At 41.3% G+C, this 57,671-nt stretch carries 46 protein-coding genes (1 of these 46 cut by a window edge); 8 read left to right on the plus strand and 38 right to left on the minus strand.

Features of this window, described 5'->3' with window-relative positions; genetic code table 11:
- The first annotated feature begins 36 nt into the window (after positions 1-36).
- The 7 genes from MTBBW1_RS18870 (at position 37) to MTBBW1_RS27895 (ending at position 10,085) form a co-directional block, all read left to right on the plus strand.
- Positions 37-1,407 (plus strand): aspartate kinase, encoded by a 1,371-nt coding sequence (locus MTBBW1_RS18870; RefSeq protein WP_080805966.1) that lies wholly within the window; start codon positions 37-39, stop codon positions 1,405-1,407.
- Positions 1,408-2,062: 655 nt separating this feature from the next.
- Entirely contained in the window at positions 2,063-4,594 is a 2,532-nt protein-coding gene (locus MTBBW1_RS18880) for a flagellin N-terminal helical domain-containing protein (protein WP_080805970.1), read from the plus strand.
- Positions 4,595-4,893: 299 nt separating this feature from the next.
- Entirely contained in the window at positions 4,894-7,017 is a 2,124-nt protein-coding gene (fliD, locus tag MTBBW1_RS18885; RefSeq protein WP_080805973.1) for a flagellar filament capping protein FliD, read from the plus strand.
- Between the two features lie 5 nt (positions 7,018-7,022).
- A complete protein-coding gene (locus MTBBW1_RS18890) occupies positions 7,023-7,388 on the plus strand; it encodes a flagellar protein FliT (RefSeq protein WP_080805975.1) in 366 nt (121 codons plus the stop codon).
- 149 nt (positions 7,389-7,537) lie between these two features.
- Positions 7,538-8,041, plus strand: a complete 504-nt coding sequence (gene fliS, locus MTBBW1_RS18895) for a flagellar export chaperone FliS (RefSeq protein WP_080805979.1) — start codon at positions 7,538-7,540, stop codon at positions 8,039-8,041.
- Positions 8,042-8,229: 188 nt separating this feature from the next.
- Positions 8,230-8,655 carry a flagellar protein FlaG gene (locus MTBBW1_RS18900; protein ID WP_080805980.1) on the plus strand — a complete coding sequence of 142 codons (426 nt, stop codon included), beginning with the start codon at positions 8,230-8,232 and terminating at the stop codon, positions 8,653-8,655.
- 404 nt (positions 8,656-9,059) lie between these two features.
- Positions 9,060-10,085 (plus strand): hypothetical protein, encoded by a 1,026-nt coding sequence (locus MTBBW1_RS27895; protein ID WP_087881802.1) that lies wholly within the window; start codon positions 9,060-9,062, stop codon positions 10,083-10,085.
- A gap of 80 nt (positions 10,086-10,165) precedes the next feature.
- On the opposite strand, the gene fliW is transcribed toward MTBBW1_RS27895, so the two are convergent.
- The 9 genes from fliW to MTBBW1_RS18955 form a co-directional block, all read right to left on the minus strand.
- Positions 10,166-10,624 (minus strand): flagellar assembly protein FliW, encoded by a 459-nt coding sequence (gene fliW / locus MTBBW1_RS18910; protein WP_186441500.1) that lies wholly within the window; start codon positions 10,622-10,624, stop codon positions 10,166-10,168.
- Positions 10,614-10,880, minus strand: a complete 267-nt coding sequence (gene csrA, locus MTBBW1_RS18915) for a carbon storage regulator CsrA (protein ID WP_080805986.1) — start codon at positions 10,878-10,880, stop codon at positions 10,614-10,616. Before csrA ends, fliW begins: the two co-directional genes overlap by 11 nt.
- 13 nt (positions 10,881-10,893) lie before the next feature.
- On the minus strand, positions 10,894-13,014 hold the full coding sequence (gene flgL / locus MTBBW1_RS18920; RefSeq protein WP_186441502.1) for a flagellar hook-associated protein FlgL: 2,121 nt from the start codon (positions 13,012-13,014) through the stop codon (positions 10,894-10,896).
- A gap of 112 nt (positions 13,015-13,126) precedes the next feature.
- Positions 13,127-17,077: a flagellar hook-associated protein FlgK gene (flgK, locus tag MTBBW1_RS18925; protein ID WP_080805990.1), complete on the minus strand. Its 3,951-nt coding sequence runs from the start codon at positions 17,075-17,077 to the stop codon at positions 13,127-13,129.
- Positions 17,078-17,378: 301 nt separating this feature from the next.
- Complete coding sequence (locus tag MTBBW1_RS18930; protein ID WP_222424108.1) at positions 17,379-17,645, minus strand: helix-turn-helix domain-containing protein; 267 nt, start codon at positions 17,643-17,645, stop codon at positions 17,379-17,381.
- Between the two features lie 255 nt (positions 17,646-17,900).
- On the minus strand, positions 17,901-18,434 hold the full coding sequence (locus tag MTBBW1_RS18935) for a flagellar protein FlgN (RefSeq protein WP_080805993.1): 534 nt from the start codon (positions 18,432-18,434) through the stop codon (positions 17,901-17,903).
- A 371-nt stretch (positions 18,435-18,805) separates the two neighbouring features.
- Complete coding sequence (locus MTBBW1_RS18940; RefSeq protein ID WP_080805995.1) at positions 18,806-20,110, minus strand: Lcl domain-containing protein; 1,305 nt, start codon at positions 20,108-20,110, stop codon at positions 18,806-18,808.
- 668 nt (positions 20,111-20,778) lie between these two features.
- On the minus strand, positions 20,779-20,949 hold the full coding sequence (locus tag MTBBW1_RS28525; protein WP_186441504.1) for a hypothetical protein: 171 nt from the start codon (positions 20,947-20,949) through the stop codon (positions 20,779-20,781).
- A gap of 149 nt (positions 20,950-21,098) precedes the next feature.
- Entirely contained in the window at positions 21,099-21,398 is a 300-nt protein-coding gene (locus MTBBW1_RS18955) for a helix-turn-helix domain-containing protein (RefSeq protein ID WP_186441506.1), read from the minus strand.
- 372 nt (positions 21,399-21,770) lie between these two features.
- Between MTBBW1_RS18955 and MTBBW1_RS18960 the strand changes: the two genes are divergently transcribed.
- The gene (locus MTBBW1_RS18960; protein ID WP_080806003.1) at positions 21,771-23,363 is read left to right on the plus strand and encodes an AAA family ATPase; all 1,593 of its coding nucleotides are present in this window, start codon (positions 21,771-21,773) and stop codon (positions 23,361-23,363) included.
- Here the strand turns inward: MTBBW1_RS18960 and MTBBW1_RS18965 are convergent.
- The 29 genes from MTBBW1_RS18965 to MTBBW1_RS19110 all read right to left on the minus strand — a co-directional run.
- The gene (locus MTBBW1_RS18965; protein WP_080806005.1) at positions 23,355-23,720 is read right to left on the minus strand and encodes a rod-binding protein; all 366 of its coding nucleotides are present in this window, start codon (positions 23,718-23,720) and stop codon (positions 23,355-23,357) included. The genes MTBBW1_RS18960 and MTBBW1_RS18965 overlap by 9 nt on opposite strands.
- Positions 23,721-23,926: 206 nt before the next feature.
- Positions 23,927-25,060 (minus strand): flagellar basal body P-ring protein FlgI, encoded by a 1,134-nt coding sequence (locus MTBBW1_RS18970; protein ID WP_087881803.1) that lies wholly within the window; start codon positions 25,058-25,060, stop codon positions 23,927-23,929.
- A 34-nt stretch (positions 25,061-25,094) separates the two neighbouring features.
- Positions 25,095-25,838 carry a flagellar basal body L-ring protein FlgH gene (locus tag MTBBW1_RS18975; RefSeq protein ID WP_080806007.1) on the minus strand — a complete coding sequence of 248 codons (744 nt, stop codon included), beginning with the start codon at positions 25,836-25,838 and terminating at the stop codon, positions 25,095-25,097.
- A 467-nt stretch (positions 25,839-26,305) separates the two neighbouring features.
- The gene (flgA, locus tag MTBBW1_RS18980) at positions 26,306-27,409 is read right to left on the minus strand and encodes a flagellar basal body P-ring formation chaperone FlgA (protein ID WP_080806009.1); all 1,104 of its coding nucleotides are present in this window, start codon (positions 27,407-27,409) and stop codon (positions 26,306-26,308) included.
- A gap of 20 nt (positions 27,410-27,429) precedes the next feature.
- Positions 27,430-28,212, minus strand: coding sequence for a flagellar basal-body rod protein FlgG (gene flgG, locus MTBBW1_RS18985; RefSeq protein ID WP_080806011.1), 783 nt, complete (start codon positions 28,210-28,212; stop codon positions 27,430-27,432).
- Between the two features lie 153 nt (positions 28,213-28,365).
- Positions 28,366-29,049, minus strand: coding sequence for a flagellar hook-basal body protein (locus tag MTBBW1_RS18990; RefSeq protein WP_080806223.1), 684 nt, complete (start codon positions 29,047-29,049; stop codon positions 28,366-28,368).
- A 166-nt stretch (positions 29,050-29,215) separates the two neighbouring features.
- Entirely contained in the window at positions 29,216-29,488 is a 273-nt protein-coding gene (locus MTBBW1_RS18995; protein WP_080806013.1) for an EscU/YscU/HrcU family type III secretion system export apparatus switch protein, read from the minus strand.
- Positions 29,489-29,659: 171 nt separating this feature from the next.
- The gene (locus MTBBW1_RS19000) at positions 29,660-33,334 is read right to left on the minus strand and encodes a PKD domain-containing protein (RefSeq protein WP_080806015.1); all 3,675 of its coding nucleotides are present in this window, start codon (positions 33,332-33,334) and stop codon (positions 29,660-29,662) included.
- A gap of 54 nt (positions 33,335-33,388) precedes the next feature.
- The gene (locus tag MTBBW1_RS19005; RefSeq protein ID WP_080806017.1) at positions 33,389-35,068 is read right to left on the minus strand and encodes a hypothetical protein; all 1,680 of its coding nucleotides are present in this window, start codon (positions 35,066-35,068) and stop codon (positions 33,389-33,391) included.
- Positions 35,069-35,149: 81 nt separating this feature from the next.
- Complete coding sequence (locus tag MTBBW1_RS19010) at positions 35,150-35,680, minus strand: hypothetical protein (protein ID WP_080806019.1); 531 nt, start codon at positions 35,678-35,680, stop codon at positions 35,150-35,152.
- Positions 35,681-35,713: 33 nt separating this feature from the next.
- Positions 35,714-37,669 carry a flagellar hook-length control protein FliK gene (gene fliK / locus MTBBW1_RS19015; protein WP_080806021.1) on the minus strand — a complete coding sequence of 652 codons (1,956 nt, stop codon included), beginning with the start codon at positions 37,667-37,669 and terminating at the stop codon, positions 35,714-35,716.
- Complete coding sequence (locus MTBBW1_RS19020; protein WP_080806023.1) at positions 37,669-38,394, minus strand: DUF6115 domain-containing protein; 726 nt, start codon at positions 38,392-38,394, stop codon at positions 37,669-37,671. Before MTBBW1_RS19020 ends, fliK begins: the two co-directional genes overlap by 1 nt.
- On the minus strand, positions 38,391-38,708 hold the full coding sequence (locus tag MTBBW1_RS19025) for a hypothetical protein (protein WP_080806026.1): 318 nt from the start codon (positions 38,706-38,708) through the stop codon (positions 38,391-38,393). Before MTBBW1_RS19025 ends, MTBBW1_RS19020 begins: the two co-directional genes overlap by 4 nt.
- A gap of 168 nt (positions 38,709-38,876) precedes the next feature.
- A complete protein-coding gene (locus MTBBW1_RS19030) occupies positions 38,877-40,835 on the minus strand; it encodes a hypothetical protein (protein WP_080806028.1) in 1,959 nt (652 codons plus the stop codon).
- A gap of 130 nt (positions 40,836-40,965) precedes the next feature.
- Positions 40,966-41,709 (minus strand): sigma-70 family RNA polymerase sigma factor, encoded by a 744-nt coding sequence (locus MTBBW1_RS19035; protein ID WP_245809470.1) that lies wholly within the window; start codon positions 41,707-41,709, stop codon positions 40,966-40,968.
- A 76-nt stretch (positions 41,710-41,785) separates the two neighbouring features.
- On the minus strand, positions 41,786-42,700 hold the full coding sequence (locus tag MTBBW1_RS19040; protein ID WP_080806031.1) for a MinD/ParA family protein: 915 nt from the start codon (positions 42,698-42,700) through the stop codon (positions 41,786-41,788).
- A 1-nt stretch (position 42,701) separates the two neighbouring features.
- Positions 42,702-44,147: a flagellar biosynthesis GTPase FlhF gene (gene flhF / locus MTBBW1_RS19045; RefSeq protein ID WP_080806032.1), complete on the minus strand. Its 1,446-nt coding sequence runs from the start codon at positions 44,145-44,147 to the stop codon at positions 42,702-42,704.
- 3 nt (positions 44,148-44,150) lie between these two features.
- Positions 44,151-46,247: a flagellar biosynthesis protein FlhA gene (gene flhA / locus MTBBW1_RS19050; protein WP_080806034.1), complete on the minus strand. Its 2,097-nt coding sequence runs from the start codon at positions 46,245-46,247 to the stop codon at positions 44,151-44,153.
- A gap of 502 nt (positions 46,248-46,749) precedes the next feature.
- A complete protein-coding gene (flhB, locus tag MTBBW1_RS19055) occupies positions 46,750-47,820 on the minus strand; it encodes a flagellar biosynthesis protein FlhB (protein ID WP_080806036.1) in 1,071 nt (356 codons plus the stop codon).
- 1 nt (position 47,821) lies between these two features.
- Positions 47,822-48,610 carry a flagellar biosynthetic protein FliR gene (gene fliR / locus MTBBW1_RS19060; RefSeq protein WP_080806038.1) on the minus strand — a complete coding sequence of 263 codons (789 nt, stop codon included), beginning with the start codon at positions 48,608-48,610 and terminating at the stop codon, positions 47,822-47,824.
- Between the two features lie 4 nt (positions 48,611-48,614).
- On the minus strand, positions 48,615-48,884 hold the full coding sequence (fliQ, locus tag MTBBW1_RS19065) for a flagellar biosynthesis protein FliQ (RefSeq protein WP_080806040.1): 270 nt from the start codon (positions 48,882-48,884) through the stop codon (positions 48,615-48,617).
- Positions 48,885-48,894: 10 nt separating this feature from the next.
- Positions 48,895-49,680, minus strand: coding sequence for a flagellar type III secretion system pore protein FliP (gene fliP, locus MTBBW1_RS19070; RefSeq protein ID WP_080806042.1), 786 nt, complete (start codon positions 49,678-49,680; stop codon positions 48,895-48,897).
- The gene (locus tag MTBBW1_RS19075) at positions 49,670-50,056 is read right to left on the minus strand and encodes a FliO/MopB family protein (protein ID WP_080806044.1); all 387 of its coding nucleotides are present in this window, start codon (positions 50,054-50,056) and stop codon (positions 49,670-49,672) included. Before MTBBW1_RS19075 ends, fliP begins: the two co-directional genes overlap by 11 nt.
- The gene (fliN, locus tag MTBBW1_RS19080) at positions 50,056-50,394 is read right to left on the minus strand and encodes a flagellar motor switch protein FliN (protein ID WP_080806047.1); all 339 of its coding nucleotides are present in this window, start codon (positions 50,392-50,394) and stop codon (positions 50,056-50,058) included. The genes MTBBW1_RS19075 and fliN overlap by 1 nt, the downstream gene beginning before the upstream one ends.
- A 27-nt stretch (positions 50,395-50,421) precedes the next feature.
- A complete protein-coding gene (fliM, locus tag MTBBW1_RS19085; protein ID WP_080806049.1) occupies positions 50,422-51,402 on the minus strand; it encodes a flagellar motor switch protein FliM in 981 nt (326 codons plus the stop codon).
- Between the two features lie 10 nt (positions 51,403-51,412).
- Positions 51,413-52,036 (minus strand): flagellar basal body-associated FliL family protein, encoded by a 624-nt coding sequence (locus MTBBW1_RS19090; protein WP_080806051.1) that lies wholly within the window; start codon positions 52,034-52,036, stop codon positions 51,413-51,415.
- A 485-nt stretch (positions 52,037-52,521) separates the two neighbouring features.
- Positions 52,522-55,554: a flagellar hook-basal body complex protein gene (locus MTBBW1_RS29690; RefSeq protein ID WP_245809471.1), complete on the minus strand. Its 3,033-nt coding sequence runs from the start codon at positions 55,552-55,554 to the stop codon at positions 52,522-52,524.
- A gap of 98 nt (positions 55,555-55,652) precedes the next feature.
- Positions 55,653-56,759, minus strand: coding sequence for a FlgD immunoglobulin-like domain containing protein (locus MTBBW1_RS19105; protein ID WP_080806053.1), 1,107 nt, complete (start codon positions 56,757-56,759; stop codon positions 55,653-55,655).
- Between the two features lie 128 nt (positions 56,760-56,887).
- On the minus strand, positions 56,888-57,671 hold the 3' portion of the coding sequence (locus MTBBW1_RS19110; protein ID WP_080806055.1) for a flagellar hook-length control protein FliK. Its footprint extends 2,066 nt past the window's final position; only the last 784 of its 2,850 coding nucleotides appear in the window; its start codon lies off the right edge, out of view; it ends in the stop codon at positions 56,888-56,890.

Raw genomic sequence — 57,671 nt, forward strand, 5'->3', positions numbered from 1 at the left:
TAAATCATCTTTAGTTTATTCAACAATGGAGGGAGTATGAAGGTTATAAAGATAGGTGGAGGCTGTTTAAAGGGAGAATCCGTTGTATCAAGTATTGTCGAGCTTGTTGCGGCAAGGGGGAAAGGCCATATTTTTGTTCTGTCGGCATTTTCCGGCATTACAGACAAGCTTGTCTCCGGCATAGAAATGGCACTGCATGACGAAGAGCATATTCCATCCATCATAAATGAAATCCGCCAGGAACACCTTTTCATGGCAAGGGTACTCATAAAATCGGAAATTGCTTTTAAAAGCCTGAAGCAGGAGTTAGACAACCATTTTCTCAAACTTGAACGATACTACTACGGCATTAACTTTACAAGGGAAGCAACTCCAAGAATGCAGGATATTATTATGAGCTATGGAGAACGCCTTTCTGTAATACTCATGGCAAGGGTTATGGAAAGCCGTGGTGAAAATGCAGGTTTCATAATGCCCCAGGATGCAGGAGTAATAACAGATGGACGTTTCGCAGATGCAACAGCCAACATGCCCCTTACAACTTCCAACCTTGAGAATAAGATTCGACCTCTGATGACTTCCAAACCTGGGTTCATGCTCTTTTTCCCTGGTTTTTTTGGTGTAAGCGAATCAGGGGAAATTACCACATTCGGCAGGGGTGGCAGTGACTACTCTGCGGCAGTTGTAGCTGCTGCATTAAAGGCCGAAATTCTGGAGATATGGAAAGATACTGAAGGCTTCATGACAGCAGATCCATCTGTTGTTCCTGATGCACGCCTCATTTCTCTTCTGAGCTACGAAGAGGCGTCGGAGCTTGCTTACTCCGGTGCATCCATTCTGCACCCCCGCACTGTTGAGCCTGTCAGAAAATCTGACATAAACATTGCCATAAAAAACACATTGAATCCTGACGGAGATGGAAGTCTTATAACTGAAAAATCTGTCACAGCAAAGAATATAATAAAAAGCATATCCCATACAAAAGACATTGGAATTTTAAAGGTATATGCTTCCGGTGTCGGACTTCGCCAGGGAATTCTTGCCAAAATTGCAGGCAGCCTCTCTGATGCCGGAATCAACATAAAGTCGGTTGTCACTTCCCAGACATGCATAAGCCTTCTGTTTTCTAAAATGGATGTGGAAAATGCCCACAATGTTATAGAATCCATAACACCAAGGCTCTACAGGGAGTCGGAAACAGTCACAAATTGTGCATTAATAAGTGTGGTGGGAGATGGTCTGCACAAGCACAGGGGAATTGCAGCCCGATGCTTTACAGCAGTTTCAGATGCAAATGTCAATATTGAAATGATCTCTTTTGGGCCTTCAAAGGCTGCTCTCTATTTTCTGGTCAATCAGGGTGATCTTGAAAAGACACTGAATGCTCTCCATGGTTATTTCGTATAACGTACATGGCTGATGACCGCCACAATCGAAGGGATGAAAGTCTTTATGAAAACAGCCATTTGCGGGGACTTTCATATAACGTACATGGCTGATGACCGCCACAATCGAAAAGATGAAAGTCTTTATGAAAACAGCCATTTGCGGGGACTTTCATATAAAACGTACTCAAAAAAGACACCTATTATTTTTTAACCTTGTCAATAGTATCTGAATCAGGATGCCCAGGATAACCAGGATTTACAGGATAAAAATCCTGAACATCCTGATTCAGACAAATGCAATAAATGCCAGAAAAGCCAACAAGATCTCGGTTTTGAGAACGTACATGAGGGGATATCCGCCACAATCCAAGCGATGAAAGTCCTTTTAAAAAACAGGCTATTACCAAGATTTTCCAATATATGCACTCACCTGCTCAATGTGGGTTAAAGATAAAAAAATGCTGCATAACTTTAAAAAAATGAAATATTTTCTTAAAGTTTTTTGAAAACAAAGACGATAAAGAACACTAAAAGACCGGTATAACAAGGAGCAAACGGGCTTAACAGAATCGATTCACAAACAAAAAAAATTTTTAGTTCTAAAATGCTTTCAATATTACTAACTGCAAAAGGGCAATGAGGCCCGCTAAAGCAATTCATGGAGGATAACTATTATGGCACTTGCAATAAATACAAATGTTGCAGCACTCAATGCGCACATGAACATGAAAAAAACGGATAACGCCCTTTCCAATTCATTGGCAAGACTTTCCACAGGAATGAGAATCAACAAAGCTGCCGACGATGCATCGGGCATGGCAATCGCAGACTCCCTTAAAGCCCAGGGGCTGGGGCTGGGTCAAGCTATACGGAACGCCAACGACGGTATTAATATTGTACAGACCGCCGATGGTGCTCTTGATGAAGCGATCAATATTGTAAACACCATCAAAACAAAAGCCATCCAGGCAGCACAGGATGGCCAGACATTTGAATCAAGAAAAATCATTCAGGAAGATATTAACAAACTTCTTGAAGAGGTTGATCTTCTTGCAGACAGTACATCTTTTAATGGTAAAAAGCTTCTTTCAGGTGAATTTACCAACAAAAGTTTCCAGGTAGGTGCAAGTTCCGGAGAAACTGCGAAAATCTCCATAGGTTCAGCACAAACCAATAAGATTGGTCACGTAACAACCGCAAACCTCACAATCAACCATGAGGATAACAAGGGCCCGGGTGAGCTGACCCTCATGGTGCATAGTAATACAGAGAATAAGGATTACGAGCTTCAAACTGTAGATCTTCAGTTTAACAACTCCTCTGAAAACGGTATTGGAGCTCTTGCTGATGTTATCAACAGACTCTCGGATAAACTGGGGATAACTGCCCAGACAGTTGTTGAAACATCTTCAAGGGGTGCTTTAAAAGCAGGAGAAATCGGAAACGATTTCAAAATAAATGGTGTTGAGATCGGTGCTGTTTCAGTAAAGGCCAACGATGGCGATGGTGCACTGGCCAAGGCCATTAACGGTAAATCCGACCAGACCGGCGTCACTGCTTCTGTTGATTCAGGAGGTATTTTAACTCTCTCCAGTACTGATGGCAGAGCCATAAAGCTTGAGGGTGATGTTTCCAAAGCAATGACAAAAACTGCCGCCGAGATGTCCACCTTTGGTGAACTTCGTCTTACCCAGATGGGTTCCAACTCCCTTTTGATCAAGGATGACGAGGCAGGAGATATTACAGAAAACAAAATTGACAAATTAGGCAAAACTTTGGATGTCAGCAATGACATGTTGCTGTCTGAGGGCTCAACAATTGGATCCGGTTCTCTCCTTGCTGCAGGTACCCAGATAGGTTTCAGGCTGGAAATAGGTACAACTACAACCAAATCTGGCACAGATACAGCAGATAATGCGATCTTTACGGGTGACACCACCATGGATTTTGATTCCACAGTTACGGCTGGTTCAACCATTGGATCAGGAAGTGTAATTGCTGCTGGGACAACCGTTGGTGGTATTGGAGCAATAAAGGGTAATGGGACAACAGCTACTTTAGAACTTGATAAAGATGCTGTTATCGCAAAAGGAAGTACATTAGAATCTGGCTCAGTCCTTGCTGCTGGTACTGTACTTACTACAGATATCGTTAATTCAAGTGGTACTACTATAAGTGCAGGAACTACCTTAAGTGTTAAAACTACAATTAAGGGAGACACTTTACTTCAGGAAGATATGCTTATAAAAGGTAGTACTGTAAATAAAAGTGAGCTCGCGTCTGGCACAATCATTGCGGCAGGAACAACTATCAACAATGAATTCAAAGTTGTAGGTTCTGATGGAATGAAGGTTTCTGAAGATTTTACTTTAAAAGCTGACTCCAACATTAAATCAGGAACGACCCTTGCTGCTGGATCAACCCTTGGAGCAACAGTCAAAATGCATCTGGCGTCGGATGGTTACACTAATACAGGTATTGGGACCACTGACACAGACACTATCATTGCAGCCGGATCAAAGCTTGCTTCAAGTACCCAGCTGGAAGTTGGCTCCACAATCGGCGGTAAAATGGAGCTGGCCCTTGGTTCAACAGGCATGACCCTTGATGAAGACTTGATTGTAGGTGCAGGTTCTGTTATTGCAAGTGGTTCAACAATTGCGGCAGGAACTTACCTTACCACCGCAATTAATACCTCAAACGGACTTGTAGGACCTGGTGTAACCCTTGAGCAGGATGCTAAACTATCATCTGATCTATATCTTACAGAAGATATGACCCTTGCCAAAGACAGTGTTCTAATGAGCGGACAGGTAGATGGGACAGCCACAACCCTTATGGGTACAGGAGGTGGTGTAAACTCTACAATAAATCTTGAAGACACTGAAGTAACAAGACTCAGTGATATTGACGTAACCAGTCAGGAGGGTGCCCAGATTGCCATTGCGGTGGCAGACTCGGCCCTGAAGGACTACGACAAGATCAGGGCAAACCTTGGTTCCGTACAGAACCAGCTTTCTTCAACAATCAACAACATAAGTGTAACCCAGGTTAATGTTCAGGCAGCAGAGTCCTCAATCAGAGACGTTGACTTTGCAGCAGAGTCACAGACCTTCTCAAAACTGCAGATTCTTGCACAGTCCGGCTCCTATGCAATGAGCCAGGCAAATGCATCATCACAGAACGTAATGAGTCTGCTGCAGTAAACCTTTAACCCATAACTAAATTCTCCCCTTTTATCTCAATATAAAAAGGGGAGATCAAACCAAATACTTTCTTTTATATTATTCATAAGCAATCATGTATAAACGCCCTGAAATTTTTTTTCAGGGCGTTTTCTTTTTCAACACCATTAGTGTAGAATTAAAGATCTGTAAGCCTGATGCCGATGATATGGTTGTAGTGAAACTTTTTCACAGTAAATCTACAGCCGAACAAACAGTTTCGTCGTAAACATTGACGGCCTGTTTAAATCAAAAACCAACTTTACCCGGAGGATAGAAAAATGGCCACAGGAAGCATTTCAACACTTGGCCTTGGATCGGGTCTGGAACTCCAGAGTATGCTTGAACAGCTCAAGGAAGTTGATCAGCAGCCCATTGAGACCAAAAAAAACAAGGTTACAACTCTCCAGGAGAAACTTGAGGAGTTTGACTCCATCAAAGCAACTCTTCTATCCATTCGTACAAAGGCACTGGATCTCTCTCTTGGTTCAAACTTCCTTGAGACAAAAACAGGAGTTACCGGTACATCCATTGAAGCCACATCTGTTGCAGGCGCTAAAGATATGTCACACAGCGTCAATGTAACGGCACTTGCATCCTTTAGTTCATGGACATCTGAAGGTGTTGCCAGCAAAACAGGTGTTCTCACAACCGAAGATACAACATTTTCATATAGACTTGGAGAAAACGGCAGTACCATAACTCTTGATGTGGATGCAGGTACATCTCTCCAAAAGCTTGCGAATCTTATCAATGATGATGATTCAAACCCTGGGGTTACAGCATCCATTGCAGATACAGGTTTTGGGGATAACCCTTATAAACTTATTCTCAGAAGTGATGACCCCGGTGAAGAGAACCGAATATTTATAGAGACACAACTCGTTGATTCTCCACCGGAAAGCGATAATGCTGTTGCTATAAGTGCCACAGAGCCCATTGATGTTCTGGATGCATCCGGTAACAACAAGATTGTTTTTCAGGAACGCCTTGCAGATGGTTCACTTGGAGCAGAAAGAACAGCCACAATTGCAGATGGAACTTACACAAGCGGCTCTGATCTTGCTGCTGCCATTGAGAGTGCCATGGAATCTGAATCGGAAAACGGCATTAATTATACTGTCTCTTATGACAGTGACACGCAAAAATTTTCCATCAAGGAGAATGGCTCACAGCTTCATGAACTGAATATCTCCTGGGATGCAAGCAGTGCTGCCTCTGCTCTTGGATTTGACGCTCAAGAGGATGTCTATAAACCACACGCAGGTCTTAAGCTTACAGAATCCACAGGTGCTGGTTTTTTTGCTCCGGAAAGCGATAACAAAGTGAACATAAGTGCATCCGAACCTGCTGCTATATCTGCTGCAAACTCAAACAACGAAATCGTATTCAGGGAAAGATTGGCAGACGGCACTCTTGGAGCAGCAAAGACTGCCACAATAGCTGATGGCTCATACGAAAGCGGAGATGATCTTGCGGCAGCCATAAAGTCTGCAATGGAAACAGCATCAGAAAACAGTACCAAATTTTCTGTTCTTTTTAACAGCGAAACAAAAAAATTTACCATCAAGGAAGATGGCTCAAATCTGCATGAGCTGCAAATCGAATGGGCCAACAGTAACGCAGCATCAACACTTGGATTTGACTCGGAAACAGACACATATAAGCCCTACGACTCTTCTCTTAATGCAAGATTTTCTGTTGACAATATAGCTTACCAGCGTCAATCAAACGATGGCATTACTGATGTCATTCAGGGAATCACATTAGATCTCAAAGAGACAGGAATATCAACTATAGGAGTTGATTCCGACTTTGAAAAAGTTGAAACCATGCTCCAGGAGGTCATTGACTCAATCAACACCTTAAGAACCGATCTCACTGAAAAAAGCAGGTATGATGTTGACAAAGAGGAAAAAGGGATTTTGTTTGGAGAGATGGCCATAACAAGAATTGATGATGAACTTAAAAATTTCATGGAGCAGAATCTGAATATTGATGGTGCAGTTACAAGCATGTATGATCTTGGGCTTACCATTGACTCTGATGGCATACTATCAATTGACAGCGACAAATTCAGGGACGTTCTTTCGTCAAATGCAGAAGATGTTATAAAGTTTTTCACAGGGGATTCTGAAAATGGAGTAGAAGGTTTTGGAGACATGCTTTACGACAAAATGAGGTCATATACAGCGGCTGACGGCCTGTTAGTTGCAAAAAGAGACTCCACCCAGACACTTATAGGCAAACTTGAAGAGCAGATTGAAAAAGATACCGCATTGCTTAACAAAAGATATGACACAATGACCACCCGTTTTGTTGAGCTGGACTCCTATATGAGGCAGATGCAGTCCGAGGCATCTTTTCTGGATCAGGTTTTCAATACAAACAAAAAGGATGATTGATCATTATGGCAAATTCAATGAAACAATACATTAAAGAGATGAAGGATATACAGGAGCGCCATATTGCCATTCTTGGTGACCCTGCATTAATCAATGTACCACTTGATATGAATACCATGCTTTTTGAAAGAAAACGTGCCTTTGAAAATCTCAGAAATTCAATTTCAATGACACCTGCTTCCTCCCGCAATCCTTTTAGAAATGATATAAATAATATACTTGAAAAAAATGAACAGCTCACACTTATAATTGACAAAAAAAAACAGGAACTCTCTGCAATGCTCAGTCGCAATGCAAAGGGGAAGAAGGTTCTCAATGGATACCGTCATGGCAACCCGAAAGCATCGCGTTTCATGAATACGTCAGGATGAAGTATTTCCCGTTTTATAATATCTCCCACCAAAAAAAACTTAATAATAACCATGGATATGCCGACAAATATTATTACATCGGGAGAAAATATTGACAGGAAGTAATACACAAGAAAGAAAATTCAATCACAGTACTATGGAGGTTTAAAATGAGACAACCTGCTGGAATGCAAAAATACATGAACAACCACTATGATGGGATGACTCCGGAACAACTGATACTAATGCTTTACAAAGGTGCTCTGCAACGCCTTCAACTTGTAAAACAGGCTATTGAAGAAAAAAATATTCAGAAACGTGGAGAAAACTTGAGTAAAGTCATAGCAATAATATCAGAGTTAAACTCTTCATTGAATACCGACGGAAAGGATGACAGTATTAAATTTCTGGGTGGACTCTATATGGCAATGCTGGTTGAACTCCCAAAGGTATCCATTAACAACGATATTGAGACAATTGAGAGGACAGCCCGCTACATTGAAAAACTCAAAGAGATCTGGGAAACAAGTGTCATGAGCAAGGCATCTGTTAATGCTGCCGCAAAATATCCTTCACAGGCAGCCTACCCGCGTCAGCAAAAAGCTGCATCAAAATCATTTACCAATAATTATGGAAACCAAACCCAGGCAAGATTAAACGCTTTTGCTGTATAAAAATATTTCATTGAGTAGAAAATCTGTTGACAACTCACTTTAAAACAGATGATTATAGAATCAATGTTATGACAGTTTTAACACATTACACTATCAAATTTAACACATTACACTATGAAAATTTCACAAAAACTTATATATCAGCAAGATGAATAAGATCAAAAGATGACAATCAAGGAGGATTAATCATGAACATTAACACTATCAGGTCGTCTGACAGCATGGATGCACTGTCTCCCATGAGAACGACCTTAAAAACTCAGGAAAACAAAAATGATAATGCTCATCTTAATGAGTCAGATCAGATGTCTGCCAATAAGAAAAAAAACCTTGATAATGAGACTCTCCTGAAAAAGGAAGATGAAAAAAAGGAAAAATCTACATCTTCCATGGAAGAGCTTAAAAATATGGTTACCGAGCTTAACGATTACATGGATAACCTTAAGACAAGCCTGGGCTTTTCTGTAAGCAAGGATCCTGATAACCAGGTCATTTTCCAGATAAGAAACAGGGAGACAAATGAAGTAATAAAGCAGATTCCTGCTGAAGAGATCCAGACAATTAAAAAGAAAATGACTGAATTGACTGGAATGCTGTTGGATCAACGTGCATAAAAATTTTTAATACAGTTTACATGCGGATGATTAACCTTGAGGATCTTATTTAGAATATTTCCATCTAAGGATCGAAAGTATTTTAAAACACAGTTATTTACACAGATATTCATATGTAATGTACATGACTGATGACCGCCACAATCGAAAAGATGAAAGTCGTTTTAAAAACAGGATGTTACCGAGACTTTCATATAACGGCCACGGCAAACATATTTGCCACAACGAAGCATGAAAGCCCTGAAAAACCTTTAACCACGGGGACTTTCATATAACGGCCATGGCAGAACTCTCTGCCACAACGAAGCATGAAAGCCCTTAAAAAACCTTGAACTACGGGGACTTTCTTATAAAAAGAAGATGTGAAAGGCCTAACCCTATATAGTGATGTGGAGAGATAGACCATGGAAGCGGCTGTAGAAGAAAAATTTGGATACCTTGAATCACTTCTGGGAAATTACATTGTATCATCTGATGTAAGATTGACCCGTATTGAAAAAGAGGTGTCCGAGCTTACCAGGGGTATGCAGGCATTTACATATAAACTACAGGCAGATACAGAAAAATTCAAGCAGGAGATCCGTTCAGACACTCGTCTTCTTAAAGAAGAAATGAAAGACTTTAAAGATGAAATGAAAGACTTTAAAGATGAAATGAAAGACTTTAAAGATGAAATGAAAGACTTTAAAGATGAAATGAAAGACTTTAAAGACGAAATGAAAGACTTTAAAGACGAAATGAAAGACTTTAAAGATGAAATGAAAGACTTTAAAGATGAGATGAAAGACTTTAAAGATGAGATGAAAGACTTTAAAGACGGAGTGGAAACCTTCAAGGATGAGATGACACTCTTTAAAAGCGGAATGGAAACCTTTAAGGATGACATGACGGTATTTAAAGAGGGGATGGAAACTTTCAAGGTTGAAATAAAGGGGTTCGAAACACGATCAGAAAAAGACCGGCAAGCCATGAACAAAAAATGGGGAGAGCTTGCCAACAAAATGGGCACCATTGTGGAAGATATTGTAGCACCCTCCATTCCTGATATTGCACGGCAATATTTTGGCATAGATGAACTTGACTCCTTCAGCGTCCGCGCCATGAGAAAAAGCATGGATCGAAGCCAGAGGCGTGAATTTGATGTCCTTGCCGAAGGGGGACACTGTTTTTTTGTAATTGAAACAAAAGCCACCCCAAGAACAGAATATCTTCAGGACTTTGTTAAACTTGTACCTTCCCTCAACACATGGTTTCCGGAGCTTCAAGAAAAAAAACTTATTCCTATTTTCGCCTCTCTCTATATTCCTGAAAACAGCATTGCATTTTTAACCAAAAATCGTATATTTGCATTGGCCATGAAAGGGGATACAATGGATATCCTCAATCCCCAGCTACTCCCCTGCTCCCCCTCCACATATGCAATTTCATAAAATTACCTGTTAGTTTAAGTACATAGAGCAATATTTCTTCAGGTGAAACATCCTATAAACCAGGAAGCAATCTATACCACTTATCCCCGAGTGTATCTCTCCTCCATTGACTTTAATATATTGTGCTGGTGAGAATAGCATGAGTTTGAAAGCACAAACTGAACAGCCTCGCCACTTTTTCGATTAATGACAATGGGCCCCATAAGATTAGCTGTTATTTTCTTCTCTTCTCCTTCCCCGAAAATATTGACCACCACATATATCTGAAAGTCATCCCTTTCAACCCCATGCCAGTTGCGAATTGTAATAATTGCATCAAGATCAGGATCATAGTCGGGCATAAAATAGTAGGGATTCATCATAACAAGATTAAGATTAGGATCCTGAATGCACTGTAACCAGCAGAAAGGTGCTGTTTCAGGTCGTTCCAGCACAACAAAAAGATCAAATCCAGGAAAACCTGGCAAGCCCTCGGGCATGGTCAGAATCTGATCATCATCAATTTCAATGTCACCGAATTTTCTGGTCTTAATCTTCACGTCTATCCACTCCCTGTTTACTGATATATTTCTTTTTGATGAAATCAACGACATCCGCTATATCTGCGACATTTTTAGATGCAGATTCAATATTCTCCTTCTGCACCTGCTCCAAAACTTCCATTCTCAATATTGTAATCTCTCTTGGAGCATCAATCCCGATCTTTACACTGCTCCCATCAACTTCAAGAATCTTGATAACAATATTTTCTCCTATCTTGATTTTTTCTTCAACTTTACGAGTCAAAACAAGCATGGGAAACTATCCTTTACATATAATCCATAAGACTTACGTTCATAATTTTGGAAGTGGAGCCCAAAGCTGCCTCATAGGCAGACTGGATGGACTGCAAATTCATGATTGCTTCCACAATATCGGCATCTTCAATACTTGAGCGTCTCTCGGTGAGATTCAGGCCCATCTCTGATGTAATTGTCTTTCTCATCTCAAGGCGATTGTATTTCATGCCGGTGTCAGCCATTACAGAAGTTGTATGATCATAACTTGTGTCAAGGCGGCCAATTGTCCTCTGGATACCATCCACATCATCAGAAGCCAAATAGGTTTTAAGATCAATCAAAGTGTTGAAGATACCCCACTCAGCAGGCCTGTTGCCGGTCATGGGGGATTTTAAATCATCTTCTGCATCAAACCCTAAAATAGAACCGATGCTCTCTCCTGTTCCCCCTTCGCTTGCAGGTGCATTATCCCCTGATTGCCACAAAAGATTGAACTCCTGAAGGGTTGTACCATTCTCCTTGATGGAAAATTTTTCCATCTCCGCATCCCATGAGACAGAGTAATCTATTCTGTTACCCCTTGCAAGGGATTCTGACTCCATTGCCTTTTCAACCTCCTTTGCAAGCTCCTCATTACTGTTATAGTTTTTGGCCTTTACAGATGCTGTCAGGGTATATACAACCCTCTCGTCTCCTTCTCCGATAACTTCCTGAAAATCAAGTTTATTGTTAATTCCGGGAGCTGTGTCAATAATGAGAAGAGGCCCGGAGCCAACAGGAGCAGGAGAAAAATCATATGTCACAGGATTATCAGACAAATGGGGAGCGGAAATTACATTTTCATCCACAAACCCGATCTCATGGCCAAGGGATGTGTCACTAAGATTAGTTACAATCTCAGGATTTACTGTAAATTTTACATAATCATCTTCCTGAACACTGCTGTCAAAAGTTATGGAAAGATCTGCAAAATCATTTCCATCAAAATATATATCAAATCCATCATTTGTTCCTACTATTTTTGATGGAATTGTGCCGCCGTTGTTCTCATAAGTAAATACCTGCTCTCCGGTAACAGGATCAGGTGCTCCAATTGAAGCAGGAAGAGCAACTCCGTCTCCATTTTCAAGTGCCCAGTAATTCTGGCTTGAAGCTTCATCCCATGCCCATGTAAGCTTGAACTCCTGTGGCTCATCTCCTGTATTTATGGCATCAGTGTCATGGACAATGGTATTGATCTCATCCAGAATAATGGTTCCACCTGCGCTTATTTGGTCAACATATGCATCTTCTGTTATGGAGGCTTCGGTGTCCCACAGAAATTCAGTTGCCATATAACCATCATAGGAACCATCTTCCATTATGGAAAACAGCTTTGTATCTTCATTATACTTTACCTCATAGGTGACTCCGTAACCATCTTCAGCAGAAGCCCTGTTTAATTCGTTACGTATGGCTGTCTGAAGGCTCTCCCTGTTATACTGCCCCTCAGGAATAACCGCTGTCACCATCTTCTCGTAATCAGGCCCATGACCTGGATCTTCCATAAAATATATGGTGTTGTTGGTGCTGTTAATGGCAACCTCATCCTGCCAGAAAACTTCCGAACCAACTCGGCCAACAGGAATCTCAGCACTTTTGTCAGACCTTATTTTAAACGCTGTATCATCACCTTCGTAGGAAACCCTCTGTGGTGTCTCATCAGAATGAAACTCAAAAGGAGCCACATCAGTGCTGGTACCACTGAAAATATAATTGCCGTTAACCCTGGTATTGCCAAGAAGCAGAATCTGGTCAATCATGTTGTTGACATTTTCAATGGCATCTTTTCTGTCATCCTTGTTAATTGATGCATTGGAAAGATACTGCACACTTGTCTTTACTTCGAGAATGAGATCGCTTACGCTGTCAAGTGAACTTTCAATGCCAGATAACCAGGTTCTCCCCATCTCAACATTGGTTTCTATCTGTTCAAGATGCTTTATGTTCTCATTGAGATCAAGCACCTGCGTCATGCCGATTGGATCATCAGCAAGTGAGTTGATAACCTTCTGGGTGCTCATAACCTCATTGGCATCCTTAAGATCCTCCGTAAGGGTACCAAGCCGATAAGTTGCTGTGGCATATGTTGAAATTGTAGGCACTCTCATGGGAACCTCCTGGTTAAACATGGGAACATGTCTGTCATAATTTCATCAAACTAAACCATCTCTTCTCTCCATAACTGAAGAGGGGGGAGAATATTTCAAAAAAGTTACAATTTTACTTTAAAGCGATAATTGTGTTGAGCATCTCATCAGCAACAGATACAAGTTTTGACGCTGCTGCAAATGCATTTTGATACTCCATCAATTTAATCATCTCCTCATCAAGGGAGACAGCAGAGACAGAGTCCCGCTCTTCTGTTATGTAGTTGACCATCAGATTTGAAAATTCCCTTGCACTCTGTATATTTCTGGAGTCAACACCAAGGGAGCCAAGCATTGTGCTGTAGTAGCCATCAAGGGTGGCTGTGGTCATGCTTGATTCCGGCTCTTCTCCCCTGGAAAATGCCCACTGTTTCATACTCAGGGATTGAAACTGAAGATTGGCCATTGCAAGGGTGTTGCTGTTATCCCCTTCATGGATTTCACCGGTGTCAGGATCAATGGTTGCAGCCGCAAGAAAATTGGTATCTCTTATTGTTTCATCAAGCTCCATTGTCCAGGCACTGTCGCCCTTATAAAACGTGTTTATGCCAGCCGCAGCTATCATGCCTGAAGCATCTGAAAAGGCAAAACCTATATCATCGGCATCATGTTTTACAAGATCAAATGAAATATTTCCTGCACCTGAAGGTTTCTCTTCAAATATCAAGGATATGTCGGCAATGCCGTCACCTGAAAAATCAACACCAAATATATCATCATCTGCCCCTGCCGGAAGAAACTGTGCATTGCCGCCTGTGGGATCATTTATAATATTCCAATCCCCTGATGCTGTACGGCTGAATTGAAGTCTTGTAGCCTCGAAATCCATGGAACTCCAGTCATTTATCTTTATGGACAGATTATCCTTCTTGAATCCATTACTTTCAGAGTATGCAATATTATCTACAACATGGTATGAGTCAGATGCCCCTATAACAAGCTGATTATCCCTGTTAACAGATGCTGTCATACCCTGACCCCTGCGGTTGAACTCATCAGCAAAGGAGTCAAGTGTCCAGTGCCAGTCAGATAAAAGCTCCCCTGTGGCCTTGCCGTTGCTATTGGTTGAGACAGGTTTGCCACCTTCATCTGTGGTCACGGTAAATACATCTCCTGCAAGAAGGGTACCGCTGCTGAACATCAATGTCATGCCATCCACTTCAACCTCAACAGGAACAGATGGAGTCAAAGGCGGGTCATGCTCTTCAATCTCAAAGGAACCTGAGTTAATGCCGTTGTCCCACTCAATGGTAATAAAGGACTCATCCTTCCTGGGAAGAGTTCCGATTGTACCGCCTGAAGTTGCTTTGAAACGGTATATCTCATTCTGACTGTTGGCATTGCCCCTTATGGTAAAGTCAAGGGGATCAGGAACTCCAATATCATTTCCTGAAGAATCTGTAGTTTCGTTTACATTTATACTTAAGGTATTACCTGCTACAAGGGAGCCTGCTGAAATATCAAACTTGAGAAGCTCAAGGTTTCCACCATTAGTATCATCTATTATGGCAACTTCTTCCGCATCCTCAACAGTTATAAGACCTTTTTTGCCGGTGTAATTACCGTTGGTGTCATATTTTTCCCATAGGATAACTCCCTCATCTTCATAAAGCGATGATGTGGAAAAATTTCTCAAAGGATTGGCGGAATCCAGGATATCGTTTTCAGGGGAGTTTGTATCTTTTCCTGTTCCGGTTTTAACATTAAGAGTAGCAGAACTTGCCGGATTTCCTGCCAGATCATCGGTAAAAGCTGTAATTTCAATGGGTGTTTCAAGATCTTTATTTTTAATAATGGAAACGGAAAGTCCGTTCTGAATGATGGCATAATCATCACTGCTCACAGGTGGCGTGCTTGTAAGAGGTGGAACAGTCGTTGTTGTCAATCCTAAATAAAGTGCATCTGCAAAATCCTGATCTGTTACAGCAGCACCAGGAACGGCAACTGTTACAGCATGGGTTCCATCAATGGTAAATGTTATGGTGTCACCTGCATCAAACCCCTGAAAACCACCTTCTCCCCCAAGGGTCATTATGGAGCTTCCAAAGGTTGGGCGTCTTACTGCAAAAAGCCCGCCTGCTGCCCCGTCAACCGAAGAAGATATGGATATATCAGGATCTGTCTCTATGGTAAGGGTTCCTGTTACAACTGCTGACATATTTGGAGCCCCTCCCTCATCTACCTGAACCGCAGTTGTACCGTTGCCTGAAAATGATATAAATGCACCAGGGGCAGGGACAGGAGAAGAGATATCAAAACCCTCAAGACCTATGGTTCTACCTGAACTGCTCACCATGCGAAACTCGGTGTTGGATGCATCGGAAGAGTCATACTCAAGCCGGAGATCATCATCCCCATAAATATCATTGATAGCCTCAACTGCAGCAAGAAATGCATCTTCATACTGCTCTTGAAGACCCCCTGATGTTGAATCAACTTCAAATGTTTCATAATGGGTGATGCCATCCACATAAATCCCAAAACTCACAGTTTCACCATCAGCAGGTGGAGGTGGAGACAAAGGTGCAATACCTGTAGCTGCTGAAGCAACATCAAGAATGACACTTGTTTCTGAAGCATAGGCTGTTACTCCATCCACTTTGCTCAATGCCTCTGCAATTGATGCTGCGGACTGTTTTGCATCACCTCCTGCATACTTTATCTCCACAATCTCTTTTCCAGAGGGGCCACCTGCAATGATAATGTTCTGCTCTGCAATGGGGGCAAGAGAAGGATCCATCATAACGCTTCTTGCATCAACTGCATATCCGGAAGGAACAACACCAATTTTCTGACCGTCACTCTGGGAAACAAGGCTATTCCCAATGGTTGTGCCATCAAGGACAGTCAGTTTATAAACAGCCTCTTCAGCCAAAAGATCCGCCCCTGCCTGCCAATTGGATATTTTTGCTTCAGATATACCCATATCCATCTCAATTTTTGAGTAAACCGGATCGGCATCTGTTTTGTCCTCAATCCACATGGTAAGATTTTCAGAGTGATCAATCTTTTCTCCATAACTTAAACTTGTAAGCCATCCGCTCTCATCCACAGCATAAGTTCCTGTAATGGAATCGGAAAAATATTCAAGGCCGGCTCCAATGGAGTGCTGGTAATTAATTGCCCAGACAACCTCATGGGAAAGTTCGTCAATTTCGGCCTGGTACTTTGGGATAACCTCTTCACGCACATCAAGCCATCCGCCTATCTGGCCGCCTGTGATCTTGTCGGAAATAATCTGAGAACCACCTGCAGAGTTATGCCATGCTATCTGGTTATTCTTGACAGACAAGTCATAGGTGCTGTTTCCGTTAACAATGGGAAAACCATTTGCAACATTTACAACAACAGCGCCTGATGGCTGTTCAAATGTATCGATAGCAATAAGTTTGCCCAGTTCATCTATAAGAGCATTTCTCTGATCACGCTTGTCATTGGAAGTTCTCTGGGTCTCCTGCCCCATTATATCCTCGTTAAGCTCAGCAATATCGGCTGTTATATCGTTGATTCTGTCAACAGCATTTATAAGTTTGTTTGAGATCTCCACACCAACCCGATCAAGATAGTCATAGGCCATGGAAAAACGCTCTGCAAGCTCCTGGCCGTTTTCAAGAACAATGAGCCGCTCGGAATCATCTGCCGGGTTGTTGGAAAGATCGTTCCATGAATTCCAGAAATCAGTCATGATATTACTTATGCTGTTCTCGGAACTCTCGTTAAAATGATCTGCAATGATTCTTACGTAGTAGTCTGCCTCTTCATATCCTGCAAGGCTTGCCTTTTCTCCTGTGAGGCGGTTCTCCAGCAACTGATTGACTGACTGGGTAATCTGACTTGAGTCAACACCGCTTCCAAATAGAAACCCTGCATAAGGAACAGGCCCCTTGTTTATCTGCTCAATGGTCTGCCTGCTGTAGTCCGGATTGTTAACATTGGCAATGTTGTTACCGGTCACATTCAGGCCGTACTGATTGGCAGCCAGCGCATCCTTTGCAATATGAAGTGTTGATCCAAGTCCTGACATGATTGCACCTCCGTACAGTTATTATCGGCATCTAAAGAAGAGGCTTTATATACCCAGGAAAAAAACGCCTTAAAATCAGTAACATGGCAAAAATTCCCAATGTCATCAGGAAGTTTTTTCCCTTTAAGGCATCTTTTTTTCCTTATTGATATATAAATGCAATGGGTGTGCCAGTAATGGAAGTACTTTTTCAAATATTGGTGCGTAGAGAATGTGATTGGTGCAGAAGTGCAGCTCCTGCAAGAGAAGAGATGGTTTAATAATCCCGCGAACTAAGGACAGGGTATCGAAAAACCATGAATTATTGAAGATAACTATCTTTAATATTTAGTGCTGAACTTATTTTTTCAGCCATATCCCTGGTTAAACGTCTTTTTCCATGCTCATATTCACTTACCATGCTTTGACGGATACCAACAATGTCGGCGACCTGTTTTTGAGTTAAGCCTGCTTTTAACCTTGCAGCGACTAAAAGATTGCCTGTTCTGTTTGACTGCATTTCCTTCCAAAAATCAGTTTCTTCAACGGGAATAGAGTCTTCTGAAGAGCTTTCCGTTAAAATTTCCAAATCATATCTTTCACGTATCCAGGCAATTAACTCTTCTATTTGATCTCCCTGAATAGATAACTCAATATGGGGCTTTTTTCACGAGAGCCAACATAATATACCTCAATCAATATTTCGTCATTTTCATTAGACCAGCAAGCCACGTATCTAATATTTCATATGGTGATAATATCACTACAGAAAGTAATATACAAGTGGCTTCTCAAAAATGACACACAAGTTTTTTCCAAGCGAAAATCAAACATTGAAAAAACACTACACCCTTGCAGAAAGAAGAGATGTTGAAGCCCCCCTGCCATAGCGAGTACCATAAAATGAGGGAGTGACACCGGAAACACCCTTGTGCCCGTAAGATTTATGCGCTCTTGCACCTGTAATGGTTGACATAACCCCATCAATGACACCAAGATGCTCCTGAATGGAACGACGATTGGAAAGAGCCTGCTGCTTGAGTTCCTTCTTTTTTGCATCAAGGGCAATATTGAATTTTTCAAGTGAGGATTTGATTTTTCGATTTAACGGAAGATCACCTATAAGGCAGGAAAGACTGAAATTTCGGGCATCCATACCGTGAAAAATACCCTTTTCATCCAAATATTCAAGAAGGGATGTTCTGAGTTTCTGAATCTCAAGGGCAAGTTCTTTTTTCCGTGATGATGCTGCCCAAAGGGCATTTACATCCATTTTAACTATGTAGCTGCTCTCCAGCTCAAGAATCTTTGTAAGCTCTGAGTAGAGTTCCAGCTTTTTATTCAAAAAATTTTCGATCTCAGCAGCAAGATTTTCCATGGCAACACCTCCGTACAGTTATTATCGGCATCAATATTATCGGCATCAAAAAGATAGGCTTTACATCTTCGGGTAAAAAGTGCCTCTAAATCAACAAAACAAGAAAATTTTACCAAATAAACAGGAATTATTTTCCCTTTAAAGGCTTATCGTTCCTTTTGATTTATATAACAGCAATCGGTGTGCCATTGAGAATGGAAGTTTTTTGGGTATCTATCAGGAACCCTCAATTCTGGCAATTACCTGAACTAACTTGTCAATATCCATTACATATTCTGGCGTAATTGAGCGTTATTCCATAAAAGAAAAAGGGCAACACCATTATAGGTGTTACCCTTTTCTTGTCACCTGAAAAAAATATCTACTATAAATCAGTCAAGAGCAGTTGGGAAACAATCCTCATCAATACCATTTCCAAGAATCTCTGTGGCGTCAGGATTTATCATGGGATCCTCATCATCACAATCATATCCCTGACCAGTTCCATCCTTTGTAAAACCGTCACCATCAGCATCATTGCTGGTAGGAACAGCATTCAATACAAGCTCAAACAAAATTCTATTATCACCTGGAATTGTCACAAGTTGCATTTCTATGTTAGATAATTCAACTTTTTGCTTGGGTGATGTTGCTGTGTCCTGAATATACAATGCAGGGAGCTTTAAGGTCACATCTTCGTTGATGAAATACGGAGATGCCTTTAATTCACATGTTTCATCATCACATGTTCCATCCTTGCAAATTATTACTGTAATTTTCTTCTTTGCATAATACTGGGGAAACGTGTCAGTCCAAATCTCAAGGGTTACATCATAGGTTCCTGTATGCACATCAAGGTCTGAAATTGTCATCTCGCTGGTTGCATTACCTGCTATCGAAATAGGATCAGCTGAAGCAGTTTTCAGGGCCTCAACATCGGCATCCCAACTCCACTTATATACAAAATTGCCAGGATGTGGAGTACCTTCTACTGCCTTATTAATTGCGGTTGGATCAACATAGAAAAACAGATCCGTTCCGCTACCTGAACCAACCTTGGGAACAGTATAAGGATCTACTATCTGAGCACCACTACCACCGCTACCACCAGTTGCATCCCAAATTTCCACTGTAAAATCAAGTGCCTGGGTACCGGCACCTTCTGAAATCTTGCGAACGCATCTTACATACAGCTCGCTTGTCCTCGGTGATATACTGGTCACTCCGTCTGTCAAAGAGACAATCCATGCATTGGTATCATACAATTCAGGAATACTGGCAGACCAGTATAGACCTTCTTCACCGCTGAAATACTGTTCATTTATAGCTGGAGAATAGTCAGCATTTGATATTGACTCAAGCTCGGTAATTGTGGGCATTCTCCATGCGTGCGGCCCATTACCTCCTAAAATCAGATTATCACAATAAAAACAGGCAGAATCCCATGTATAGGCATAGGAAGGAGATGCAGCCTGCCACATCAAGCCTGTCCCTGTATCGGTGACGGTACCTGTCCCAGTGGTGTAGGGTCCATCAAGGCTACTTCCAAAATAACCGGACAATGGATGGTCTCCATCATCCACTACATCTTCACAATCTAATGCAAAAGCATTACTGCATGCAATGGATACAATAAAAAGCAATGACACAAGCACACTGATTTTACTATTCCATAAACCTAACCATTCTTTTTTCATAAGTCTCTCCCTTAAATTTAGCAGTTATTTGTTTATTATAAGAGTTATCTTAACTCTCGGTTTTTATTAATCAGAATCTTTTAATTTTATATATTATCGGCATCAGCGACTTAAAACTAAAACAGTTTTATTATTTTTTCATAGCATTGCAACAAACATTCCATTAAGACAGTCAATTTGTTAACATCATGTTCTTGTTAGCTTTTTTTATTTTCATAATTCACAAAGGTCTGCAATGAATTATAATTTTTGTTATATGAAGACTTTTTTTCGCATGGGGAAAGCATATTGATATCAGCTATGTACCGCGGGAATAACCAAAGCACAATTGGTATAACTTTTATTATAAAAATCCACTTAACAGTATATTTATCCTTATTCGTCAGGCGTTTTCCTTTATTGAATCAATATAGAGCGTATCTGGACATATATACTGCTCATGCGGCCATACAACTGTACCATGAAATGCTTTAGTCAATTTGAAATAATTTTTATCCTGAAGTTCCCTGAAAACTCCGAAATCAAGCAAATGTGTGCAGTCGTAAACCCCTTTCTCTCCATTTGCAAAAAGAGCATCAATTTATAATCATCGCCTGGTATGACTTGTTTAACTCTTGGGTTCATAGCTCTAAATATATTGGAATATCTATTCAGTTTTTTTCAGCCAATCACAACTCAATTTCCCTTCTGCCCAAAAAAATCTCCCGCTTTATAGCTCTCTCATAAACGTCTGCTTCATCATTTGTCAAATCGCCAAGTATTCCTGCAGAAGATAAAATTTTTCCCTTAACGTTCTTTTTACTTGAAGTCAAAACATCCTTTTTCATAAAATGAATCATTTTAATTATTTTCCTGATATCACCCTGATCAAGGTTTTCTAACTCATCCAAAAGCATTTGCTTATCTACACAATCGACTAACGTTATAATCTACTAACATTATTTTATTTTCAGGAAAACATTGAAGTTGAGTCAAAGCAGCTCTCATTTTAAGATTTTTGCAAAATGGATATTTTTTTCAAACGATTGCTCAAAGCAGGTTGAGAAATACCCAGCATTTTGGCAGCAACAGTCTGGTTTCCTGACGCACGTTTCATGGCTTCAAGCACAAGGTATTCTGTAGCCTTTTTTATTGTGGGCAACTCCCGTGCAAAGGGAAACGGTGCTATTTCGTCCATGTTGATATTTTCAAGGCAGGTATAAGCGCTCTGCTGCTTTTCAATGTAGTATTTAAAAACATCAAGGGAGAGTGTGCCGGACTGATAATTGCCCAGTGCATTATAGATCATTGCCCGAAGCTCCCTTATTCTGCTCAAACATTTTAAGCATTTTCTCATTGGCAGTAATTATTTCAGAAAAGGCAGGATCAACAGCAGGAGATTTTTATATTTAAACACACAACTGCCGGACATTTTTGTTTTTCCTTTATTTTTGTCTGTACATAAAAATTTAATAATAAAAGATAAAGCCTGTCAGGCTTGTAATTTACCATGGCGTTATATATCATTAAGGGAAAATCCCGAACATTGCAATCGAAACCAAAGTCAAATATTAATAATTTCTCAACTTACATTGAATTAAAAATCAAAGCAATAAATAAACACTAATTACAGTAATTCATGTAACCTCTTATCATAACCTGGAAAAATAATGGAGGAGATATGAGAAAAAGGTTAACTACATCCTCATATACATTCAGAACAATCATTGAACAAAACGGTATGTATGTGGACAAGACACGTGAAATTTACCGAATGGTCAGCAAGCTTGAGGGACAATTTTTCCTCTCCAGGCCAAGGCGTTTTGGAAAGTCTCTCACACTTTCCACCCTGGAGTCTGTCTTTAAGGGAGAGAAAGTGCTTTTCAAGGGATTGTATATTTATGATCAACCATTTGAATGGAAGCCTCACCCTATTATAAGGCTCTCCATGAATAATCTGACAGGCAACACATGTGAAGAGTTTCAGGAAAATATATGTATGGAACTCGACTGGCTGGCAAGCAAATACGGCATTGAACTTGCTGCCAAAAGACCCGCTGCAAAATTCAAGGAACTGATTCAAAAAACCAGCGACACGGGAGGAAAGGTTGTAATTCTAATTGATGAGTATGACAAGCCTATTCTGGACAACATCATTAATAAAAACGAAGTTTTATCTATCCGTACACTTCTGAAACAGTTTTACGGCATGATCAAGGCACTGGAGGAACACATCCGTTTTTCATTTATCACAGGTGTCAGTAAATTCACACATGTCTCTATATTTTCTGATCTTAACAACCTGGATGACATAACAATGATGGAGGATTACGCAACAATATGCGGTTTCACAGAAGAGGAGTGCAGGTACTATTTTGCGGAGTGGATTGACAAGTGTGCAGAAAAAAACTCCATGAGCCGAAGCCAGTATCTGGAAAAACTGCGCCTTGTCTATAATGGATTTCGATTCAGCAAAAAGCCTGTCACTGTCTATAATCCGGTATCTTTCATAAAAGCCATGGAACAGGGAGATTTCGGACATTACTGGTTTGAGACAGGAACACCTTCCTTTCTGCTGGAGCTTTTAAAAAAGGCACATGAGGAAAATTCTCAACTGACACGTCCCAATTGGACAATTGTGGATATTGACGGAATGAAGCTTATATCCGATACATTTTCCAGCTATGAGGTAGATCACATTGAAGTAGAGCCTCTTATGTTTCAAACAGGTTATGTTACCATACGTGATTATGACCCTGATTCACGGCTATATACCCTGGGCTATCCAAACGATGAGGTACGATATGCCTTTATCAAAAAACTCTCGGGTTACTTCACTCCTGTGGCTGAAGCCCGTGTTCCGTCACTAATTGAGCAACTTCGTTCAGCACTTGTGAACAACAACCTGGAGTCCGTATTTGAGATACTTACTGTTTTCTATGCACGTGTGGAAAACAGCATAAAGCTTAAGCATGAGAAATATTACCAGACAATTTTTTACATTCTCTTCACACTTCTTGGATACCGGATTCAGGTGGAGGAGAACACCAACAAGGGGCGAATGGATGCTGTGGTTAAAACCCCAAAAAGGATTTACATCTTTGAGTTCAAGCTGAATATGAGCGCCCAGGAGGCCTTACAGCAGATAAGGCAAAAGGAGTATTACCAGAAATATGCACTTGATGGCCGCCCCGTGACACTTATCGGGATTTCATTCAACAAGGATTCCGGTGAAATCAGGGAATGGAAAACAGAGGAGCTCTTTTTAAAGTGAATCCTGCAACTGCCTGTAGAGAAACTCGCCAATACCTGTTGCATTACCACTCTTTGACAGATTTTCCGTAAGATATTGATCATGAAGAGACGTATATATATCCATTCCCTGACTATCCGGAAAAAGTGAATTTCCAGGCAAGGTTGCACGCATTGACTTCATCATGCTCTGAAGAAAAATAGCCTCAAAACCCTGACACGCTTCTTTAAGCTCCTTTTTCTCTTTCTCTGTTGCAGAATCTTCCGAAGCCTTGCCATTTTTTATCTCATCAGTGCGATTTCTTACCTTGTCAGCACTGTTATTAACCCTTTGAGAAAGGTTGTCCCCATAAATCTGTGATGTCGAGGATATATCCATTTTATCACCTTGCTCCTTAAATTCTCAAAATCGACACCTATGAGCTTTTGAACTTTGTCAATACTGTCTGAATCAGGATGCCCAGGATGCTCAGGATTTACAGGATAAAAATCCTGAGCATCCTGTAAATCCTGGTTATCCTGATTCAGACAAATTCAATAAATGCCAAAAAGGTGTCGCTTTTGAGTCAATTACCCTGTTTCTTTTTATATAATTTCAATTTCAGCCTGAAGTGCCCCTGCTGCCTTGATGCTTTGAAGAATAGTAATAAGATCCCTTGGGCTTACACCTATGGAGTTAAGTCCTCTTACAAGCTCTCCAATTGTGGAACTTCCCTCCATTGTCATCACATTGACCTTCTCCTCTTCAACCTGCACTTCTGTCTGAGGAGTTGCAACAGTTGTTCCGTCTGGTGCAAGCGGAAGTGGTTGAGAGACTTCCTGATCTTTCTTTATGGTGACTGTAAGATTTCCGTGGGCAACTGCCACCGTTGATATTGTTACATTATCCCCTATCACCACAGTACCTGTCTTTTCATTGACAACAACCTTTGCCTTTGAATCGGGAATAACAACAAGGGACTCAAGATCAGCTATGAACTCAGCTACACGGCTTTCTTGCATATCCTCGGGAACATTAAGCTGAAGGGCACTGGAATCAAGCGTCTCTGCAATCCCGTCTCCCATGGAACTGTTGATGGTATCGGCGACCCTTTTGGCTGTAGTAAAATCAGGATTATAAAGGGAAAGCGTCAATGTCTTCTTGCCATCAAGCTTTACCGGAATCTCCCGCTCCACTGTTGCGCCACTGACAATTCTTGCAACCTGGAGATGATTTTTCCAGGTTCCGCCACCTGCATCCCCTGCCCCTACTCCTCCAAGTGCAACAGGACCCTGGGCAATTGCATATACCTTACCATCAACACCTTTAAGAGGTGTTAAAAGCAGAGTTCCGCCGACAAGGCTTTTTGCATCGCCAATTGAGGAGGCTATAACATCAAGCTTGTTACCAATCCTTGCAAAGGGAGGAATGTTGGCTGTCACCATAACAGCGGCAATATTTTTAACATTCAATGCATTTTTATCAACATTGATGCCCATTCGCTCCATCATGTTTGCAAGGGCCTGTGTTGTAAAATCAGAACCTGATTTATCACCAGTGCCATTAAGGCCAACAATAAGACCATAACCTGTAAGCTGATTGACCCTAATACCCTTGATGGCGGCAATGTCTTTTATCCTTGCGCCGTTTACATTGCCGGCAACAATACACAAAATTGCCAAAGTCAAAAAACATAAAGCAAAGAATCTATAAAATCTAAAAGTCATTTTAGGGCACATGGCCAATCCTCCTTTTCAAGATTCATAATTTTTTTTAAAATGGCCACAGATTATCAAACAATCTTGTACCCCAACCCTGTTGCTGTTTGTCAGCAATAACTCCATGACCAAAATACTCAATCCTGGAATCAGCAAGATATGTTGATTGCACCTTGTTGTTATCTCCAATATCCTCAGGACGAACAATACCTGAAACAACAATATACTGTACCTCCTGGTTCACCTTGATGGCACGCTTACCATATATAACATAATTTCCATTGGGAAGAATTTCGGTGATTCTGGCGGCAATGGATGCAGTTATACTGCCGTTTCTGTTGCTTTTGCCTTCACCTGTATATGCATTATCATATTTGGTGCCAACAATTTTATCTGCAAGCATTCCCTTGGTAACAGGGTTGGGAAGAGCTTCAAACTGACGCATGTAACCAAAAAAATTGGGCACACCAATGTCCATACTGGTGCTTCTTTTTGCCTCGGTACTGGCATCCATGCTTGAAGTTGCATTTTCAACAATATCAACAATTAATGTATCGCCGGGCTGCCTTGCCTTGGTATCTTCAAAAAATGGATCACTCTCCTCTGTCCATAAAGAACCTTCAGAAGGGGGAAGAGGCTCATAACGAACTTGGAGGGAAGGCTCCTCAGATATTCCTGGCGGGGTAACAGCCGATCCTGTCTCTTGCTGAACCGCTGCACAGCCGGAAAGAAAGAGAAACAACAGTACAATAGATGCAGCAGTAGAAAACTGTATGGTCTTTTTATCTGTATAATTCATTTGTACCTCCTGAATGGCAAAAAACATCAATAAAGGCATATTTCATTTATATTCAAAATCGACACCTATGATCTTGTAAGCCTTGTCAACACTGTCTGAATCAGGATTCCCAAGATTAACAAGATAAGGCAAGATTTTCTATCCTGAGCATCCTATCCATCCTGGTTATCCTGGTTCAGACAACTGCAATAACTTCGGAAAAAGCAATAAGATGTCGATTTTGAGTTTATAGGTTTGCACTTTGACTTATTCTGTGTCTGAATCACAGATTAAACGGATTAAATGATTGCACTGATTAATAGAATCTGTGCAATCCGAGTAATCTTGTGGTAATCCGTGATTCAGACAATTAATGAATGAGTACGAAATAACATTCCCATTTGATAATTTAAACATACCGGCCTTCAAAGATAGGATCTTTTTAAATGTGTAAGTTATTGAAAACCGACTTCTAAAATCAATAATGGCTAATAAAATACATTGACTTCATCCTTACTTGTTACAACCACATTTATCATTTTACCGGATGTCATGTTTTCAACCTGAATGGTGTCACTCTTTTTGCCATCTTCCCTTGCAATACCCATAGTTACAATGCGAAGATTTCCCCTTGATGCAACAACCTTTACCATATCTCCACGATTTACAAGCGGAGATTCTTCAACCATATCCATTGTAATAGCTCTGTTTCTGTAAGCATTTCTGACAAGTACTTTACCAACAACATCATCGGGATTGCTTAAATATTCCCCTCTTATATTTGACACATTCATCCGCTCAACATTAATATCAGATGAAGTCAGAAGAGTTTCACGCCTAAAGGATCGGGTGGCACACACCACATCATCAAAAATATCTATCCTGCCTGAAAGTGATAAACGTCCATAATCCTTTCCATCCACAGTAACATCAACATAAAGTGTTACCCTTCCCTTCAGGTCTTTTCCCTTGTTTAAAGGAGGTGAAAGCTCAATTTCGCCTCTGGGATATATATCAAGTCCCCTTACTGAAAAATCACGAATCTCGTAATCCATACCATCCATACTGGTTTCAACGTACTCTTCAAAGATAGCATTCAAATCCTCTTTGGAAAGCTCCTGACTTGCACGCTTTACATAGACCCTTTCAGGAACAACAATAGTCATCTCATCGGAAAAGAGTTTGCTTGACCGTATTTTTGATTCAATACGGCTTCCGCTGATATTTTTTATCCTGCCCGGAACAGGAGCAAAACCTGCCTGTATTGATGCGAGCTGCTCTCTGATCAAACCCGGAACTGAAATATCGGCAATTTCTCCAAGGGTGAACTTTCTGCTGTTGACAAAAGAGGACTCCCGCACCTCAATATTAACATTTAAACCATCTTTAAAATCAACAGATGCGTCATAGTTAGAATATGCTGCATCAATTGCAGGTGATTTATCTTCTGCCGTTGAAGAATCAACAGACTCAACTTTTTTAAGATGTTCATGTCTCTGCGATGTTGCACTTTGAGCGGCAAAGGAAAAGGAAATAATGAGTAAAGAGATTGCAGCAGCAAAAAGTACAGTAAAAAATTGTCGTGAATTCATGCTGATTCCCCCTGGCAATCTTATCGTTTAAGTCCGTTGGCAATACCGAGCATGGCATCTGCTGTCGTAACCGACTTTGAATTTGCTTCATATGCTCTCTGTCCCGTGATCATACCCACCATCTCCTCAACAATACTTACGTTGGACATCTCAAGGGTATTGTTGGCAACAGTACCTGAGCCATTCTCACCTGGCACCTGTTCAGTACCGGCTCCGGAACCTTCTGTGGGGCGAAAAAGGTTATTTCCCACTGCAAAAAGCCCTGAAGGATTAATGAAAGTTGTGACATTGATCTGCTCTGTGGCAAGAATCTCTTCATTGGCTCCATGAACTGTCAATGTGCCGTTATCCTGGAGGGTAATGACAGTTGCCTCGGCTGGAATGGCAATCTCGGGCTGGAGTCTGTCGCCACTTGTGGTGGTAATAAATCCTTCGCTGTCAAGGGTAAAATTACCAGCTCTTGTATAGAGATCCTCGTCACCGTGCAGAACCCTGAAAAATCCGTCACCCTGTATAACCATATCAAGCTCATTGCCTGTCTGGACATAATCACCCTGGGTAAAAATTTTCTGTACACCCGCAGGTTTTACCCCCATACCCACCTGAATTCCTGTGGGTACCTGTCCGCCTCCAGGAGTTGTTGCCCCTGCTATCAACATGGTCTGGTACATTAAATCCTCAAAGTTTGCCCGTGATTTTTTAAATCCAGAAGTGCTTGAGTTGGCAAGGTTATTTGCCACTACATCTGTCTGCATCTGCTGGGAATTCATGCCGGTTGCGGCAGTCCACAATGCTCTTATCATGGTTCACCTCCCTTATATTTTTAACTTAAAATATTTCCTGTAAAGTGTATAGAAAACATATTGTTACTTATCGCTGTCTGTCCACAAGTGTATAGAAAACACATTGTTACTTATTGCTGTCTGCCTACAAGTGTATAGAAAACATATTGTTACTTACTGCGGTCTGCCCACCTCGGTTATTGCCTTGCCATCAACTTCATCAAAGGTGAGCATCATTTTCTGAAATGTTTCATACATTCTGTGGTGATCAATCATTGTGACCATCTCATCAACAACCTGCACATTTGACCCTTCCAGAGCACCTTGTTTCACAGAAATTCTGGCAGGCTCCTGCTCATCTTCATCAGGATCTCCTTTATAGACAAACAGGTCAGCTCCCTGCTTATCAAGCTTCTGGACATCCTCAAAAGTCACAATATCAAGAACATCCACTGCAACACCATCAACTGTTATATTTCCGGCCTTGTTGATCTGAATATTTTCCCCGTTTATTGTGATATCACCATTATCCCCCTGCACAGGAAAGCCCTCCTGATTTATGAGAATACCCTCTGAACTGAGGGTAAAATTACCATCCCTTGTATATCTTATGCCATCCGGGGTATTGACCTTAAAAAAACCCTCATCTCCCAAAGCAAGATCCAGTTTATTATCGGTTCTGCGCATATGCCCCTGACTGAAATCGGTGTTAAGTTGAGCCTTGAACATCCTGTCAAAACTTACGACATCCTTTTTGAATCCTGCGGTCTCGGAATTGGAAAGATGATTGGAAGTTGCCTCAAGTTTTCTCTCCTGCCTCAAGCCACCCTGTACCGGTCGTGTCATTTGAAGAATCATATATGCTGCCCCCGCATTTTTTTTTGCACATCTGCCTGACATCTTAAGCATCAACATATAGACGTCAGATTTCTTTTTTAAAATCAATATACAGGATGTTAATGCAATATAAGTGCCAGTTAAAGGAGCACACCATTAAATAAAAGAGGGAAAAAGAAGAGAGATGCTATTTTTTTCTTTTGGAATTAAGGGAATAGACAAAGGCAAGAAGTTCGGCAACTGCAACATAAAGGGATGGGGGAATCTCTTCATCAATGTTAAGGGTGGATAGAACCTCAACAAGATCAGGGTCGTTTTTTACTGGAATTCCATGCTCTTCTGCAAGGGCAATAATATTTTCAGCAACACTGCCAGTTCCCTTTGCAGTGACTTTTGGCACCTGCTCGCGATTTTTATCATAGCGAAGGGCCACAGCTTTTTTCTGTTTTTTTCTCGGCATGGCAGGTTCTTATAATATTTTTTTAATGGGGAAACTTTTAATCAGCTCCCCTATCTTTAAATGTTGGTATCTTTCATGTTTCTTTTTGCACTTTTTCTGAAACCATGATTTTCATGATTAAGGGATTATCCTGTTTTTTCAACACGTTAATCCCTTAATCCTTTACCGTGCTCAATTAAAAATTGTTGAAATAAAACAACCTCCACCGCCGCCATCTCCTCCCTCATCTTCTGGAGGAGTTACGGGTTCTTCCGGTTCAGGGTCGGGATCAGACGAAATTTCAGGGGTTGTGCCAAAGGCAATGGGGTCGGAAATAATGCCGTCAAGAGCAGCATCGTCATCACCTGAACCACCATCCGTCAAAATAACATACAGTCTGGTTCTATCAGAAGAGAAGGTTACATTATCAGAATATTCGTACCACCCTGTTGAGTAACTGTATTTGTAAACACCGTAATCTTCCGGCATGGGTTCTGGAAAATAGACAAGCATAAAGGCATTTTCACCTGGTTCAACCTTGATCTTCAAATCAACAAGGCCATAGGTCATATTTTCAGGTCTTCCTGCATCTTCCTTGATAAACTGCGGATATAGCGGGTCGATGGCAACATAATCCCCATCTCCGGCAAGGGCAACACCAAGGGAATTTGCTGAATCAGCAGTTTCAAATGCTATAACACCCGAAGGATACTCATCAATGCCATTCGTCAAAACATTGACTGTGACATCATCATCACTGACGCTGCCATTTGTGTCTGTAACAGTTAATCTGAATGTCAACACAGAAATTTCATCTGCCGGAGGAGCCACAAAAGTCACTTTTTTAACTGCACTGTCTGAAAGAACCACAAGATTGTTTTTATCATCATCTATCTGCTGCCACTTCCATGAGGCTATGCCATATACCCCAGGAAGAGATGCACTTCCATCAAGGGTCACAGTTGTCCCTTCCACAACGGTTTGATCAGCTCCGGCATCTGCAAAGGGAATGTTGTCAGCACTGTCAGTCACTGTAAGATGGAGAACCCTTGTTGTGTTATAGTGATCCATAACCTGGAATGTGGTCTCTCCCATCTCTTCAGCAAGCACACGAAGTCTGTATCCATTGCCATCTGTTTGAGCAACTATATCCATCGTGGCAATATGGGGGTAATCCCTGTAGTAGCGGTATGGAGGATGCCCGCCTGAGATTGAAAAATATGCCACCTGATCAAGGGGAACCGATACATACTGCTCCCCAAGCTGCATAGGGTCACTCTGTTCGGTGTGATTAATTGTCAGGTTAATGGTTGTTTTTACTTCGTCACCATGACTGTCTTTTGCAATAAGAGATATTGTATGTTCACCTTCTGAAAGGGATGTGGAGAAATTAACACCACTTCCAATAAAACCATCAACATCAGATACCCAGGAAAGAGATGTCCCGGTAAGATTGCCGTCTTCATCATCTGTTGCATAACCGGCAAAGCGAATTACCTCTCCATCATCAAATTCAGACTGATTATCCGGCGATGTGATGACAGGTTCAGGCGGAGTGTTTGCAACAGTTACAAGAATAAAATCAATTCCCTTGGTGCCATCACTGTCTGTTGCTGTAAGGGTTATCAGATGTTTTCCTGCAGAAAGTGTATTTATCTTGAAAATCTCACCTGTTCCAATGGATGTTTTCTCAAGATTTGATGTCCAGACAAGGCTCTCTCCTGTCAATACTCCATCTTCATTGTCTGTGGCACTTCCCACAAATTCAATATATTCATTTAGATAAAAGGAAGTTCCGTCAGATGGAGCTGTAATCTCAACTTCCGGAGGAAGCGCTCCTTCTATGACAATGCTTACAAAAGCGCGGGCAACATTTCCGCTGCTGTCAGTTGCTGTCAGAGTAATGAGATGTGTTCCCATGGCAAGGGTGGAAACAGAGATGCGATTTCCAGTTCCAATGGAGGTTGAGAGCTGATTTGATGCCCAGACAAGGCTTGAGCCAGTAAGTTCCCCATCTTCGCTGTCTGTTGCAGTACCTTCAAATTCAATGGGTTCACTGAAATTAAAGTGATCTCCATCGGCAGGTTTTACAATTTCAACGGTTACAGGGGAGCTGTCTTTTATGGTTACTGTTATTGTGGCAGTGGTAACAAGATCGGTGCTGTCAGTTGCAGTGACAGTAATAACATGGGTTCCCACCGAAAGATTGTTTATAGTTAAAGAGGTATCGTAACCAAAAAAGCCATCCCTGTCAGATTCCCATATTATAGATTTTCCAGTTATATCCCCATCTTCAGCATCTGTAACTGCTGCCAAAAAAGTAATGGTTTCTCCATAATCAATACTGCTGTTATCTGCAGGAGATCTTATCAATATAACCGGAGATGCATTACCAACTGTAATAGTTATTGACTCTGTACTGACAAGTGCGGTTTTATCAGTTGCCGTTACTGTAATAACATGAGTACCAACAGACAAAGTGGATTTTGTTAATGCTGTCCCTTCTCCAAGAAAGCCATCCCTGTCAGATTTCCATTGAACATTTTTGCCGGTTATGACCCCATCCTCAATATCCGTAACACTCGCCATAAAAGTAATAACTGAGCCATGGGAAAAGCTGCTGTTATCAGCAGGAGACATAATTAAAATTGAGGGTGAAGTATTAGTAATATTTACTGTTATGAATGCCTCGCCTTCTAAACCTGAACTATCGGTTCCAGTTGCAGTAATTATATGTGTCCCAGCAGATAACCCTGATTTTGTCAGAGCTGTTCCCTCACCAACAAAACCATCCCTGTCCGAAGTCCAGACAACTGACTTTCCGGTTAATACACCATCTTCAGCATCCGTTACGTTAGCTGTAAAAGTTACCACTGAACCGTAAGAAATGCTGACATTATTTGAAGGAGTCCTTATCACAACAACCGGTGAAGCATTGCCCACAATTATTGTTATGAAAACCTCTGTTGATGCATCGGAACTGTCGGTTGCAGTTACTGTAACTGTATGAGTTCCCACAGACAGATCATCCTTTGTGATGGAAGGTCCATATCCCATAAACCCGTCTATATTTGAACTCCAGACAACACTATTTCCTGTTAACGGGCCATCTTCTTCATCAGTAATGGCGGCCGTAAAAAAAATCGTTGAACCGTAGGAGTGGCTTCCCCCGTCGGCAGGAGAAGTTATCAAAACATCCGGCATGGCATTTCCAATGGTGACAGTTACTTTTGCGGTGTTTGAAAAACCATAATCATCCGTTGCTGTCACTGTTATCTCATGGGTATTAACCGACAAATCATTAAGAGGAATGGATGTACCATAGCCAAGATAACCATCCTTGTTTGATTCCCATATAAGATTTCTGTTTGGTACCGGAGTATTAGCTGATGTTGTTGCAGTCACAGAGAAAGTAATGTACGCTCCATACGAATAACTGCTATCATTAGCAGGGGAGGTTATATGTACCACTGGTGGTGTTCCCACAACAAGCTCAATAGTGGTAATGTTTGAAACATCATCATTACTGTCCACAACATAAAACTGTATTGTATGGGTTCCCATGGATGTAATAACAGAGGTATTTAGTATTGACTGCTGCCCTGTGGGGTTAAGTTCACCATCAATACTGGAAATCCAATGGTAGCCATCACTTGGAACAGTTGCCCCCTCATCAAGCTCAACCTCACCGTAAAAAAGAATGTTGTCACCAAGCTCCACCTGATAGCTGTCAGCAGGGGGAAGCTCTGAAGTGATATCTACGACTGGAGCTGCAATAAGAAAACTTACCTTACAGAAAGATAGGGCAGCGCAGAATATCAGGCTTGTGATAAAAGGCTTTAACATTTTAAAATTATATTTTTTCATAGAAACTTCCTTGCTTTTGAGCTACAAAATCATCGCTGTTGAGCTGCAAAATCATCAGGGAACAGTAATATTTCTCGAAACGACTCCCTTACTTCCCATGCTATCCGTTGCCACAAGAGTTATTGTATGGGTTCCTGTTTCAAAAGTTGAAATATCAAGACGAACAGATGATGTCAAAAGCCCTGCGCCTGATGCCTCTTCTGCAGGAATTTTTCCTTCCTGATCGCTTCTGTACCACTCCATGTCATCGCTGTTCAGGGAACCATCTTCAGCGTCATCTGCCTGGCCATAAAATGTGACAAAACCAGTTGATGAAGCGCTTGTATAATCCGAAGATGGATAGATTATTGAAGGTACCGGAGAAGTATTGGTTCCGATATTGATGACCACAGAATCAATTCCCGAAGCACCCCACTCATCCTTTGCTTCAAGGGTGATTATATGTTCGCCATCTGTCATGGGAAGATTGCCAAGAGCATCCACATTATCGGTTTTTATATTAAGGCTTTCTCCTGTCCCAAGAAGACCGTCAATGTGGGAAGTCCACTCAAGATTTCTGCCTGAAAGGTTTCCGTCTTCAGTGTCTGTTGCTGTCCCCTGAAAGTTTATCCACTCCCCGGGAGCAAATGTCTGACAAAGGGTGTTGCTGTCAGGGCACTCTTCAGGCGGATTTGAAATCACTGCCACAGGATTGCTGTTAACAATATTTATGGTTATGCTTGCCTGGGCTGTGCCTGATGCTCCTACAGCTCTTAGATATATGGTATGCTCCCCCTCTTTTAATGGTTCATAATCAAGAGCCTCAACACTTCTTGTATGAAGTTCATATGTGCCTCCTGTAAAAAGAGCACCATCCTTAGAAGATATCCACTGAAGATTATCGCCAGTAATGGGGGTTCCATCATAATCTGTGGCGCTTCCCACAAAATTGATGGTATCTCCGGCACTTACATCATATGTTGCTGTTGCGGAACTGCTGTCGGCTGGGCTTGTAATCTGAACTGTGGGGGTAGATGTATCCCCTCCCACTGTAATAATAATAAAAGCACTTGTGGCGCTTCCTGCTGTGTCAGTAACAGTCAGGGTAATGGTATGTTCACCGGCAGAGAGTGTATTTGTGGATATTGTGCCACCAGTACCCATAGCCCCATCAATGCTTGATGTCCATACAAGAGATGAGTCCGTCAGGGTTGTATCCTCTGCATCTGTTCCTGTCCCCTGGAAAGTTATTGTTTCTCCCACATTGAATGAAACATCTGTTGTTGGTGAAGTAATTGCCGCAACAGGAGCTGTATTTGAAGATGTTGAGTCAGACTCGCCTACTGTAATGGTTACAGAATCAGAATCAACAGTGTTTCCAGCACTATCAAGAAGAGTCAGGGTAATGGTGTGGTTCCCGGCAGTAAGGGTATTAAGATTCAGATTTGCTGTGGTTCCAAGAACACCATCAAGACTTGAATCCCACGAATAGGTATATGTTTCAGTGGCGCTTGCATCGGAAATCTGACTGACAAAGGAGACATATTCCCCACCTGCATAGACCTGATTATTAGAAGGAACCACAATGGCAATGGTTGCAGGAACTGTTTCAGGCTCAACCGTCTGTGTTGTATCACCGGAATCTCCGCTTGTTGCAATAATGGAGGCAAGACCGAATATAATAGATATAAAAAGCCCAAGAGTGTTTATTAGTCTGTCCATTTTTTTTAATTGAAATTTAAATTGTCTTTTCATTTTTCCATATGGCTTTTAGAAAGCCACTCCCCCTTCAATAAAATATCTATTCCAAACCAATTTTAAATGTTTCCATTGATTTCAATTTCTATTTTTCCCAGTGTCTGTTTTTTCTGTGGTAACAACTCCTGTCCAATAGCCTGTAGAAGAACCGGCAAAAATTGCCGCAAGGTCATAAGGATCAAATGTTCCTGAAACAAAAAAATCATCAACTGTTTCCAGAAATGGCAGCCGTTCAAAACAATTGGGTATCCATTTAACAATAAAAGAATCAAAAAGCTGTCCTATTTCAAAAAGGCCGTTAACAGAACCCCATAAAACAGCCGCCATAAGGCACCATTTTTTTGACTGTACCATAAAAGAGAAACTTATCATGGTAAAGGAAAATGTATGCAGATATGATGCCAGACTCCCATCAAGGGAACCGAACAAATCCGGCAGCATCTCATGAAATGATGCTCCGCCCAATAATACATGGACAAGCCAGCTTGATTCCGGTGAACGGTCAAAAAGATATATAAGGGTTCCGACAGATAATCCGGCAATACCAATAAAAAACTGCTTTATATTTATAGAAAGCCCCCGTCTTTTAAAGTTCTTTAGGATTTTCATATTTCTTTGTGGCAGATTTGTCTGGCATGTACGTTAGATAACCGCTCTGAACCCTTCAGGTTCCTGCTGCAATATCTCATTGATAAGTGATTTTTCACTTAACATCTCATGTTCTACCACACGGCAGGTGACATTACGTACAAAATAATCATGCTTCTGGAGATTTTTTGTAAGTTCCGGCAGCATCTGATTGAAAAAATTAGCAGTGTCAGGATCAGAAACCTGAAAAACACCTGAGATGTTGTTTTTAAGCATGGAAAAATCAGCCCGCACAGGGCCTAACTGCGTCATACTCAAAAAAAGGGAAACCTTCAAAAGATTGTCCGCTCTTGAAGCTTTTTCGGAATCCTTATCTCCAATATCAATAAACATCTGGCCAAATGAAAACTGACCATTTAGTAATATCGGAAACGGAATAAGGTATTTACCTGATTCGGAAAGATGTGTATTGACAAGCTGAACTTTTTCCAGATTCTGTGCAAATGATTTAATTGCTTCAATGTCAACATTCTCCAGCCTATCGGATGATTCAGTTAACTGCAATGCCATTGATTTGAGATCTTCTGTCAAATTATTGCCGGATATCCTGCCTGGCAGTAGAACATCAGGATTAGGCATCGTTTTATCAAAGGCAGGAGCAAATCTGGCTGCTGCCTCATGGGTAAAAGAATGTCTCGCCCCAGAGGTCTCTGGATTATTTGCAAAACGATTTTGTTCAAACAAATCCTGCCTCAACATTTTTTCTGCTCCACGGCTTTCTTTGATATCAGATGGATTGTTCGGGTTAAAGCCCAAATCCTTCTTTTCAAGTAGTGAATTATTATGTCTATAATTCTCCATCTGCTTTTCCGACCGTGTGTTACTCTGAATATAGTCAATCGTCTTCTGTTCCGGATTTGAATTACTTTGAATATAATTCACCATTTTTTTTTCCAGAAGCAAACCGCTTTTTTCCAGTAATCGGGGAATCAGAAGAAAATCCGCACTACCGGATTTCAAAGAAATATTTAAAAGCAATGATGTCATGGACATAAGACCAGAGCCTTTAGGTCTGATGTTTAACTGGGCAGAAGAATCAGAAACCTCTTTATTCAGCAGCTCACCCCTTGTTAAAACATCATCAGGTTTTACAGAAAAATTAAGGGAATCCGGTTTGTTTTGCACAACAGATCTGGCGGCCGGTTCTGGTTTACTCTCCACATCAGATCTTACAGTGACATCTGATTTAATATCCTGATTTACTCTAACAGGGGCATCTGGTTTAACCACCCCATCTGTTCTGACAGGGGTATCTGGCTTAATATCCCGACCTGCTCGGACAGATGCATCTGATTTAACATCCCGAATTTCCCTGACAGAGCTATCTGGTTTACTTTCCAGATTAAGTTTATCGGAAACATCAGTAGGGGATTTTTCAGGCGTCATTGAGGGTTTTAGATGCGAAAATTTATCTGGAACAGATGGCGCTACTGAAGAGGATGGAGTCTCTGACCTGACTGCTCCCTTAAATGAAGGTAATTCTGGTTGCTGTCCAGATTTTAGAACTTTAACATGACTTTCAAAACCTTTTTTCAGAGCAGACGACAATTTTTCTGCAAGACGGTCAAAACCATCAAAAGGGGAAGATTGTTTTAACAGAAGGCTTAAAGGGGTCTGCTCAAAACGACTGTTTTGTACAGAAACTTTCTGTTCCGTAATAGTATTGGCAGGTTTTGTTCCGGAAAGAGAGATTTTTTCCTTAAGAACACTCAACTCTCCCTGATCGTTAAGCTTCAACCGAATCATATCTCCGGTCTTGAAGTCAACTCCAGAAGGGAAATCAACTGCAAGCTTTCTCCCCTGAATCAAAAGCTCAAATTTTGAAGATGCAAGATGTTTCAATACCTTTGCATCAATCATACGCTCCTTGCCTGACAAGGGAATGGCAGATTTTTTCTGCAATCTGTCTGCTTTGAAAAGTTCTGATAAAATAACACCAAGCCCGCTCATCAGAACTGCTTCTCCATCTGGATAAATTTTTCTTTCAGGTTAATAACCAGTTGCACTTCTCCCTGGGGCATCGAGAGTCTTGACGCAATGGTTTCAACATCCATACCCTCCTGATAAAGCTCTACAATTTTCTGCTGCTGATCAAACACATCATCTTCCGAATGCCTTTCTCTAATTGCATCTTCGCGCAATGCAACATCCCTCTCCCTAAAATCAGACATTTCAGAAAGCCCTGAAAAACCCATATTGCCACCACCTCGCCTGGATTGACGTGATGAATTATAACTGTTGCTGAATTGTCCCTGATTGTTTAAAAGCACCTCAGCCCTTGAGAGAAGAAGATTAATACTGATTATTCTTGAATCAAGAGCATCATTCAACTCACGAATCAAACGCTTTTTCTCTTTTATCTGTGAGTCAAACGTGTCTGCTGCGGCTTCTGCCCCCTTTACAAGTGGATCCAGAAGATCAATAATATCCTGGGTGGCCCTGTCAATCATCTGAACTGCTGCCTTATCAGCCAAAGTATCAGTACTGTACTCAAGCTTTTCCAATGTTTCACGGTAAACTGATTCTGCCATTGTATTAAAATAATCTTTTTTCATGGCAGGATCAGAATAAAGTTTTCCCAGTTTTCTGACAACGCCCCAAACAAGCAGCACAATAAGAAACTGAAAACACAGTTGTAGTACTATCCAGAATTCAATGGAAAATAGTCTCATCATGCAACAGTATTAAGAAGGTTACCTGGCAAATCAGGATATTGTCCCTTTGTGGACTCGGGATTCTTTTTCTTTTTTTTTCTCTTCAATAACCTTCTCTTCTTGTTCTCCTTCCTCTTTTCATCAGCATTGACATCATTATTGAGAGCACTTTCGTTTTCCGAGGATTGCACAGTTGTCTGCTCAACAACTTCCCTTGTTACCTGCTGATTCTGAAGATGTTCGGGATCCGGCTGAACCGGTTTCAGGTGATGGGTAGCATCATGAGCTCTTCCTGACTGCTGAATAACAATATTATGACCTGGTATTGTTGTCATGGTATCACCTCCCCTATCCTGCTGATTTGTCAGCAACTAATATTAATGATTTATCAGCACTTAATGTTACTGTTTTGTCAGCACTTAATGTTACTGCTTTGTCAGCACTTAATGTTACTGCTTTGTCAACACTTAATGTTACTGCTTTGTCAGCACCTTATTTAAGGCCTATCCTGTTTCAAATTGAGAAAAAGTCACCTTATCAATTTTTTTACCTGGCAAAGCCTGATTCAACGCATCTATTATGATATCAAGAAGATCTTTTTCAGTCAATCGTGACCCTTTATCTGATCTCAACGCCTTCATAACAGCATCATAAACAGTATGCCTGTAATATGGTATTCTATCCATAATCTCGTCAAATGTTGTCATGTATGAATAATCAATAACAATATCAAACGACATATATGTTGTAAGTTCATCCTGGTCAGGGGTAATAACGACAAAACCTTCCATATTTATAGTTCCGGGACTGAAGATCTCTTCCTCTGCCGGTGGGGTCTCGTCACTGTTCATATCAATATCCATTACGTTTTCTGCAGGTTGCTCAAGAACAGGTGGCAGATCAGGTTTTTCTGAGACAAGTTTATCACGCAGGTAGAAAAAATATACAGCAGCAACGCAACCGCCTATAACAATAATGACAACAAGAATCATCAAAATAATCTTGACAAGAAATCCTTTTTTGCCAGAAACTTCTTGCCCACTCTCCTGATCACCAAGCTGCTCAATTTCATCAGTAGCAGCGGCGTCCTCTTCTTCAAGCAGAACAGATTCAGATTCATCTTCCTTATCAAGGTCTCCAATATTATCCTCAAAATCAGAAGATATATCCAGATCCTCATCCTGTTCCATGTCAGCCAGCAGATCCTCATCTTCCTCATCCGAACCAGCCAGCAAAGCATCAATATCATCCTGGGAGATAATATTGCGGCTCTCTTCATTATCGTCATCAGAATCAGGAGGTAATTCCGGAGAGTCCTCGGAATTTAGAAAACCGTCAATATCATCCTGGGAAATACTTTCAAGTTCATCTTCGGTTTCAGAATCAGCATCACTTAAAAGTGCATCCAAATCCTCGGCAGAGATGTCACTGTCATCACCTATGGAAAAATCATCATCTTCTTCCATATCGGACAGGTTAACCTGAAAATCATCTTCTTTCTCTTGCCTCATGCTCTCATCAGATGGAGCATCAGGCTCAGATAAAATTGAATCCTCAACCTCATCTTCCAGAAGATCTGAATCCTCAATAAGTTTATCAAGATCATCCTGGGTTATCAGGCAATCCTGTACATTCCATCCATCAGAGTCAGAAATAAGCTCCTCAACCGCTTCATCAGAATCAACCGTAAGCTCCTGAGCAGCACCTGAAGATATTGGTTCATCCTCTGCAATTTCATCAAGATCATCCAGAATGGCGGCATCTTCAACAGATTCCGACGACATGAGCTTATCAATATCATCCTGGGAAACAAGATCCAGATCTTTATCATCGGTGTTATCAAGATCATCATCTTCTTCTGAAAGAGTGGAACCATTCAAAAGGCTGTCTATATCATCCTGGGACAACTCTCCAAGGTCGTCATCACCAGAATCGTCAAGGTCATCTTCAGGTAGAACATCAGGCTCTTCTGACGGGTCAGAAGCGTTTAAAAGGCTGTCTATGTCATCCTGGGACAACTCTCCAAGATCGTCATCGCCAAGGTCGTTTTCCGATAGGGATTCTTCAAAGAGGTCATCTGACTCTTCTGATGGTGCAGATGCGTTTAAAAGGCTGTCTATGTCATCCTGGGACAACTCTCCAAGATCGTCATCGCCAAGGTCGTTTTCCGATAGGGGGTCTTCAGAGAGATCATCTGTCTCTTCTGATGGTGCAGATGCGTTTAAAAGGCTATCTATATCATCCTGGGACAATTCTCCAAGGTCATCGACAGGAAGGTCATCAACTTCGTCAGCAGGAGATGCAGCGTTCAAAAGATTATCTATGTCATCCTGGGATAATTCTCCAAGGTCATCTTCACTTTTCACAATGCTCTCTTCGGCCTCTTCAATGGAGCCTGCACTTAATAGTTTGTCAATATCATCCTGGGAGATCAGAGTATCGTCATTGGTAGCGTCAGGCATCTATAACCTCTTTTCCGGTGGTGTCCCAAAATTTTTCAGGTACTTTTTTTATGAAAGTCTCTGCAAGAGGCTGTTTTTAAAAAGACTTTCAACACTTCGATTGTGGCAAAAATCTGCCATGGCCGCTACTTCAGCCATTGTAATAACTCTTTAGGCGACTCTTAAGTTTAGTCAATATTGTAGCATGAATCTGACATATTCTTGATTCAGTTAACTCAAGTACCTCGCCAATCTCTTTCAAGGTTAACTCTTCGTAGTAGTAAAGAGAAACAACAAGCTGTTCCTTTTCACTTAAATCCCCAATGGACTGAGCAATCACAGATTTAAGCTCTTCCCTGTCAAACTGGTCAGAAGGTGTCTCTTCCCCCTTCAGTGTTGCCATAAAGCGTGTCTGGGAAGAGTTGTCGTTTGACTGGGTCTTTAAATAGGCATCCAGACTTAAAACTGCTGAGCCGTGGATCTGGGTCACCATCTCATTGTAGGTGTCAAGCCCAACCCCAAGAGCATCTGCAATTTCGCTGTCAGATGCAGGAGCACCTTTGGAATCCTCAATTGATTTCTGGGCAGCGGCAATCTCCTGAATTTTTTTGCGCAGTGATCGGGAGTATTTATCCATACTCCTCAACTCATCAAGTATTGCACCCCTTATTCTATACTGAGCATAGGTTTTCAACGTGACATGTTTTTCAGGATCAAACTTGTCAACAGCATCAATAAGACCCATTGAACCAGCACTGACAAGTTCATCAAAAAAGACACTTGAGGGAAGCCTTCTTGCAAAGCTTGCTGCAATATGCTTGACCAGATAGGCATACTCAACAATCGTGGCCTCCCGCCACGCTTCTCTACTTTTCATGTCACTCTGTTTTTTCAAGTTTCATTCTCTATCTTTGACGGTCTCGTAAAAATCCGGCAGATATTGGCATCCTTTCATATCGCCTCAAATATTGTCAATTAATTGTATCAAGAAGCCTTTTCATGAAGAATTTGAGATTTCCATCATTAGAAATCCTTGCAGGAGAATCCACAAGCTTGCGTGCAATACCTGTAATGGCTGACGCGGAAGGAGATTCTGGTGCATAATCACACACAGGACTTCGATTGAGAACTGCCTTCTGCAACATATTGTCATGGGGAACATACCCGAGATACTCAAGGACAATATTTTTCAAAAATCTGCCAATGGCTCCATCCAGCGATGCATAAACCGATTTAGCTTCCTTCTGGGAACTTACCACATTAACAAGAAGTTTAAAATACCTTGTTCCGTATTCTCTGGCCATAACCTTCATTAATGCATATGAATCTGTTATTGATGTTGGCTCTCTTGTGGCAATTACAATACACTCATCAGCCGCAGAGTTAAAATAGAGTACATTGGATGATATTCCAGCACCAGTGTCGAGGAGAACAATATCTGCAACATTCTCAAGTGCCTCAAATTCCGTAAGCAGGTTAAGTTTTTCACCATCCGTAAGCTGGGTCAAATGGGAAAATCCCGAACCTCCAGGAAGAATTTTTACACCGTGAGAAGTTGTGACAAGAACTTCTTCAAGGGTTTTCTCCCCCTCTATTATATGTCTGATATTGTATTTGGGACGCATATTAAAAATAATATCAATATTTGCAAGCCCGACATCTGTATCCACGATCACAACCCTCTTTCCAAGAGAGGTAAGTGCAATGGCAAGATTTCCAACCATGTTGGTTTTACCAACCCCACCTTTCCCACTTGTAACAGCAATTACCCTTGGAGGTGTCTTATGTGGTTTACCATCAAGTCTCCGTGGCACTGAAGAAGATAAATTTCTTCTCGCTACAGAGCCGTTTTTGACAATATTTCTCAAACCGCTTGCCTGATCCACTTTATTGTTTCTCCCCACCCTGCTGCGCTCCCAACATTATACCGAGAAGATCACGCGTATCAGGAATAATTAAATCTTCCGGCACTCTCTGCCCGTTGGTGACGATGGAAACCGGCAGTTGCAAATCACTTATCTGATCAAAAATTTTGCCACATCTTTTGGTTTCATCCACTTTTGTAAAGACATATGTTTCTGGATTGAGTTTTGCAAAGGCATTGGCTGCTTCCCGCATGTCAAGAAAACCTGTGGTAAGACTCAAAACCAGATGAATTGATATATTATAATCCCCTCGGATAACTTCAGAGACCTCTTTCATGCGCATATGATCAGAATGGCTGTGCCCTGCCGTATCTATAAGCACAATATCCAGGAACTCCATTTTTTTTAATGCCCTTGTAAAATCATCCCTTGTAAATGCAGCAATGCATAGCAACCCCATTATTGCAGCATAGGACTTTAACTGCTCAAACGCTCCTATACGATAGCTATCAATTGATATAAGTCCAACTCTTTTTTTGCGTTTTATACTCAATTCGGCAGCAAGTTTTGCAATGGTTGTTGTTTTTCCTACACCTGTTGGCCCCACAAAAGCTGCTACATGGGGCATTCCAGACTCTGTAGGCCTTGTAAAAAGCTCCCTTGTACGAATCAACCCGAGGCACTCCCTGATTACATATTTTTTAAGAGGGTATATAAGGCCTGTACGTTCTGCCTGGTCGCTCTCCATTGCAAATGTGGCTCTTTGCAATATAAGATGCGCTCTTTTTTCCGAAATACCGGCTCTTAAAAGAGATGCATATATTCCTGCTGATTCCGTATAACTTCCAAGTATGGATGCCATACCACTTCCAAATCCAACAAGGGATATTAAATCCTTTATACTTGCAAGCTCATCAAAGATCGCACCATCGGATATGGATGGGCCTGAAGCATTGCTGTTGGAGAATCCACTGTTTTTGCCTGCATATTCACGGTTTTTGCCTGCATATTCACTATTTTTGCCTGCATATTCACTATTTTTACCTGCATATTCACTGTTTTTACCTGCATATTCACTGTTTTTACCTGCATATTCACTATTTTTACCTGAATAGAAAGCTGCCTCGCCATAAGCATCACTGCCTTTACCGGAATTCCCAGTATTAACATGGTCTGATACAGAATCTCTTACAGATTGTTTTCCTCCTTCAGATGTAGAACCAGTGCGAGCTCCTTTAATGGAGAGATTTTGTTGATCTTTAATCGATTTTTGATCATCTCTTCCCCTGTCGCTCCTGTCAGGTTCGCAAGGTGCTGCCTCAACTTCAAACATCTCCTTTGCATATGGATCCCTTGGACTTTTGGGTATTCGCCTGGTGGATAGGATCATGGCATCCGGTCCCAGCTCTTCCTTTATAATGGAGAGTGCCTTCTGAATACTGCGAGCTTTATAGACTTTGCCTTCCATTTTTTAGATTTTCACCTTTCCACCTGCCTGAAGATTAACATCATCGACAATTTCAGCATGGGATACCACAAATACCGATGGCAGGGCATGTTCAATTATTTTTCTGAAATGACGTCGTAATACCGGAGAACACATAACCACCGGCTGTATATCCATGGAGATCTGTTTTTCTACCTCACGGCTGGTTGCCTGGACGATCTTTTCAACTACCTGGGGATCAATTGCAAGATATGAGCCATGCTCGGTATGCTTTATGTTTTTTGTCAAAAGCTCCTCAAGAGCCCTGTCAAGTGTAATCACCTGCAATATTCTGTTGGGGAGGATATAAGGTGCAAGCATACCCTTGGCAATCTTCTGTCTGACATACTCTGTCAAAAGATCAGGATCCTTTCCCATGGGGGCATAATCTGCAAGGGTCTCCACAATTGTAAGCAGATCCCTTATGGATATCCTCTCCCTGAGCAGATTCTGAAGGACTTTCTGGACAGTACCAAGTGAAAGCATATTGGGAACAAGCTCCTCAACAGCCTTAGGGGTTGATTTTGCAAGATTGTCCAAAAGATGCTGCACCTCCTGGCGCCCCAGAAGATCATATGCATTCTTGCGAATAATTTCAGTTAAATGCGTTGCCACAACAGTTGAGTTATCCACCACTGTAAAGCCTGCAAATTTGGCTTCATCTTCCTTTTCCACAGGAATCCAGAGTGCAGGAAGTTTGAATGCAGGTTCAGTTGTGGGAATTCCGTCAAAATCCCCTGCTGTGCCACCGGGATCCATTGCCAGAAGGTGATTTACCATAAGCTCTGCACCAGCTGCCTCAACGCCTTTTATAAGCACACGATACTGGGCAGGAGTAAGCTGAAGATTGTCCCTGATATGAATAGGAGGTATTATTATACCCATCTCGGTTGCAAACTGACGCCTGATTGCCCTGATCCTTCCAAGAAGCATTCCATCCTGCTGCTTGTCAACAAGTGGTATCAATCCATAACCCACTTCAAGCTCAACTGTATCTACATTAAGAAGGTGATCGACCTCCTCCGGCGCTCCTGATCCTTCTGAGTCTTCGGATGCACCTTCACCTGATTCAGCATCTTCATCCTCTTCAGAAGCAGGCTTTCTTAAAAAATACCATGCGCCAGTTGCCAAAATCACACCAAGCCCCATAAAAGGGATTGAAGGAAGGCCGGGCACAAGGCCCAAGATAAAAATTACACCGGCTCCAATATAGATAGGAGTTGTACTTGAAAGCAGGTGAGATGCAAATTCCTGTCCCATTCGGTTTTCAGAACCGGAGCGTGAAACAAGAATACCGGCTGCCGTTGAAATAATCAATGCCGGAATCTGGGATACAAGGCCGTCTCCAACAGTTAACAGTGTATAATTCGACAATGCTTCAGCCATAGGCATTCCCTGCTGTACAACCCCTATGATAAAGCCGCCGCCAATATTAATTAAGGTAATGATAATACCAGCAACAGCATCTCCCTTTACAAACTTGCTTGCACCATCCATTGCACCATGAAATTCTGCCTCCTGGGCAATGGACTTTCTTCTCTCTTTGGCTTCATCTTCATCAATCATGCCGGCATTGAGATCAGCATCAATTGCCATCTGCTTTCCAGGCATTGCATCAAGTGTAAAACGGGCTGCAACCTCTGCAATACGACCGGAACCCTTGGTGATAACCATGAAGTTAATCAGTACCAAAATGATAAAGATAACCATTCCAACAACATAGTTTCCTCCAACAACAAAATTTCCAAACGACATGATAATTGAACCGGCAGCAAGGGGACCTTCACTGCCGTGGAGCAAGATTAAACGGGTTGAACCAACATTAAGGGCCAGACGAAACAGTGTAAGCACAAGAAGCATGGAAGGAAAAATAAAAAAATCAAGGGGACTCCTTGTGTACATGGTTGTTATAAGGACAATAACAGCCAGTGTAATATTAAGCGCCAGAAAAAAATCAAGCAGGATAGGATGCAAAGGCAAAATCATGGCCATCAGAATACCGATCATGGCCACGATCATTCCAATATCTGAAGCCTCTTTTTTCAGGCCGGCTAATATACCTGTATTCTCTTCTGCAGCCATTTCACACCATATTCCTGATATTGTTTGTTATTTAGGAATAAGCTTTAAATAACTTGCCCATTTACCCCAGCCCCCCAATGCTGTTGCCTTAAGTATTAAAAGGCAAGAGAGATACTGAAATCATTGAAGATTCCAATCTCATCTGAGTTCGGTAGTGGCTTAAGTCAACAGCATTGCCCCAGCCCCCTCTCCATGGCTGGAGAGGGGAGATAGGGAAAGTTATTTCCTCAAAATCGACACCTTATTGCTTTTTGAGCAGTTATTGAATTTGTCTGAATCAGGATAACCAGGATGAAAAGGATGCTCAGGATAAATAATCCTGCCTTATCTTGTTAATCTTGGACATCCTGATTCAGACAATGTTGACAAGGCTCAAAAGATCATAGGTGTCGGCTTTGAGTATTTCGGACTCGTTCCTTAGCAATTTCAAAAAGTTACATTTAAATAATAAAATTTCTCAACATCATTTGACACCAGTGTCAAACATTTGACGATAATAAAACTACATCTTTTTACCCTTTAATTTGTAAACATAAGCCAGAAGTTCTGCAACTGCCTGAAAGAGCTCTTCAGGAACACTTTGCCCCACATCCACCATACTATACAAATTTCGGGCCAGTTCTTTATCCTCAACCAGAGGTACCCCTGACTCATCTGCAATTCGCCGGATATTGGCAGCAACAGCACCGGAGCCCTTTGCAACCACAGTTGGAGCATCCATAACTTTTCCATCATATTTAACAGCAACTGCCAGGCGAGTCGGGTTTGTTACAACCACATCTGCCTCCGGAACCTCCGCCATCATTCTCTGTCGTGCCGCCTCCATCTGAATCTGACGAATTCTTGACTTTACCTTGGGATCTCCTTCTGTCTGCTTATGTTCATCTTTGACCTCCTGTTTAGTCATTTTCTGATCTTCTGCAAACTTCCACTTCTGATATGCATAATCAAGAATTGCAAGAAGAGCCATAACGAGAAGAACTCTTATGGCTATTTTATAAGCTATTTTCATGATATACAAAAGAATAAATGCAACATCATGATCATAGAGAAGCAGTATATTGACAATCTCTCCCCTGATTACAAAATAGGAAACAGAAAAAATAATGACAAGCTTAAAAACACTCTTTAAAAGCTCCATAACAGATGAAAGGGAGAATTTCCCCATCAATCCGGAAACCGGATTTAGTTTTGAAAACTTAAATTGAAGCACTGACCATGAAATATGAAAACCAACTTGAGCCACAGATGAAAGAAATGCAGCGAGAAAGACAAAAGCAAAAACAGGGAAAAGTATTAAAAAAAGCATTTCAGCATAATGAAACAGAAGATGAATAACCTCTGTGTCTGTAAAAACAGGAACCTTGTCAAATCTAAAACTGTCATCGAGAATTGCAAGTGATTTTTTATATATTCCAGGAGCAAAAAAATAAAGAGCCACAACTCCTGCAAGAAGAACAGACACAGAAATAGCTTCCATGCTCTTTGCCACCTGTCCTTGATCCCGGGCCTTTGAAAGTTTTTTCCCCGACGCATCTTCGGTTTTCTCGCCACCAGACGGATCTTCAGCCATATTATCCTCCTCCTGCCCAGAAAAGAAGTGAAAGAAGCAGTGATTTCAGACCGTATATATATTCCCGAGTAATAATTTTAATTGTTTCAAGGGCTAAACCAAAAAGAAGAAGACCCACAAAAATTTTCATGGGGAACGCCACGATCATTATATTCATCTGTGGGGCAAACTTACCTATCAAACCAAAAGAAACACTTGTAAAAAACAAAGAGGCAATAATGGGAGCTCCAATTTTAATTCCAAGTATAAAAACCTGGCTGCCTTGATTTAAAAGAGTATCAAGAAGTGGCCTTTGCAACATAAATGTCCCGGGTGGCACCAGTTCAAAACTCTCTATAACTGAAATAAGCAGAATATAATGTCCGTTAAAAAGCAGAAAGACAAGAAGGCAGACCCAATATGCAATCTGCTCCATAATAGAGACATTGGCACCTGATTGGGGATCAACAACATTTATCATTGAAAAACCCATCTGAAAACCTATAACCTGCCCTGAAAGCTGTACTGCGGCCAGAAATAGCCTGATACAGGTACCGAGCATCAAGCCAATCATTATTTCAAAGAAAATAAGAATACCGGTTTCAATAACAGTGTCCGGAAATATGGAAGGCTCAACTGGAACAACCGAATATAACAGAAGGGAAAGTACCATGGCAAGTGCTGCCTTTACCATGTTGGGTAGTGTTCGGGCACCAAATATTGGCAGCATAAAAAGAACCACACTGAATCTTGCAAGAACAAGCAGAAAAACCTTAAATTCCTCGACATTATACAGGTTCAGTATGGGCATTTAACTATCTGATATATAGGGGAAGATTTTCTATTGTCTGTCTTGTGAAGGATATAAGCTGATCCATCATCCATGGCGCAAAAAAGAGAAGCCCCAGAAAAACAGCTATAATTTTGGGTACAAATGATAACGTCATCTCCTGAATGGAGGTAACAGCCTGAAAAATACTTACTGCAAGGCCAACAACAAGCCCCAGACCCAGCATGGGCATTGATACTGAAATTGTCATAACAACAGCCTGTTTTACAAATTCTATAACAAATTCAGGTGTCATTTATCTCCTCTTATATCCCAAAGGTTTTCATCATGGAGCTTGTAATGAGGTGCCAGCCATCCACAAGGACAAAAAGCATCAATTTGAATGGAAGCGATATCATAACAGGTGGCAGCATCATCATTCCCATGGCAAGAAGCACAGAAGCAACAACCATATCCAGAACAATAAAGGGGACATATATCAAAAAACCTATGATAAAAGCAGTTTTAAGCTCGCTTATCACATAGGCGGGAATAAGAATAAGCAAAGAGACATCATCCCTTGAATTTGGCTTTGCAACAGAAGCACCTTTTACAAAAAGTGCAATATCAGCCTCTCTTGTATTTAAAAGAAGATAATTGCGTATGGGAATTTCAGTTGCGGCAAAAGCCTCCTGGTATGTAATTCTATTTTCAAGATATGGGTTAAGGGCATTATCGTAAATCTCCTGTCCCACAGGTTTCATTATATAAAATGTCATGAAAAGGGCAAGGCCAACCACAACCTGGTTGGGCGGTGTGGATTGTGTGCCAATGGCTTGTCTCAAAAAACCAAAAACAACAACAAGCCTTGTAAATGGAGTCATCAGAATCAAAATTGATGGAGCCAGTGCAAGAATTGTCAAAAGCGCTATAATTTCAAGAACAACCGCAACATCCTGGGGTGTGGTGGCAGGTTCAATGCCAAGCTTCAGGGAGGGAATCGGGAATGTGACAGCTTCTGCGACATCAGGAGAAAAAACAAAGATGGTAAGGGAGATAATAAAAAACGATAAAACACAAAAAAAAATTACTGAAAAATGTCTATTCCTCATGGTATTTTTCTCCAGATGCAGAGTCTTTCAAAAGACTGAATTTTCCGGATAAAGAAGGTTCTGTGGAAGAGTGAGGCTCAGAATTCCGGCAGATATTATTGCCATCGCCACTTTCAATTACCCCAAGGGAATTAATGCTCTGGGCAGTCACTCCTATCAGCATCTTCTTATCCATCACATCAACAAGCACAATCTTTTCCTTTGGTGAAAAATGATGCACCGCCAAAACTTTAATCATCTCATATTCTGACTTTACTGTTGCAAAAGAAGAGAATCGCTTTAAGAGATACAAAAAAAGAAGCAGCAGAGCAATAACAAATATCAGTACACTTGCTGTTCTTAAAAATGCCCCCCAAATATCTGTTGTGTTTTCCATCAGTTGGTTAAACTTTTTACCCTGTCCATTGGTGTAATGATATCTGTAAGACGAACACCGAATTTTTCATTAACCACAACAACCTCACCCCTGGCAATCAGCTTCCGGTTTATGTAAACTTCCAGAGGCTCACCAGCCAGCTTGTTCAACTCCACAATGGATCCCTGGCTTAACTGCAGCAGGTCATTGACAAGCATTCTTGTCTTTCCAAGCTCCACAGAGAGTTCAAGAGGGATATCAAGAATAAAAGATAGCTCCCGCTCACCTGACTCCTCTCCATGCTCAGTTGCCTGAGCATCCATGGTACCACCATTTTGTTTATTGTTGTTATCGCTCATGTTTTATCCTTAACCATCAACATTAATCTACTTAAGAGCAAGTTTTTCTTCAACTCTGAATGCCTGAAACCCTCGTCTTACACCGGCATATCCTTTTACTTTAGGAAGATCTCCCACAAATCCTGTAAGCATGTCTGTTGCATCATGATCAAGCTGAATTATATCTCCTTTTTGCATAAGCCAGAGGCGCTCACCGGTAATTTCTGTTATCCCAAGCTGAATTCTCAACTCTATTGTCGAGTCCAGAATAACAGACTCCAGCATCCTTCGCCAGGCAATATCAGTTTCCTCAATTTCAGCCTGAAATCCCGATGCCAGCTTGTAACGTAAAGGTTCTATCATGGAATAGGGAAGACAGACAATCAGATTTCCTGCATCCTGCTCAAGCTCTATTTCAAAACGTGTCACAATTACAAGGTCTGTTGGTAGAACAATGGCTGCAAACTGCGGGTTCATTTCCGAACGAACAAGGGCTGTTTTCACAGCCTCAATGGGTCCCCATGCAGTTTCAATATTTTTAAGGCATGCCACCACAACCTTTTTGGTGACAACCTCTTCAATGGCAGTAAATTCCCTGCCTTCAACTCTTGCCCGTCCTGTACCTTCACCACCAAAAAAAGTGTCTATCAGATTATAGACAAGCTGGCTTTCAAGGATAACAAGACTTAAGCCTCTTAATGGCTCCATCCTGAAAACATGAAGACTTGTGGGAACAGGAAGACTTCTTACAAACTCTGAAAATTTCAGTGTATCAAGGGGATTGGCACTTACATCTACATTGGTCTGAAGAAGGGTTGACATACTGGTTCTAAGTTCCCTTGCAAGCCTTTCATTAATTACATCAAAGGTGGGCATCCTTGCCCTTACAACTTTATCCTGGCTGGTGAAGTCATAGGTTGCAACACCCTCTGGTTCAACATCCTCAACATCTTTTTCTGTTTCAACTTCGCCGGCATCAAGGCCAGCGAGCAGACTGTCAACTTCATCCTGGGAAAGAATTTCGCTCATAGCTTAAGTCTCAATGCAATATTAATTCCGTAAAAAAAACATTTTTAACCATTTTACCTGGCAATGCACCATTCAGTGCTTTAATAATGTTATATTTCAAACGGATTTTTCCATCTGGATTTCTAAGTACAAACCATGTCATCTTCTCAACTTCAGATTGAACTGTCGTTTGAATAAGCTCCATATTTGATTCAAAAGAGTCTCTCAACTCCGGTTTGGCAAGCTCAACAGAAATTTTAAAGGTAATATGATTCATATTACCACTCTCCTGTATAGCAATCTCCTCAAAAGCAGGAAGATCAACAACATCCGGGAAATCAGGTTCCGGTGGAGGCAATGCTTCTCCATCCTGATTTTCAGGAGCTTCTGCTTCAGCAGACTGGCTGGCTATATCTCCATCCTCGGGTGGAGATTTTTTCAGAAAGAAGAACCATCCAGCAAAAGCGCCACCGCCAACAACCAGTATTATAACCAGCATAATAATTATGAATTTAAGGCTCAAAATCTTTTTTAAAAAGGGCTTTTTTTCAACTTCCGAGCCTTCACCTGAAGAGGATTCCTCCCCTGCAGAAGGGGGAGTTTTCTTCTCTTCTTTATTATCAGAATCTTTTTTCTTGTCCTTTTTTTTAAACACAAAAATCTCCAAACTACCTGTAGTTGTCCATAAGTGTCGATTTTTAGTATATCAAAAAAAATGGCTCAGTGTAAAATAAATTCAACAAACAAAAAGAGCCTTCTGCACCTGCAAGGGTGAACAGAAGGCTAAAAACACTGTACTGTATTGCTAAAACTTAAGTAATGGGGTTTAATTAACTTCTCAAAATCCACATATTATTGTTTTTTCAGAAGTTCTTGCATTTGTCTGAATCAGGATAACCAGGATGGATAGGATGTTCAGGATATATAATCCTGCCCTATCCTGGGAATCCTGATTCAGACAGTGTTGATAAGGCTCAAAAGGTCATATGTGTCGATTTTGAGTAACTTACCCAAACTCCCCCTCACCATTCATGGAGAGGGGGCTCTGGAGAGTGAGGTAAGCGGGTCAGTTATTTAATACCAGTTCCTTAACTTTTCCAAGAAAGGAGACAGCACCAGAATAATCTGAAAATATTAAGATTATCTCTTCATACCTATAACTGTATTCATCATATCATCAACAGTTGTAACTGTTTTTGAGTTTGCCTGGAATCCCCTCTGGGTGGTGATCATCTTTACAAATTCTTCTGAGATATCCACATTTGACATCTCAAGTGAACTTGGAGAGAGGGTTCCAAGGCCATTCTGACCCGGACGGTTTGTAATGGCATCTCCGCTGTCCCGTGTCTCCCTGAAAAGGTTGCCGCCAGCATTGTACAAGCCATTGTTATTCAGAAACTTTGCAAGACCGACCCTGAAGAGCGGTATAAGCTCTCCATTGGAGTAGATACCTGTAATTGTCCCGTCTGTTGCAATATCAACGCCCTCAAGATCCCCTGCAGCATAACCATCTGCGGTCTGAAATACTGTTGTCGAAGCCTTGGCATACTGTGTTGTTGACATGGAATCATTCTGAAAATTGGCACCGTCAAACTTTGCTCCGATATCAAATTTTATATTGTTTTCCGTTGAACCATTATCCCCTCCAAGAAAATCAGCTGTAAAGCTGAAATAACCTGTATCCCTTATATCATCTTTGGCAATAGGCTTCCATGCAGTTGATCCGCTTATATCAAACTCAATCAGACTGACATCCTTAAAGCCGGTAATATCCAGAGGCTTGGTAAATGAGAATATGATATCATCTGTATCATCTTCATTGCCGGAACCATCAAGATCAATCATGGCTTTTTTTTGATCACCTGTCAAAGTAGCCTCCTGGTACTCTTCTGGAGGAGAGTCAGGATCAACAGTTAAAATCAATGTTGAACCAGCTCCTGGAGCAGCAGCAGCACCTGACAGGTCAATGGTGAGATCATCTCCACCATTACCGTCAAAGTTAATATTCACATTGGTTCCTGCTGTTATGGCGGCATCAGGATATACTGTTGGAGGAGATGGATCAACTGTAAATGTTATCGAATCATTGTGCGATACAGAAGAATCAAAATCATACCTAATAACTGTACCACTGACAAGAGTGATCTCAAGTACGTCTGCATTATTTGCAGCAGCATTGATTGTTGTACCCGCAGGTGCAGCAGTCAAGCCCCAGTTTGTTCCACCACCAGCAGGAGCAGGACCATCAAATGTAATCACATAATCACCCGCATCCTGAAAGACGCCATTTGTTGCATCGGGAGTAATTGTCCGTTGTGCATCCACAACACCTAAGTTTAAATCCTCATCCACAATATCCTCACCGGTTGATTTGAAGGGCATATTCCAATCCCATGTACCATTGACATTGTCATAGGCAAGCTGAAGATCCTTTACATACTTGGTCATGGCAGATGGATCACCAGGATTAGCGGGTGATGGAGTTATGACAAATGGAGATGGCGAAAAGGCAGCATCTCCGGAATAGGTGATTTCAGGAATAAGATTACCTTCCTGGGCAGCAACGTCGGGATTTCCCCATCTCCACAACTTTTCCTCGGGGTACCACACAATATTTATACCTTCATCATCAATAGTCATTACACTGGGGTCATTGACCTCTATTGTTGTATTGCCATTTTTTGTCTCACCAACAAAATTGGATCCGTCAATTCCCTGTACATGAATATCCTTTTCAGCATTGATATCAAAAAGAACAACATCCCCTGTATCTGAAGGTTTGTCCAGTGCTATTTTAACATCATCTTCCTGATCATCGTTATTCAGTCGAATATATATATTTTCACCATCAGAATAGGAAATGGTTGCATCAGGATAATTTTTTACTGCAGTTGGAGCATCCAGGGTAAATGAGAGCGCATCATTGGCTACAGCTCCGGCAGCATCAAAATCATATCTGATGACCGTTCCGCTTGCAAGTTCAAACTCAAGGACATTGGCCGTGTTTGTAATTATACCACTTGGCCCCAAGGCTGGTGTAGATGCACCTGCACTCCAGGGAGCTGCACCTCCTGCAGATATGAAGCTATAATCACCCAGATCATTATAAATACCATCAGTGCCGGGGGTTATGGTACGTCTTGTGGTTGTGGAGATATCAAGTACCTGATTCTCAATATTTCCACCGTTTTCGTCAAAAAGAAGATGGGAAAGTGACCATTCAGTGCCATCAAATTTCAATTCAAATCCATATCCATCCTCTTTCATGGTTTCCGTATCTTCAATTGTAAAGTGGATATCTTCATCATCATTAACACCAGATGAAGAGAGGTTTCCGATTCTTCCTGTAAGTTCATTCATGGTAATATCAATTATATCCCCACTGCTTTCACTGAAGGTGATCGTGCCCTTTGCCAAAAGGCCCTTGGCAGAGGTGCTTTGAAGCAGCTCTCTTTTGTCATCCCCTGGTTCACATGCAATCATGTACTCCCACTCTGTTCCCGATTTTTTATCATAGTATATTGAGACATCATGGGCACTGCCAAGGGAATCATATACTTTTATAACTGTCTGATATTCATAACGTTCTCCACCAACATAAGCATCTTCATTTGTAGCATCCCAATAATTTGCCATTACATCGGATTTGCTTATGGCATCTGCATCAAGGTTTGTAATAGCAGTAATTTCAGTGCTCTGTTGGGGCGGTGATGTAAAGGTATCCATTATAATATTGCCAATTGCTCCCACATCATCACCGGTTTCACTGTCAAGTTCCCATCCCTGAACAACATATCCATTTGGGTTGACAAGCTTACCTGCTTCATCAAAATGAAAATTTCCTGCCCTTGTATAAAAACTTGCTTCAGCATCCATATCAGAAACTATGAAAAAACCATCACCGCCAATGGAGAGATCTGTTACATTACCTGTTGATTCAAAGGAACCCTGACCAAAACTCTGGGCAACCTCTCCAATTGACATTCCACGTCCTATCTGATCAACGCCTGATTGAGTGGAAACTGTCTGATTGAGGGTATCGGCAAAAGAAGAGACACCTTTTTTGAACCCTACAGTATTGGAGTTGGCAATATTGTTGCTGACAACCTGCATTACATTGCCCATATTGATCAATCCACTTGTACCTGTAAAAAGTGAACTTGAAAGTGCCATGATTATACCCCCTGTACTTTACTTCAAAATTATTTTACGAAAATTCAAATATATAGAGTCAGAAAATCTGTTTAAAAAGCAATAGAGCCTAAAAAGTATCATTTTACTTCGGTGACCGAAGACAAAGTAACAATATCATCATGATCACCAACAACAAGGTATTGCGCCCCTTTAAAACTCTTTATTCCTGTGACTTCTCCTGAATTTGTCGTCTCCACACTACCGGAAGCTGAAGTCACTGAACAGGAGTAAATACCATCTGAAACTTTACTGCTTGCATTATCCATACCATCCCACTGAAAAACATTCTCACCCTCGACAGTATCTTCGGCCAAAATCTCAAACCTGTTGATTTCATTACCATTTGAGTCAAGTATCTGAATCGCGACATCTTCCTGTGCATTTAGATTAAAGCGAATACCATCACCGGAAATTTTTTCCCCGTCAACTGCCATAATATGATCTGAATAGGATATATTTTTCCCAAGATAATCCATCATGGACATTGATGCAGAATCTCCCGTGTCTGAAGAGGGTTCAGATACACTGACAAGGGAAGAAGGGTTTACAGGAAACCCGTCAACCATAAGATATGCCTTCCCGCCTTGATAGGCAATTCCTTCCACCACACCGGAAATTGTAGTGGAAAGAGTGGCAAACCCATTTCCACTGTCTGCCACAACTTCATAAGAATAGGAACCATCCTCAACAGAATCCCCCTGATAATTGGTTCCATCCCAATCTACATCGTATTGACCTGGCCCCAACTGACCAGGATAAAGAGTTTTTACAATATTTCCCTCTGAGTTATATATAGTTACCATAACTTCGGAAGTTTTGGAAAGCTCGTAGTAACCTTTGGAAGGTGTGCCAGATTCAACTTCAATGGAATTGACCTCACCTGTCACCTCTTTGCCAACAAACCCTGTTACATCCACTTCAGAGCTGTTCTCAAATGCTGTAACCATTGATTTCATGGATTCATTGAGATTTAAAAGCTGTTCAAGTGAAGAGAACTGGGCAAGTTGCGCGGAAAAATCGCTACCTTCCATGGGATTCAAGGGATCCTGATTCTGGAGCTGTGCTACCAGCATGGTAAGAAAATCCTCCCTTCCAAGATAATCTTCTTTCTCTTCCGTATCCCTTGCCTGATAAGCACCTGAAAGTTTCTGAAGGCTGCTGCTGCCTGTTGCATCAATTGTCATTTCAAATCTCCTTTTACAGGTGATGGTCTCGTAAAAAGTCCAAAACACCAAAATCACTATAACAATTTCAGTTCGTTACTGCTGAAACAATCTCGAAACATAACTTTTTACAGGTTCATCACAGGTGTTCAGGCCACAAAATGAAGCGCTCCATTACCATAATTATGCAAATCGGCAATATCAATCTCATCCACAGAAGAAATATCACCGTTATTTCCACCCTTACCGCGGCCTCTTCCTGAACCGGAAGAATTTGAGTCATTATACTGTTCTCTTGAATCAGCCATGGACTGGCTGAAATCACTTCCCATCTCCACATCAAATCTCTCAAGATTTATACCGGTTCCTGCAAGGGTAGCCTTGAGATCATTTGCACTGCCTGCAAGAAGCTCCTTTGCTGCCCTGTTTTCCGTAACAATACTGACTTTTAAGGTATCTCCGTGTGTATCTATGGTCATGAATATTCTGCCAAGCTCAGCAGGTTTCAACTGAAGTCTGATTTCACTTTCACCTCTGTTAAACGCTCTGAGAATACTTTTCCCCACTTGATTAGTAACATATGATGGAAGTACCGAAGTTCCACTTTTTTCCCGAGCCACCCCAAGCTGTGCCTCTCTGGATTGTTCTCCTCCTGAAAATGCTCCGCCTGAATGCCCTGAATCCATGGAGGATGAATTTTCCCCTTTCTCTATCCTTGAAAACAATAGACTGGAATCATTGAGAGCTCTATTAAGTCTGGACTCCGAATTATTCTGCCCTGGAGAGGTTGCATTTTTATCCATTCCGACATCCATTGCATCAAGAAAATTAGTGATATCCTGACTGTCAAAGATCGAAGAGGAAAGCGGTGTTGCCCCAGCAGTAGTGGCTGTTCCCTGATTATCCTGGTAATTTGCTACATTCAAAAGTGCC

It is taken from the genome of Desulfamplus magnetovallimortis, from assembly GCF_900170035.1.
Taxonomy (GTDB): Bacteria; Desulfobacterota; Desulfobacteria; order Desulfobacterales; family Desulfobacteraceae; genus Desulfamplus; species Desulfamplus magnetovallimortis.

Bases quoted from the DNA above. Each gene is read 5' to 3' on its own strand.
- MTBBW1_RS18955 (WP_186441506.1), bottom strand. From the start codon at position 21,398: ATGATCTATAATGCACTGGGCAATTATCAGTCCGGCACACTCTCCCTT.
- fliK (WP_080806021.1), bottom strand. From the start codon at position 37,669: ATGAGCGGGCTTGGTGTTATTTTATCAGAACTTTTCAAAGCAGACAGA.
- MTBBW1_RS18990 (WP_080806223.1), bottom strand. From the start codon at position 29,049: ATGATTCTTCAAATGACACGACCGGTACAGGGTGGCTTGAGGCAGGAG.
- fliR (WP_080806038.1), bottom strand. From the start codon at position 48,610: ATGCCCATACTGAACCTGTATAATGTCGAGGAATTTAAGGTTTTTCTG.
- MTBBW1_RS19010 (WP_080806019.1), bottom strand. From the start codon at position 35,680: ATGAAAATCCTAAAGAACTTTAAAAGACGGGGGCTTTCTATAAATATA.
- MTBBW1_RS27895 (WP_087881802.1), top strand. From the start codon at position 9,060: ATGGAAGCGGCTGTAGAAGAAAAATTTGGATACCTTGAATCACTTCTG.
- MTBBW1_RS18900 (WP_080805980.1), top strand. From the start codon at position 8,230: ATGAACATTAACACTATCAGGTCGTCTGACAGCATGGATGCACTGTCT.
- MTBBW1_RS19105 (WP_080806053.1), bottom strand. From the start codon at position 56,759: ATGACAATTGATGCAACAGGCAGCAGCAGCCTTCAGAAACTTTCAGGT.
- fliM (WP_080806049.1), bottom strand. From the start codon at position 51,402: ATGAGCGAAATTCTTTCCCAGGATGAAGTTGACAGTCTGCTCGCTGGC.
- MTBBW1_RS18940 (WP_080805995.1), bottom strand. From the start codon at position 20,110: ATGAAAAAAGAATGGTTAGGTTTATGGAATAGTAAAATCAGTGTGCTT.
- MTBBW1_RS18870 (WP_080805966.1), top strand. From the start codon at position 37: ATGAAGGTTATAAAGATAGGTGGAGGCTGTTTAAAGGGAGAATCCGTT.
- MTBBW1_RS18960 (WP_080806003.1), top strand. From the start codon at position 21,771: ATGAGAAAAAGGTTAACTACATCCTCATATACATTCAGAACAATCATT.
- fliQ (WP_080806040.1), bottom strand. From the start codon at position 48,884: ATGACACCTGAATTTGTTATAGAATTTGTAAAACAGGCTGTTGTTATG.
- MTBBW1_RS18935 (WP_080805993.1), bottom strand. From the start codon at position 18,434: ATGGAAAATCTTGCTGCTGAGATCGAAAATTTTTTGAATAAAAAGCTG.
- flgG (WP_080806011.1), bottom strand. From the start codon at position 28,212: ATGATAAGAGCATTGTGGACTGCCGCAACCGGCATGAATTCCCAGCAG.
- MTBBW1_RS19000 (WP_080806015.1), bottom strand. From the start codon at position 33,334: ATGAAAAAATATAATTTTAAAATGTTAAAGCCTTTTATCACAAGCCTG.
- MTBBW1_RS29690 (WP_245809471.1), bottom strand. From the start codon at position 55,554: ATGGCACTTTCAAGTTCACTTTTTACAGGTACAAGTGGATTGATCAAT.
- MTBBW1_RS18970 (WP_087881803.1), bottom strand. From the start codon at position 25,060: ATGTGCCCTAAAATGACTTTTAGATTTTATAGATTCTTTGCTTTATGT.
- flgL (WP_186441502.1), bottom strand. From the start codon at position 13,014: ATGAGAGTGCCTACAATTTCAACATATGCCACAGCAACTTATCGGCTT.
- fliP (WP_080806042.1), bottom strand. From the start codon at position 49,680: ATGAGGAATAGACATTTTTCAGTAATTTTTTTTTGTGTTTTATCGTTT.
- MTBBW1_RS19025 (WP_080806026.1), bottom strand. From the start codon at position 38,708: ATGACAACAATACCAGGTCATAATATTGTTATTCAGCAGTCAGGAAGA.
- MTBBW1_RS19020 (WP_080806023.1), bottom strand. From the start codon at position 38,394: ATGATGAGACTATTTTCCATTGAATTCTGGATAGTACTACAACTGTGT.
- MTBBW1_RS18880 (WP_080805970.1), top strand. From the start codon at position 2,063: ATGGCACTTGCAATAAATACAAATGTTGCAGCACTCAATGCGCACATG.
- MTBBW1_RS18975 (WP_080806007.1), bottom strand. From the start codon at position 25,838: ATGAATTATACAGATAAAAAGACCATACAGTTTTCTACTGCTGCATCT.
- MTBBW1_RS28525 (WP_186441504.1), bottom strand. From the start codon at position 20,949: ATGATTCATTTTATGAAAAAGGATGTTTTGACTTCAAGTAAAAAGAAC.
- flhB (WP_080806036.1), bottom strand. From the start codon at position 47,820: ATGGCTGAAGATCCGTCTGGTGGCGAGAAAACCGAAGATGCGTCGGGG.
- MTBBW1_RS18890 (WP_080805975.1), top strand. From the start codon at position 7,023: ATGGCAAATTCAATGAAACAATACATTAAAGAGATGAAGGATATACAG.
- flgK (WP_080805990.1), bottom strand. From the start codon at position 17,077: ATGTCAGGACTTGGATCAACACTTCATATTGCAAAGGATGCGCTGGCT.
- MTBBW1_RS19075 (WP_080806044.1), bottom strand. From the start codon at position 50,056: ATGGAAAACACAACAGATATTTGGGGGGCATTTTTAAGAACAGCAAGT.
- MTBBW1_RS18965 (WP_080806005.1), bottom strand. From the start codon at position 23,720: ATGGATATATCCTCGACATCACAGATTTATGGGGACAACCTTTCTCAA.
- flhA (WP_080806034.1), bottom strand. From the start codon at position 46,247: ATGGCTGCAGAAGAGAATACAGGTATATTAGCCGGCCTGAAAAAAGAG.
- fliN (WP_080806047.1), bottom strand. From the start codon at position 50,394: ATGAGCGATAACAACAATAAACAAAATGGTGGTACCATGGATGCTCAG.
- MTBBW1_RS19030 (WP_080806028.1), bottom strand. From the start codon at position 40,835: ATGCCTGACGCTACCAATGACGATACTCTGATCTCCCAGGATGATATT.
- flgA (WP_080806009.1), bottom strand. From the start codon at position 27,409: ATGAATTCACGACAATTTTTTACTGTACTTTTTGCTGCTGCAATCTCT.
- fliD (WP_080805973.1), top strand. From the start codon at position 4,894: ATGGCCACAGGAAGCATTTCAACACTTGGCCTTGGATCGGGTCTGGAA.
- MTBBW1_RS18995 (WP_080806013.1), bottom strand. From the start codon at position 29,488: ATGCCGAGAAAAAAACAGAAAAAAGCTGTGGCCCTTCGCTATGATAAA.
- MTBBW1_RS19005 (WP_080806017.1), bottom strand. From the start codon at position 35,068: ATGAAAAGACAATTTAAATTTCAATTAAAAAAAATGGACAGACTAATA.
- csrA (WP_080805986.1), bottom strand. From the start codon at position 10,880: ATGCTTGTTTTGACTCGTAAAGTTGAAGAAAAAATCAAGATAGGAGAA.
- flhF (WP_080806032.1), bottom strand. From the start codon at position 44,147: ATGGAAGGCAAAGTCTATAAAGCTCGCAGTATTCAGAAGGCACTCTCC.
- fliS (WP_080805979.1), top strand. From the start codon at position 7,538: ATGAGACAACCTGCTGGAATGCAAAAATACATGAACAACCACTATGAT.